Annotated in this window: 48 protein-coding genes and 1 pseudogene; 25 read left to right on the top strand and 24 right to left on the bottom strand. The window is 40.6% G+C overall.

Annotated elements, in window-relative coordinates; translation table 11 throughout:
- The first annotated feature begins 441 nt into the window (after positions 1–441).
- The 14 genes from NXS00_RS25960 to NXS00_RS25895 all read left to right on the top strand — a co-directional run bounded on the left by NXS00_RS25960 (position 442) and on the right by NXS00_RS25895 (position 20,474).
- Entirely contained in the window at positions 442–4,818 is a 4,377-nt protein-coding gene (locus NXS00_RS25960) for a CusA/CzcA family heavy metal efflux RND transporter (protein WP_258102216.1), read from the top strand.
- A 12-nt stretch (positions 4,819–4,830) separates the two neighbouring features.
- Positions 4,831–6,030, top strand: coding sequence for an efflux RND transporter periplasmic adaptor subunit (locus tag NXS00_RS25955; RefSeq protein ID WP_258102215.1), 1,200 nt, complete (start codon positions 4,831–4,833; stop codon positions 6,028–6,030).
- Positions 6,008–6,670: a cation efflux transmembrane domain-containing protein gene (locus NXS00_RS25950; protein ID WP_258102214.1), complete on the top strand. Its 663-nt coding sequence runs from the start codon at positions 6,008–6,010 to the stop codon at positions 6,668–6,670. Before NXS00_RS25955 ends, NXS00_RS25950 begins: the two co-directional genes overlap by 23 nt.
- Positions 6,671–6,688: 18 nt before the next feature.
- Entirely contained in the window at positions 6,689–7,072 is a 384-nt protein-coding gene (locus NXS00_RS25945; protein WP_258102213.1) for a DUF3703 domain-containing protein, read from the top strand.
- Entirely contained in the window at positions 7,062–7,949 is an 888-nt protein-coding gene (locus tag NXS00_RS25940; RefSeq protein ID WP_258102212.1) for a cation diffusion facilitator family transporter, read from the top strand. Before NXS00_RS25945 ends, NXS00_RS25940 begins: the two co-directional genes overlap by 11 nt.
- A gap of 230 nt (positions 7,950–8,179) precedes the next feature.
- Positions 8,180–8,593: an HYC_CC_PP family protein gene (locus tag NXS00_RS25935; RefSeq protein ID WP_444702229.1), complete on the top strand. Its 414-nt coding sequence runs from the start codon at positions 8,180–8,182 to the stop codon at positions 8,591–8,593.
- A gap of 100 nt (positions 8,594–8,693) precedes the next feature.
- Entirely contained in the window at positions 8,694–12,497 is a 3,804-nt protein-coding gene (locus NXS00_RS25930) for an efflux RND transporter permease subunit (protein ID WP_258102210.1), read from the top strand.
- Positions 12,494–13,735 carry a TolC family protein gene (locus NXS00_RS25925; protein ID WP_258102209.1) on the top strand — a complete coding sequence of 414 codons (1,242 nt, stop codon included), beginning with the start codon at positions 12,494–12,496 and terminating at the stop codon, positions 13,733–13,735. The genes NXS00_RS25930 and NXS00_RS25925 overlap by 4 nt, the downstream gene beginning before the upstream one ends.
- Before the next feature lies 1 nt (position 13,736).
- On the top strand, positions 13,737–15,518 hold the full coding sequence (locus tag NXS00_RS25920; RefSeq protein WP_258102208.1) for an efflux RND transporter periplasmic adaptor subunit: 1,782 nt from the start codon (positions 13,737–13,739) through the stop codon (positions 15,516–15,518).
- A gap of 139 nt (positions 15,519–15,657) precedes the next feature.
- The gene (locus tag NXS00_RS25915) at positions 15,658–16,275 is read left to right on the top strand and encodes a DUF3347 domain-containing protein (RefSeq protein ID WP_258102207.1); all 618 of its coding nucleotides are present in this window, start codon (positions 15,658–15,660) and stop codon (positions 16,273–16,275) included.
- On the top strand, positions 16,272–16,730 hold the full coding sequence (locus NXS00_RS25910) for a heme-binding domain-containing protein (RefSeq protein WP_258102206.1): 459 nt from the start codon (positions 16,272–16,274) through the stop codon (positions 16,728–16,730). Before NXS00_RS25915 ends, NXS00_RS25910 begins: the two co-directional genes overlap by 4 nt.
- 149 nt (positions 16,731–16,879) lie before the next feature.
- Positions 16,880–17,338, top strand: coding sequence for a DUF305 domain-containing protein (locus tag NXS00_RS25905; protein WP_258102205.1), 459 nt, complete (start codon positions 16,880–16,882; stop codon positions 17,336–17,338).
- Between the two features lie 6 nt (positions 17,339–17,344).
- The gene (locus tag NXS00_RS25900; RefSeq protein WP_258102204.1) at positions 17,345–19,405 is read left to right on the top strand and encodes a copper-translocating P-type ATPase; all 2,061 of its coding nucleotides are present in this window, start codon (positions 17,345–17,347) and stop codon (positions 19,403–19,405) included.
- A 778-nt stretch (positions 19,406–20,183) separates the two neighbouring features.
- On the top strand, positions 20,184–20,474 hold the full coding sequence (locus NXS00_RS25895) for a DUF6943 family protein (protein ID WP_258102203.1): 291 nt from the start codon (positions 20,184–20,186) through the stop codon (positions 20,472–20,474).
- A gap of 188 nt (positions 20,475–20,662) precedes the next feature.
- Here the strand turns inward: NXS00_RS25895 and NXS00_RS25890 are convergent, their stop codons facing one another.
- From NXS00_RS25890 to NXS00_RS25850, 9 genes are all read right to left on the bottom strand, one after another.
- Positions 20,663–20,935 carry a hypothetical protein gene (locus tag NXS00_RS25890; RefSeq protein WP_258100596.1) on the bottom strand — a complete coding sequence of 91 codons (273 nt, stop codon included), beginning with the start codon at positions 20,933–20,935 and terminating at the stop codon, positions 20,663–20,665.
- An 11-nt stretch (positions 20,936–20,946) separates the two neighbouring features.
- On the bottom strand, positions 20,947–21,219 hold the full coding sequence (locus NXS00_RS25885; protein WP_258100595.1) for a hypothetical protein: 273 nt from the start codon (positions 21,217–21,219) through the stop codon (positions 20,947–20,949).
- Positions 21,220–21,221: 2 nt separating this feature from the next.
- Positions 21,222–21,467 (bottom strand): hypothetical protein, encoded by a 246-nt coding sequence (locus tag NXS00_RS25880; RefSeq protein WP_258100594.1) that lies wholly within the window; start codon positions 21,465–21,467, stop codon positions 21,222–21,224.
- Entirely contained in the window at positions 21,454–21,861 is a 408-nt protein-coding gene (locus NXS00_RS25875; protein WP_258102202.1) for a DUF5675 family protein, read from the bottom strand. Before NXS00_RS25875 ends, NXS00_RS25880 begins: the two co-directional genes overlap by 14 nt.
- A 7-nt stretch (positions 21,862–21,868) precedes the next feature.
- Positions 21,869–22,639: a hypothetical protein gene (locus NXS00_RS25870; protein WP_258102201.1), complete on the bottom strand. Its 771-nt coding sequence runs from the start codon at positions 22,637–22,639 to the stop codon at positions 21,869–21,871.
- Positions 22,640–23,085: 446 nt separating this feature from the next.
- Positions 23,086–24,339 (bottom strand): VapE domain-containing protein, encoded by a 1,254-nt coding sequence (locus tag NXS00_RS25865; RefSeq protein ID WP_258102200.1) that lies wholly within the window; start codon positions 24,337–24,339, stop codon positions 23,086–23,088.
- Positions 24,332–24,835, bottom strand: a complete 504-nt coding sequence (locus NXS00_RS25860) for a hypothetical protein (RefSeq protein WP_258102199.1) — start codon at positions 24,833–24,835, stop codon at positions 24,332–24,334. Before NXS00_RS25860 ends, NXS00_RS25865 begins: the two co-directional genes overlap by 8 nt.
- Positions 24,832–25,029, bottom strand: a complete 198-nt coding sequence (locus NXS00_RS25855; protein ID WP_258102198.1) for a hypothetical protein — start codon at positions 25,027–25,029, stop codon at positions 24,832–24,834. The genes NXS00_RS25860 and NXS00_RS25855 overlap by 4 nt, the downstream gene beginning before the upstream one ends.
- A 230-nt stretch (positions 25,030–25,259) precedes the next feature.
- Entirely contained in the window at positions 25,260–25,574 is a 315-nt protein-coding gene (locus NXS00_RS25850) for a helix-turn-helix domain-containing protein (RefSeq protein WP_258102197.1), read from the bottom strand.
- 332 nt (positions 25,575–25,906) lie between these two features.
- On the opposite strand from NXS00_RS25850, the gene NXS00_RS25845 reads away from it, so the two are divergent.
- Positions 25,907–26,440, top strand: a complete 534-nt coding sequence (locus NXS00_RS25845) for a DUF6933 domain-containing protein (protein WP_258102196.1) — start codon at positions 25,907–25,909, stop codon at positions 26,438–26,440.
- Here NXS00_RS25845 and NXS00_RS25840 read toward each other — a convergent pair.
- The gene (locus NXS00_RS25840) at positions 26,437–28,170 is read right to left on the bottom strand and encodes a M14 family zinc carboxypeptidase (RefSeq protein ID WP_258102195.1); all 1,734 of its coding nucleotides are present in this window, start codon (positions 28,168–28,170) and stop codon (positions 26,437–26,439) included. The two genes, NXS00_RS25845 and NXS00_RS25840, sit on opposite strands and share 4 nt — an antisense overlap.
- A gap of 196 nt (positions 28,171–28,366) precedes the next feature.
- Here NXS00_RS25840 and NXS00_RS25835 point away from each other — a divergent pair, with 196 nt between their 5' ends.
- The gene (locus NXS00_RS25835) at positions 28,367–29,566 is read left to right on the top strand and encodes an FG-GAP repeat domain-containing protein (protein WP_258102194.1); all 1,200 of its coding nucleotides are present in this window, start codon (positions 28,367–28,369) and stop codon (positions 29,564–29,566) included.
- 5 nt (positions 29,567–29,571) lie between these two features.
- On the opposite strand, the gene NXS00_RS25830 is transcribed toward NXS00_RS25835, so the two are convergent.
- From NXS00_RS25830 to NXS00_RS25820, 3 genes are read right to left on the bottom strand one after another with little or no spacing between them, the layout of a single operon-like run.
- Entirely contained in the window at positions 29,572–31,014 is a 1,443-nt protein-coding gene (locus NXS00_RS25830; protein WP_258102193.1) for a hypothetical protein, read from the bottom strand.
- Positions 31,005–31,613 (bottom strand): M15 family metallopeptidase, encoded by a 609-nt coding sequence (locus NXS00_RS25825; protein ID WP_258102192.1) that lies wholly within the window; start codon positions 31,611–31,613, stop codon positions 31,005–31,007. The genes NXS00_RS25830 and NXS00_RS25825 overlap by 10 nt, the downstream gene beginning before the upstream one ends.
- A gap of 1 nt (position 31,614) precedes the next feature.
- Complete coding sequence (locus tag NXS00_RS25820) at positions 31,615–33,048, bottom strand: discoidin domain-containing protein (protein WP_258102191.1); 1,434 nt, start codon at positions 33,046–33,048, stop codon at positions 31,615–31,617.
- A gap of 104 nt (positions 33,049–33,152) precedes the next feature.
- Here NXS00_RS25820 and NXS00_RS25815 point away from each other — a divergent pair, with 104 nt between their 5' ends.
- On the top strand, positions 33,153–33,983 hold the full coding sequence (locus tag NXS00_RS25815) for a VanW family protein (protein WP_258102190.1): 831 nt from the start codon (positions 33,153–33,155) through the stop codon (positions 33,981–33,983).
- A 162-nt stretch (positions 33,984–34,145) separates the two neighbouring features.
- Here the strand turns inward: NXS00_RS25815 and NXS00_RS25810 are convergent, their stop codons facing one another.
- From NXS00_RS25810 to NXS00_RS25800, 3 genes are all read right to left on the bottom strand, one after another.
- On the bottom strand, positions 34,146–34,319 hold the full coding sequence (locus tag NXS00_RS25810; protein WP_258102189.1) for a PID-CTERM protein-sorting domain-containing protein: 174 nt from the start codon (positions 34,317–34,319) through the stop codon (positions 34,146–34,148).
- Positions 34,320–34,350: 31 nt separating this feature from the next.
- Complete coding sequence (locus tag NXS00_RS25805; RefSeq protein WP_258102188.1) at positions 34,351–38,049, bottom strand: choice-of-anchor tandem repeat GloVer-containing protein; 3,699 nt, start codon at positions 38,047–38,049, stop codon at positions 34,351–34,353.
- 158 nt (positions 38,050–38,207) lie between these two features.
- The gene (locus NXS00_RS25800; protein WP_258102187.1) at positions 38,208–41,126 is read right to left on the bottom strand and encodes a tetratricopeptide repeat protein; all 2,919 of its coding nucleotides are present in this window, start codon (positions 41,124–41,126) and stop codon (positions 38,208–38,210) included.
- A gap of 353 nt (positions 41,127–41,479) precedes the next feature.
- Here NXS00_RS25800 and NXS00_RS25795 point away from each other — a divergent pair, with 353 nt between their 5' ends.
- The gene (locus NXS00_RS25795; protein ID WP_258102186.1) at positions 41,480–42,088 is read left to right on the top strand and encodes a hypothetical protein; all 609 of its coding nucleotides are present in this window, start codon (positions 41,480–41,482) and stop codon (positions 42,086–42,088) included.
- Between the two features lie 4 nt (positions 42,089–42,092).
- On the top strand, positions 42,093–42,299 hold the full coding sequence (locus NXS00_RS25790; protein WP_258102185.1) for a hypothetical protein: 207 nt from the start codon (positions 42,093–42,095) through the stop codon (positions 42,297–42,299).
- 122 nt (positions 42,300–42,421) lie between these two features.
- Here NXS00_RS25790 and NXS00_RS25785 read toward each other — a convergent pair whose 3' ends face one another.
- Entirely contained in the window at positions 42,422–42,865 is a 444-nt protein-coding gene (locus tag NXS00_RS25785) for a PepSY-like domain-containing protein (RefSeq protein WP_258102184.1), read from the bottom strand.
- A 591-nt stretch (positions 42,866–43,456) separates the two neighbouring features.
- Between NXS00_RS25785 and NXS00_RS25780 the strand changes: the two genes are divergently transcribed.
- Positions 43,457–43,954 (top strand): DinB family protein, encoded by a 498-nt coding sequence (locus tag NXS00_RS25780; RefSeq protein WP_258102183.1) that lies wholly within the window; start codon positions 43,457–43,459, stop codon positions 43,952–43,954.
- A gap of 41 nt (positions 43,955–43,995) precedes the next feature.
- Here the strand turns inward: NXS00_RS25780 and NXS00_RS25775 are convergent, their stop codons facing one another.
- The 5 genes from NXS00_RS25775 to NXS00_RS25755 form a co-directional block, all read right to left on the bottom strand.
- Positions 43,996–45,252 (bottom strand): Hsp70 family protein, encoded by a 1,257-nt coding sequence (locus tag NXS00_RS25775; RefSeq protein ID WP_258102182.1) that lies wholly within the window; start codon positions 45,250–45,252, stop codon positions 43,996–43,998.
- A 141-nt stretch (positions 45,253–45,393) separates the two neighbouring features.
- Positions 45,394–45,582, bottom strand: a complete 189-nt coding sequence (locus NXS00_RS25770) for a hypothetical protein (protein WP_258102181.1) — start codon at positions 45,580–45,582, stop codon at positions 45,394–45,396.
- A 60-nt stretch (positions 45,583–45,642) separates the two neighbouring features.
- Positions 45,643–46,362: a DUF3307 domain-containing protein gene (locus NXS00_RS25765; RefSeq protein ID WP_258102180.1), complete on the bottom strand. Its 720-nt coding sequence runs from the start codon at positions 46,360–46,362 to the stop codon at positions 45,643–45,645.
- Entirely contained in the window at positions 46,359–46,961 is a 603-nt protein-coding gene (locus NXS00_RS25760; protein WP_258102179.1) for a SatD family protein, read from the bottom strand. The genes NXS00_RS25765 and NXS00_RS25760 overlap by 4 nt, the downstream gene beginning before the upstream one ends.
- Before the next feature lie 101 nt (positions 46,962–47,062).
- Complete coding sequence (locus NXS00_RS25755) at positions 47,063–49,771, bottom strand: P-loop NTPase fold protein (RefSeq protein WP_258102178.1); 2,709 nt, start codon at positions 49,769–49,771, stop codon at positions 47,063–47,065.
- Between the two features lie 88 nt (positions 49,772–49,859).
- Here NXS00_RS25755 and NXS00_RS25750 point away from each other — a divergent pair, with 88 nt between their 5' ends.
- A complete protein-coding gene (locus NXS00_RS25750; protein WP_258102177.1) occupies positions 49,860–50,378 on the top strand; it encodes a DinB family protein in 519 nt (172 codons plus the stop codon).
- Between the two features lie 6 nt (positions 50,379–50,384).
- On the opposite strand, the gene NXS00_RS25745 is transcribed toward NXS00_RS25750, so the two are convergent.
- Entirely contained in the window at positions 50,385–51,167 is a 783-nt protein-coding gene (locus NXS00_RS25745) for a siderophore-interacting protein (protein WP_258102176.1), read from the bottom strand.
- A gap of 82 nt (positions 51,168–51,249) precedes the next feature.
- Positions 51,250–51,531: a hypothetical protein gene (locus NXS00_RS25740; protein ID WP_258102175.1), complete on the bottom strand. Its 282-nt coding sequence runs from the start codon at positions 51,529–51,531 to the stop codon at positions 51,250–51,252.
- Between the two features lie 132 nt (positions 51,532–51,663).
- Here NXS00_RS25740 and NXS00_RS25735 point away from each other — a divergent pair, with 132 nt between their 5' ends.
- The 4 genes and pseudogenes from NXS00_RS25735 to NXS00_RS25720 form a co-directional block, all read left to right on the top strand.
- Complete coding sequence (locus NXS00_RS25735; RefSeq protein WP_258102174.1) at positions 51,664–52,563, top strand: helix-turn-helix domain-containing protein; 900 nt, start codon at positions 51,664–51,666, stop codon at positions 52,561–52,563.
- 139 nt (positions 52,564–52,702) lie between these two features.
- Positions 52,703–53,725 (top strand): aldo/keto reductase, encoded by a 1,023-nt coding sequence (locus NXS00_RS25730; RefSeq protein ID WP_258102173.1) that lies wholly within the window; start codon positions 52,703–52,705, stop codon positions 53,723–53,725.
- Between the two features lie 98 nt (positions 53,726–53,823).
- Positions 53,824–54,453: a deoxynucleoside kinase gene (locus tag NXS00_RS25725; RefSeq protein WP_258102172.1), complete on the top strand. Its 630-nt coding sequence runs from the start codon at positions 53,824–53,826 to the stop codon at positions 54,451–54,453.
- Between the two features lie 588 nt (positions 54,454–55,041).
- Positions 55,042–57,671, top strand: a pseudogene (locus tag NXS00_RS25720) (hypothetical protein); the annotation flags it as partial.

Raw genomic sequence — 57,671 nt, 5'->3', positions numbered from 1 at the left:
TTTTGAGGAACACAATGCCATTGGTGGCGACACTTTTTTCGAATTTATTATTGAAGACTATGTCCATCATGATGAAAATAGTTCGGGGCATCATGACCATGACAAAGATGATGAACTACCCTTTCATGGCCAACATCAGTGCTGTCATGGGCCCGTATTCATGACCCTTTTTCAGTATTTTCCTAAAATAGAAAATTTCTGCCTTACCAACCAGGTAAAAGTTTCTCCTTATAGCTTTTCTCTTTGCTCTGAGTACTCAGAATCTCCCTTCCAGCCTCCCAAGGCCTGATTATTTTTTCCAGAGACCCACAGAAATCAATATTTTAATGATTGCCCCAAGGCAATGACTTAAATACATTTTTCCGAGCCGTCTGGTATCCCCGATGTTGGGTATATATGCCCCATTCAATTCATTAAATCAGGAAATAAAACACAGAATAAATGCTGGATAAAATCATTCATTTTTCAGTCAAAAACAAGTTGATCATCGGCCTGCTTACAGTGGGTCTGGTCATTTGGGGTGGCTACTCACTAACGAGGCTTCCCATTGATGCCGTACCAGATATTACAAATAATCAGGTACAGCTCATCACCTCTTCTCCATCTTTGGCAGCTGAGGAGGTGGAACGTTTAATCACTTTTCCAATCGAAATCACCATGGCCACCATACCAGAGATAGACGAGATACGCTCATTCTCCCGCTTTGGCTTATCTGTGGTTACCATTGTGTTTAAGGAAGATGTAGATGTATACTGGGCAAGGCAACAGGTAAGTGAACGCCTACCCGATGTGCAGGCACAAATACCACCAGGAGTCGGCCAGCCGGGGATGGCACCTATTACAACAGGGCTGGGAGAAATCTATCAATATGTGGTAGGAACCGAACCGGGCTATGAGGATAAATATGATGCCCGTGAACTACGCGCCATTCAGGACTGGATTGTCAGAAGGCAATTATTGGGCACTCCAGGAGTAGCTGATGTGAGCAGCTTCGGTGGCTATCTCAAACAATATGAAATTGCCATTGATCCCGACAGGCTCAAAGCCATGAACATCTCCATTGCCGACATCTTTCAAGCATTGGAAGAAAACAATGAAAACACAGGGGGAGCCTACATCGAGAAAAATCTTAGTGCCTATTTTATCAGAAGTGAAGGCCTGGTGAGCAGTCTGGACGACATCCGAAATATGCTCATCAAAAACAATGAAAATGGAATCCCCGTCCTTATCAATGATGTAGCCAAAGTCCAATTGGGAAGTGCTGTAAGGTATGGTGCTACCACCCGTAATGGTGAAGGCGAAGTGGTCAGTGCTATTGTCATGATGCTGAAAGGTGAAAATTCCGCAGAAGTTATAGAAAATGTAAAAAACCGAATTGCAGAGATCCGCAAAACACTTCCTGAGGGCGTTACCATCGAACCGTTTCTTGATCGCACCAAACTGGTCGATACGGCCATAGGCACGGTAAGCAAAAATCTGGCAGAGGGTGCCTTGATCGTGATTTTTGTTTTATTGCTTCTTCTTGGAAATCTCCGTGCAGGTTTGATCGTAGCATCGGTCATTCCCCTTGCTCTCATTTTTGCCTTTGGTATGATGAACCTTTTTGGTGTATCAGGCAACCTGATGAGTTTGGGAGCCATTGACTTTGGCTTAATAGTGGATGGAGCGGTGATTATAGTAGAGGCCACCCTGCACCATTTGGGTTTACTGAAGCTAGGAAGGAAATTGACCCAGCAGGAAATGGACAAAGAGGTCTATCAGTCAGCCAGCAAAATCAGAAATTCAGCAGCATTTGGGGAGATCATTATTCTCATCGTGTATCTACCCATCCTTGCTTTAGTAGGGATTGAGGGGAAAATGTTTGGCCCTATGGCACAGACAGTGAGCTTCGCTATTCTGGGCGCTTTTATCCTTTCGCTTACTTATGTGCCGATGATGTCTGCATTGGTTTTGAGCAAGAAGACCGAATACAAACCCAATATTTCAGACAAGATCATGACTTTCTTTCATAGATTGTACGACCCTACAATCCGTTGGGCGATGCACAAACGGCCATTGATGATTGCCATTGCTCTCGGATTGTTTGGCATATCCTTATGGGTGTTTTCCAATATGGGTGGTGAATTTGTACCTACCTTAGAAGAGGGTGATTTTGCTGTGGAAACAAGGGTAATCACAGGAAGCTCTCTCCAAAACACCATAAAAGCAACTACCCAGGCAGAAAAAATCTTATTGGAAAAATTCCCCGAAGTAACTCAGGTAGTTTCTAAAATCGGTGCTGGGGAAATCCCCACCGATCCTATGCCTGTGGAGGCAGCAGATTTGATGATCATTTTAAAGGATAAGGAGGAATGGGTTACCGCCTCGAACCGCGAAGAACTGGCTAATAAAATGGCCGAAGCTTTGGAGGTTATACCTGGGGTAACTTTTGGCTTTCAGCAGCCCATTCAGATGCGGTTCAACGAACTGATGACTGGGGTTCGTCAGGATGTGGCCGTAAAAATTTACGGAGAAAACCTCGATGAACTTTCTGAATATGCAAGGCAGATTGGAAAACTGGTATCTGGTGTAGAAGGAGCCGTTGATCTCTATATAGAGGAAGTGACAGGAGTACCACAGATCGTGATTAACTATAAACGGGCACAGCTGGCAAAGTTTGGCCTGACCATCCGTGACGTTAACCGCTCCGTGCAAGCGGCTTTTGCGGGGGCATCTGCCGGATTGGTATATGAAAACGAAAGACGTTTTGATCTGGTGGTAAGATTGGATAAAACCAACCGGGAGGATGTTGAGTCGGTTCGTAACTTATACATTGCACGAAAGGATAGCCATCAAATACCACTGTATCAGGTCGCTGATGTAGAGATCAAAGAAGGCCCATACCAAATCCAACGGGATGATACACGAAGGAGGATCATAGTAGCCTTTAATGTACGTAACCGGGATGTAGAAAGCATAGTAACAGAACTTCAGCAGAAAATTGATCAGTCAGTGGTATTGGCTCCTGGCTACACAGTTTCTTATGGTGGCCAGTTTGAAAACCTCGTGGAAGCTCGTGAAAGGCTTGCTATTGCCGTTCCGTTGGCTCTTCTACTTATTTTTGTTTTACTCTATTTCACGTTTGGTTCAATTAAGCAGGGCGTCCTGATTTTTACGGCTATTCCACTTTCTGCGATTGGAGGCATTTTCGCCCTTTGGCTTAGAGATATGCCTTTTAGTATATCAGCAGGCGTTGGATTTATTGCTTTGTTCGGAGTAGCAGTATTGAATGGAATTGTACTGATCAGCGAGTTCAACCACCTCAAAAAAGAAGGAGTTACAGATATTTTTGAAAGGATTTACAAAGGTACGAGCGTGCGTCTCCGTCCAGTGATCATGACGGCTGCCGTGGCTTCCCTTGGCTTTTTGCCCATGGCCCTCTCTCAATCAGGTGGTGCCGAAGTGCAACGGCCGTTAGCTACTGTTGTGATTGGAGGCTTGATTACCGCCACCTTTTTAACATTGGTCGTACTGCCCATCCTTTACTATTATTTTGAAAGAGGAATAAAAGTAAAACCAGGAACGGTAGCACCATTCTTATTCATTGGAATGTTATTCTTCCAGTTTCCTGAAGCAAAGGCGCAGGAGTCTCAAAAAATCTACCAATCGCTGGATGAGGCTATAAAAACGGCCATTCAAAACAATCCCGGGCTTAAAGCAGCAGATCTACAAACTCAACAGGAAAGGGCTTTAAAAGGCGCAAGTTGGAACCTGCCGAAGACAAATCTCAGCCTTACCCACGGCCAGTACAACAGTATCTACAATAATGACAACCAGTTCAATATTTCACAATCCATTGCATTCCCTACCGTTTATGCCAACCAAAACAAATTGGCAAATGCTCAGGTGGAAGCAAGTGAGTGGCAAAAGACAGCTACCCAAAACGAATTGGTGCGACAGGTGAAGGCTACCTGGTATTTCCTGTGGCTGGAGAAAAACAAAAGGCAATTATTGATAGAGCAGGACAGCATTTATCAACGCTTTGTAAGAGCAGCCAGCCTTCGCTATGAAACCGGAGAAAGCAACCTACTCGAAAAAGCAACAGCCGAATCGCAGGTAGCTGAGATTAAAGCCATGTTACAACAAAATCTGGCCGACATAGAGATTTACCAAACTCAGCTACAAACCCTCGTAAACATTGAGGGCTCATTGGACATAATGACAGGCAAACTTGAAGCACGGCAAAGTACTGCTCTGTTAGATACACAAGGGATTGCCAATAACCCTACCCTGGCATGGTTTCGCCAGCAAATGATAGTGGCCGAAAGAGAAAAATCAGTGGAGAAATCCCGGCTACTACCTGACCTCATGGTAGGATATTTCAATCAATCGCTCAACGGACCAAATCAGGATATAGACGGCAATCCAGTGACCTTTACATCTAGCGACCGTTTCACGGGCTTTCAGGTAGGCGTAGCTATTCCTCTATTTGGAGCAAAATCTCAAAGTTCGGCAATCAAAGCAACTGAACTCAAAAAGCAAGAAGCCGAGGCACAATTGGAAGCTATTACTAACGAATTGCAAGGCAGGTTAAAATCTCTCTTTCAGCAATACCAAAAATTTCAGGCCAGTCTCGATTATTACGAGCAAAGTGCCTTGCCACAAGCTGAACTTATTCTAAAACAAGCCCAAAAAGGATTTGAAAGCGGTGAAGTAGGTTATGTGGAATACATACAGGGGCTCAATCGGTCACTATCTGTTCGGTTTAACTACCTGGACATCCTCAACCAATACAACCAGACCATTATCGAAATCGAATTCATTTCAGGCATTCAATAAAAGAAATCAACAATGAAAAATATAATAACATATATCAACAGAATCTCAATGGTTATTCTTATCGGATTGGCCATTGCTTCCTGTAGTTCAAAAAATGAAAGAACAACGGAGGAACACCACGAAGAAGGTGATAATACAGTAGAACTTACTCAGGCACAATTTGAGCAGGCAAGTATAGTCGTAGGAAACTTTGAACAGCGGGTAATTGGCTCAGAACTCCGTGTCAATGGTATCATTGATGTACCCCCGCAAAGTAACATTTCAATTACCATGCCTTATGGTGGTTTTGTGAAATACACCGAGATGCTACCGGGTACAATGGTAAAAAAAGGTCAGTTATTGGTCGTGATTGAAAACCCAGAATTTATTCAGTTTCAACAAGATTATCTTGAGAGCCTTGCTAGTCAGGAATTTCTCAAAGCTGAATATGATCGACAGAAAGAGCTATATGATGAAAAGGTGGCTTCCGGCAAGTCTTTTCAGCAGGCAAAAAGTGACTATATGGCCAATGAAGCCCGTATCAAAAGCATGGAAGCAAAATTGAAACTGATTGGCTTCAGTGTTGCCAAAATCAAAGAAGGTAACGTTTCCGCTTCCGTCAATATTTATTCACCTGTAACTGGAGCTATTCGAGAGGTATACACCAATGTAGGAAAATTCATCAATCCTCAGGATGTCATCATGGACATTACCAATTCGGACGATCTTCATGTGGAACTGACCGTTTATGAAAATGATATTCCAAGAATCAAAGAAGGCCAACGCATCCGTTTTGCTCTGGCAAATTCACCTAATGAATGGCGTGAGGCAGAGGTATTCCTAATAGGCAGTGGCGTTAGGGAAGATCGTTCTATAACTGTCCATGGGCACTTGAAGAAGATGCATTCAGATTTGAAACCCGGCATGTACATAGCTGCTAAAATTGAAACCGACAGTAATAAAACATGGGCCGCTCCTGATGAGTCAATTGTAAGGTTTGGGGGTAAGCACTATGTCTTTGTCTATATTGCCGAAAGGTCGGAAGACGGTCAACAGATGCATGATTTTGAAATGTTGGAGGTGCAAAAAGGATCAAGTGAAGACGGTTTCACACAAATTAGCCTCTTGGAAACATCTTTGGAGATCAGCAGTCTGAAATTGGTTACATCAGGTGCATTTACATTATTGGCAAAAGCAAAAAATTCAGAAGATGAAGGAGGACACCATCACTAATAACACCATCACTAATAAATGGCTTAATAGAGCCTTTATTTTAAGCTTAATAACCATCTTCTACAATCTGGTAGAAGGTGGTATAGCCACCTTTTTTGGCTCACAAGATGAAACACTGGCTCTGTTTGGTTTTGGTGTTGACAGTTTTGTTGAAGTCCTTTCAGGTATTGGAATTGCCCACATGGTTGTGCGAATGAAAAAGAACCCTATTGAAAGTAGAGATCATTTTGAAGTGACAGCACTCAAAATCACTGGCACAGCCTTCTACCTATTAGTTGTAGGGTTAATCATAGGTGCAGGTTTATCTATTTATTATCAATCTAATCCTGAAACCACCCTAGTGGGAATGATCATTTCTATAATTTCAATTTTGACTATGTACATTTTGTACAAGCAAAAATTGAAGGCTGGAAAAGAGCTTAGTAGTGAACCTATCATTTCAGATGCCAATTGTACCAGGACCTGCTTTTACCTTTCCTTCATATTGCTTGGCTCAAGTACTTTGTACGAATTATTCAAAATACCTTATGTAGATGCGATTGGAAGCCTTGGCATAGCCTGGTATGCATTTAAAGAAGGAAAGGAAGCATTTGAAAAAGCGAAAACCAAACAACTAAGCTGTACGGATAATTGTTGTTAAACCTCAATTGATTAGAAAATGCGTTTATATACACTGATGCCCGAAAAATTGAAACCTTATTTCTATGCCGAGTTAAAGGATTATAGGGGAAATTTTAGCAAGGGAAATTTAGAAAATGCTTGGAATCATCTTGAACGTGCTCACATTCTAGGGCAGGCCTATCCTTGGCATCACAGCTACGTTCATTGGAAAATGCTCCTTTTTGGCATTCATATTAAAAGTGGTAAAGAAATCCTCGGGCAAATTCCTAGACTTCTTGTAGGAGGAGTGAAATCATTCGTTGGTAAAATTCCGGTTGGCAATACCGGTGGTGCAAACATTCCCCCACTAAAGCCCCTACCCATTTCAGATGAGTTACTATCTATTTTCAAAAAATCAGGAATAAAGAATTATGGGACATAATCACAATCATACATCTAAAAATTATGGGAAAGCTTTTGCTATTGGTATTGGGTTAAATACTCTCTACGTGGCAGTAGAAGCCTTTTATGGCTTTGCAGTCAATTCATCTGCATTACTGGCAGATGCGGGACATAACATGAGCGATGTATTTAGCTTAATCCTTGCCTGGGCTGCTATTTGGATTTCTACAAAGAAACCAAGTGGAAAGTATACATACGGTCTCAGGAAATCCACGATACTGGCATCACTTTTCAATGGCTTGCTCATTATCATTGCTTCAGGCTTTATTTTATGGGATGCCATTCAAAAGATTCAAAACCCTATCGAAATTCCTGGCAACACCATCATGATTGTAGCCAGCATTGGCCTAATAGTCAATACAGGTACCGCACTAATGTTTATGAAGGGTCAGGATGACCTGAACATAAAGGGAGCTTTTTTGCACATGGCCGCAGATGCGGGTGTAACCCTAGCGGTGCTCATTGGTGGTTTGGTAATGAAATATACAGGGGCATTTTGGGTTGACCCTGTGCTTAGTTTTCTAATCGTAGGAGTTATTTTGTATGGCACATGGGGCTTGCTTTCAGACTCAGTCAAATTAGCAATTGATGCAGTTCCCGAAAAAATCGACCTGAATGAGGTCAAGCATTTTCTTGAAAAAATTGAATGTGTAGAAGAAGTTCACGACCTGCATATCTGGGCTATGAGTACTACGGAAACAGCCTTGACAGCCCATCTCGTAATTCCAAATGGCTGTGAGGACCAGCTACTATATGACATCAGAGAAAAGCTACATGATATGTTTGAGATCACCCATACCACTTTGCAAGTAGAGAAAGGTTGGGATGATGATCAGTACAGACCTTACAATAATTAACTAAACCAATTCCACATCCATGTGCTTCCAGTAGGTTCATTGCGTTCGTTCAAAACATAAAAGCAACATGAATAAGAAGAAGATTAAATGTGCTTGTTTAGGGGACGTTTTCAATCTACCCGTTACCCAATTAACCTATCAATTCTAAATCATATTATTTCATAATTCTGTAAAAGAGTAGCATAATTCTATAAAACAACAACCGCTTTATTTTCGTATCTTTGAAGTAAGTGAAAAGAATAATATCCATAACGCTCGCTTTACTCATGTTGGGTTCTAACATAGGTTTCACTATGAACACCCATTTTTGTGGAGGCAAAGTGGTTGAGACTTCTTTTTCAATAGGATTCCATAATCCTGATTGCGGAATGGAAGATATGGATTGTGATTTTATTCCATCCACAGAAAAACAACTAAAGCAGAAACCTTGCTGCGAAAATCAACATCATTTAGTTCAGGGAGATGAAACAACTAATATACTGCTCTCTGATTCAAACATTAGTTCTCTTTTCTTAATCACCTTTTTTCATTCCTTCATTGACCCTATATCAGTCAATGATGAAGCTATTCTTAATACTCCTTACTTCCCTCCTCCCTTACCCGAGAAAGACATACAAGTTCTTTTTCAGACGTTTCTAATTTAAATTATAATACAATTGATAGGCACGGTGCATCGGCACCATTGCAAGGGAGCATTGTATGCTCTTGAACAAATCCGTTCTGTTCAATCAATTCATTTGTATTATGTTAAAATCAATTATAAAATACTTCCTTGAGAACCGTCTGGTTACCGTTCTCATACTCATTACGTTGGTAGCCTGGGGAATTGTGACTTCCCCCTTCAACTGGAGTACCGGATTACTTCCAAAAGATCCTGTCCCTGTTGATGCCATCCCGGATATCGGAGAGAATCAACAAATCATATTTACCCCCTGGCCGGGTAGGTCACCACAAGACATAGAAGATCAAATCTCCTATCCGCTTACAACCTACTTACTAGGTATCCCTGGAGTGAAGTCCATCCGCAGCTCTTCCATTTTCGGGTTTTCGATGATCAATATCATCTTCGATGAAGAGACCGAATTTTATTGGTCCCGATCCCGGATTCTTGAAAAACTCAACTCATTGCCTTCTGGTCTGCTACCCGATGCGGTACAGCCTTCACTTGGCCCAGATGCTACCGCTCTAGGTCAGGTCTATTGGTACACCATTGAAGGCAGAGACAAGGAGGGTAACCCCACCGGAGGTTGGGATTTGCATGAAATACGCACTGTTCAGGATTTCTATGTCAAGTATGGGTTAAATGCTGTGGAGGGTGTGTCAGAAGTGGCTTCTATTGGTGGTTTTGTGCAGGAATACCAGATCGATGTAAACCCTGACGCACTCAAGGCCTACAACATTCCTTTAATGAAGGTGATGGAAGCTGTTCGTAAATCCAACCGGGATGTTGGGGCTAAAACCATCGAGATCAATCAGGCTGAGTACCTGGTTCGTGGACTTGGCTATGTCAAGAAAACAGAGGACATAGAAAAGGCTGTTGTGTCTGTACAAGACAATGTACCCATCCGTATCAAAGATGTGGCTGTCGTAAGCCTGGGGCCTGCTACTCGTAGAGGCCTGCTGGATAAGGAAGGTGCCGAAGTGGTAGGTGGTGTGATCGTGGCACGTTTTGGTTCCAATCCTCTGGAAGTGATCAACAATGTAAAGAAGAAAATTGATGAAATCGCTCCCGGTCTCCCAAAGAAAACCCTTGTCAATGGCGTAGAAAGCCAGTTAACTATTGTTCCCTTTTACGACCGGACACAACTCATTCATGAGACCATCGGCACACTGGAAACTGCTTTATCACACGAAGTGCTGATTAGCATTATCGTTGTACTGGTACTGGTACTGAATCTTAGGGCTTCTATTATTATTTCCAGTTTGCTTCCTGTTGGAGTACTGGTGACATTCATTGTCATGCGCTATACGGGTGTAGATGCCAATGTAGTGGCATTATCAGGAATAGCTATTGCCATTGGGGTAATGGTGGACGTGGGGATTGTGTTTGTAGAAAACATCATTCGGCACCTGGAGATGCCTGAAAACCATGGCGTGAAAGGTGCCCAGCTACTCAAAGTGATTTATGAAGCAACAGTAGAAGTAGCATCTGCTATTACTACCGCTCTCGCAACTACAGTTGTAAGTTTTGTTCCGGTTTTCGCGATGGAAGCTGCTGAGGGTAAGTTGTTCAAGCCTTTGGCTTTTACCAAGACCTATGCGTTGCTGGGATCGTTTGTACTGGGATTAGTGGTATTGCCAACATTAGCCTATTTCATTTTTGGCATTGATTACGATAAGAAGAAAGTCAGAAGGATATGGAATATTGCCTTTTTTGCTCTGGGGATTTTTGTGTCTATTTATGCGCACATGTTGCTACCTCTGGCACTTTGCCTGGTGGGGATCAATAACATGCTCGAATCTCGCTGGCCGAATCGGTTCCGTAAATTCTCAGAGTATATCAACATTGCATTGGCACTCTTTATTGCGAGTTTCTTTCTCACAGAAGAGTGGATGCCTCTTGGAGTTGAAAACTCAATAGTTACCAATTACCTGTTCGTGTTGGCCTTAATTGGGATTATCCTCACTGCCTTACTCAGTGTAGTTCACTTCTACGAACCGATCCTCAAATGGTGTCTAATTCATAAATGGAAATTCATGGTCATACCATTCCTGACCATCTTCATGGGACTGATAATCTGGCTGGGCTTTGATCGAATCTTTGGTTTTGCAGGAGAGACAATCAAGGAAAGTAAACCTTATCAGGCGATGGTCGGCACTTTTCCTGGTATAGGTTCTGAGTTTATGCCCTCACTTAATGAAGGCAGCTACCTCCTGATGCCTACATCCATGCCTCATGCAGGTGTTGAGCAAAATCGTAGAGTGGTCGGTCAATTGGATATGATGGTGAGTAAAATCCCTGAAGTAGATATGATTGTCGGTAAAATGGGAAGAACGGAATCTGCTTTAGATCCAGCTCCTGTCTCTATGTATGAAAACATCATCAACTACAAACCGGAATACATAATCAATGAAGATGGGCATAGAAAACGATTCAAAACCGACAAGGCTGACCGATTTATTTTAACATCTGGAGACACATTGTCGAATGAAGAGATTTTGACCAGGGGAATAGAGACCAACCACTTGATACCTGATATCAATGGGCAGTACTTCAGAAACTGGCGGCAACAAATTAAATCACCTGATGATATCTGGGATGAAATTGTGAAAGTGACCAAAATCCCTGGAGTGACTTCAGCTCCAAAGCTGCAGCCAATCGAAACACGTCTGGTGATGCTGCAAACTGGAATGCGGGCACCGATGGGCATCAAAGTATTCGGCCCCAATCTCAATACTATCGAGGAATTCGGAATGCAGTTGGAAGCCATACTCAAAGAAGTGCCATCGGTAAAAGCTGAAGCTGTGTTTGCAGACAGGATCGTTGGCAAACCGTATCTCCACCTCAATATTAATCGGGACGAAATATCTCGATATGGATTGAATGTAGAGGATGTGCAGCAGGCTATCGAAACCGCTATTGGAGGTATGAAGATTACCTCAACTGTTGAAGGACGGGAACGTTTTCCTGTGCGGGTAAGGTATCCAAGAGAATTAAGGGACGATCCCGAATCACTCGGAAAAATTTTAATCCCTACACCCACAGGTGCACAAATCCCGATTCGCCAGTTGGTAGACATAGAGTATGTACGTGGACCGCAAATGATCAAAAGCGAAGAAACATTTCTGGTGGGGTATGTGCTCTTTGATAAGAAAACCAACTTTGCGGAAGTAGAAGTCGTGAACCAGGCACAGGATGCTATCCAAAAGAAAATTGATTCCGGTGAATTAAAAGTTCCTGCAGGAATCAGTTATAAATTCTCTGGTAGCTATGAAAACCAGGTGAGAGCCGTCAAGCGACTATCTATTGTCATTCCCATTAGTTTGTTGGTGATATTCCTGTTGCTCTATTTCCAGTTCAAAACCGTCATCGCTTCATCTATTCACTTCTCTGGAGTGTTTGTAGCCTTTGCCGGTGGGTTTATCATGCTTTGGTTGTATGGTCAGGACTGGTTCCTCAATTTCTCCATTGCTGACATGAACATACGCCACCTGTTCCAGATGCACACCATAAACCTGAGTGTGGCTGTCTGGGTAGGGTTCATTGCCCTGTTTGGTATTGCCACGGATGATGGGGTAATCATGGGAACATATATCCACCAGGTTTTTGAAGAAAAGAAACCAAATACAGTTCAGGAAGTTCGGGCGGCTGTAGTGGAAGCTGGTAAAAAGAGGGTACGGCCTGCGATGATGACTGCAGCAGTTGCCATTATAGCACTCCTTCCGGTGCTTTCCTCTACAGGAAAGGGGTCTGACATTATGGTACCTATGGCAATCCCTACATTCGGAGGTATGACCATCCAGATCATGACCATGTTTGTGGTGCCCGTTCTGCAGGCATTCTGGAGAGAGACAGTTATTAAAAATCAAAACAAGCCATCAAAATGAAGACGATATTCACAATAGCTATGGTAATGATAGCTGGTCTTTCAACTGCCCAGTCATTGGAAGACTACTTGAAAATGGCTTCTGAAAATAATCCCGGACTACAAAGCAGGTACAAGGAGTTTGAAGCCTCAATGGAAAGAGTTGCCCAGGTAAGTGCTTTGCCTGATCCCAATTTTACAGTGAGCGCTTTTGGCCGAATGCTCGAAACACGAACTGGTCCCCAACAGGCTATTTTCATCCTTAACCAGATGTTTCCCTGGTTTGGTACATTGAAAGCAAAGGGTGATGCTTCGGCATTGATGGCAGATGCTAAATTTCAATCTTATTTGGATGCCCGCAACAAGCTGTACTTCAAAGTGTCAGCAGCTTATTACCCACTCTACGAACTGCGTCAGTGGATCAAAATTGAGGAGGAGAACATAAAGATACTTCAATCATACAAAGCCATTGCTAATGTCAATTTTCAAAACAGCAAGGCATCAATGGTAGATGTACTGAGGGTGGACATTATGCTGAAAGATGCACAAACCAATCTGGGTATTCTTAAAGAAAAGGAAAAGCCGCTTTTGACCACATTCAATACACTGCTGAATAGAGGAACAAATGAGCAAGTTGTCATCCCAGATGATCTCAATTTTCTTGCTCAAAGAGAAGGTTTTCGCAAAGACTCACTTTTAGTCCAAAACCCTCAACTGGAGGAGATTGAATTAAAAATCAAGTCTGCAGAGGCTGCGGAAAAAGCTGCTCATAAGCAAGGACTCCCTATGATTGGAGTTGGCTTGAACTACACTGTGATTGGAAAGCGCGAAGACCTGGGGGCAGGTGTCACACCTCCTCAAGGTAATGGACAGGATGCTATTATGCCTATGATTTCTCTGAGCTTGCCCATCTATAGAAAGAAGTACAAATCAGCAGTGAAGGAGGCAAAGTTGATGCAAGAAAGTTATTCTCTGCAAAAAGAAGAGGTAACCAATACCCTGCTTTCAAGCTATGAGACTACCTCCTTTGAAATGAAGCAACAGTCTGATCTGATCAAGCTTTATGAGAAACAAATTTCCGAAACGCAGCAGGCACTTGATCTTCTTTTTACAGCCTATGGTAACTCCGGTAAAGACTTTGAAGAAGTTCTTAGGATGCAGCAGCAATTGCTGAAATACGATAAGATGAAAGCTTCATCTGAGGCGCAATATCAAATCGCTTTAGCAAAAATCAATTACATAACATCAAAAACGTACTAAAATGAAATTCAATAGATCAATCATAATAACTGCCATTGTCACTTTGGTGATTGGCTTGTTACTCGGATGGCTCATTTTTGGAGGTGCGCCAGAGATGCCAGCCCATGACGAGCATGTGCATACATCAGAAGCAGGACAAGATACCAGTGTATGGACTTGTTCCATGCACCCTCAGATCAGGCAAAGTGAACCTGGAAAATGTCCTATTTGTGGAATGGAGCTTATACCCCTGGAGAGTGGAGAAGGTGAACTTGACCCCATGGCAGTGAGCATGTCTCCCACAGCTATGCAATTGGCTAGCATTGAAACCGCAGTGGTCGGAAAGGGTAAATCCGCCAAATCTGTAAGACTGAATGGAAAAGTAGAAGCGGATGAACGCCTAATATTTTCTCAGTCCTCTCATATTCCAGGCAGGATCGAAAAGCTCCTTGTAAACTTTACCGGAGAAATGGTTAAAAAAGGGCAAGTAATCGCCTCTGTCTATTCACCCGAATTGGTCACTGCTCAGGAAGAGTTGTTTCAGGCAAATAAAATTAAAGAGACGCAACCCCAACTCTTTAATGCTGCAAAGGAAAAATTGAAAAACTGGAAGCTCAATGATCAGCAAATAAATCAAATACTGGAAAGTGGTAAACCAAAAGAATCGTTTCCCATTTTAAGCGATGTAACAGGATATGTAGTAAACAAGAAAGTAAACCTTGGTGACTACATCATGAAAGGTATGCCTATCTACGAAGTAGCCGACCTTTCTAAGGTTTGGTTACTGTTCGATGTATATGAGTCAGATATACCTTGGGTAAAAAAGGGAGACATAGTTTCCTTCACCATTGCTTCGCTACCTGGCGAAAACTTTAAAGGTAAAGTTTCCTACATCGATCCTGTTATTGATTCTAAAACGAGGGTGGCAAAGGCAAGAGTAGAGGTAAGTAATAGCGGCTATAAACTAAAACCCGAAATGTTTGCATCTGGCTTGGTAGATGCAGGTATTTCTGGCAATGCAGAGCAGATCATTATACCCAAAACAGCAGTCATGTGGACCGGTGAACGATCAGTAGTGTATATCAAAAACACCACAGCTCAGGGCGTGAGCTTCCAGATGCGTGAGGTAACACTTGGAGCTGGATTGGGTGATAGTTTTATGATTGTGGCTGGCTTGGAACAGGGTGAAGAAATTGCCGTAAATGGAACGTTTAGCATAGATGCAGCCGCACAATTGGCAGGTAAACCAAGCATGATGAATCGCCAGGGGGGGCCAGCCATGTCAGGTCATAACCATGGAGGCAACCAGAATACTTCAATGACAAATATGCCAGTTAATTCAAAGAAAACAGCAATATCTGATGAAGCCAAAAAGTCACTAGTACCATTATTTGATAGCTATTTCAAAATGAAAAATGCGCTTGTGAATGATGATTTTGAAATAGCTAAAGCAGCAGGAAATGAAATAAACAGCTCCCTTTCAAAAGTGAACATGAATCTTTTCAAAGGAGATGCCCATACGCTTTGGATGCAACAATCATCAGTATTGAAACAGAGTGCACAGCATCTTGAACACCTTTCTGATATAGAAGCTTTAAGGGCGAGTTTCATTGAAGTTTCAAAATCAATGATAGCTATTGCGGAATCCTTTGTGCCAATCACTACCCCTGTATATGTACAACACTGCCCAATGGCTGATTCTAATAAAGGGGCAGAATGGTTGAGCAATAAAGAGGAAATTCTCAATCCTTACTTCGGCCAGGCTATGCTCAGTTGTGGTGAAAATACTAAAACGATCAAATGAAATCGTGTTGTAAAACGAGAGATCAGCCTCCTACTTCAAAACTAAAAAAATGGGCTTCCAGAGTGATCTGGGCTATTGTGCTCCTTACCATTCTTGGCTTGTCACTTATTCAAATGTTTAACTTATAAATTCTAAAAAAATGAAAAAATCAAATTCAATGCTTGTCTTAATACTTTCAGTTAGTTTAAGTCTATCGGTAATTGCTTGTGGCAATTCAAACCAAAACAATCAGGAAGAATCAGCGAAACAGCACGATCACAGTTCAATGTCGTATGAGGCAGACCATTCTATGCCCACAGGTTCAGAAATGAGTATGGAAGAAAACAAATCTATTACTCATTTAATAGACGGTTATCTTGCTTTAAAATCCGCATTAGTTCAAGATGATTCAAAAGCTGCTGCCAACGCAGGTCAAAAACTTGCCGAAACTACTTCAGGCCTTGATATTTCCACTTTTGATGCCCCTAAACAAGCGGAGATTAAGGAAATATTGGAAGTCCTAAAAGAACATGGTGAGCACATTGCCAAAAGTGAAATAGCACATCAGCGAGAGCACTTTGAAGGCATGACAAAGGACTTCATGGAATTACTTGCGCAAGTTGGCACGGATAGAACCCTATACCAGCAATATTGCCCCATGTACAACAAAGGAAATGGTGGAAGTTGGCTAAGTGCGTCACAGGAGATCAAAAACCCTTTATTTGGCAGTAAGATGCTTACTTGTGGTTCAGTAAAGGAGACAATTTCAATGAAATGAGACAATGGCATAGAGTAGCCATAGGATTACTATTTATAGCGTTGGTGGGGATTCAATTCATCCCCATTCAACGCAATGAAACAGAAATAGTAAGTAATGCTGATTTTATCGAATCCTACCAACCACCAATTGATATTGGCAATATGATTCAATCATCGTGTTACGATTGTCACAGCAACCAAACAAAATACCCTTGGTATAGCAATGTTCAACCCATAGGTTGGTTATTGCAAAATCATATTTCAGAAGGAAAATCTGAATTGAACCTATCTGAATTTGGCAAACTTTCGAAACGGATGAAACGGATGAAAATAAATTCAATCATTAGTCAAATTGCAGATGATAAAATGCCACTCAAACAGTATCTCTGGATGCATTCTGAAGCAGAATTCAGCAAAACAGAAAAAGATCAACTCTTAAAATATCTGACTAAAATTCAAACTGATAATAAGTAAACCAAAAATGCAGTCATTATGCATATACAATTCAATCCATACTAAAAACAATTGAGGGTTTCAAAACAATTTTATCCTTCTCAATTTTTAATATGGTAAAACAATAACACGAAATAAAGTAGATATATATTCAAAACAAGGAAATAATTATGACTTCAAACAACTATATCAAATTCGCTGTGATGATGGCTATATCCTTTGTGATTATGTATGCCGTCATGTTTCTCAATGCAGATGTTCTCAGTCATGTGATGCTAAGCACAACTAGAACCTATATGGCTATTCTAATGATTGCACCTATGGCTATTTCCATGATGTTCTTTATGTGGGGTATGTATAAGAACAAACTCGTTAACTACATCATATTGGGGACCTCAACCATTATTTTCATAGCTACTCTGACTATGCTTCGACAGCAGACATTCATTTCTGATGTGCAATGGATGAAAGCGATGATTCCTCATCATTCATCTGCAATTATGGTGAGTCAAAAAGCCCACCTTAAAGATCCAGAGGCTATCAAACTAGCCAAAGAAATTATAGAAGCTCAAGAGCAAGAAATTGCACAAATGAAAAAGATTATCTCTCGATTAGAAAGTAAAAATTAATCAGCTATGGAACATCACGAACATCATACACATCATCAAGGCGATGAGCATCACATGCACAATCAGCAATCAAACCATGTTCATTCAGGTCATGGTACACACCACCACGATCATCACGCCATGATGATTCGGGATTTCAAGAAACGATTTTACATCAATACTGTGCTTTCAATTCCTGTATTAGCTTTTTCAAAGATGATTCAGGGTTTCATTGGGCTCTCCTTTTCTTTTCCAGGAATGGAAATTGTAGCTGCCGCACTGGCTACTTTTATTTTTATATATGGTGGCTGGCCCTTTCTGAAAGGACTAAAAGACGAATTATCTGAAAGCGGACCAGGTATGATGACACTCATTGCTATAGCTATCTCTGTTGCCTGGGCATACAGTTCGGCTGTCATTTTGGGACTTGAAGGTAAAGTCTTCTATTGGGAATTGGTAACCTTGATTGATATTATGCTTTTAGGGCATTGGCTCGAAATGCGCTCCATAATGGGAGCTTCAAAGGCTTTGCAAAAATTGGCCGAATTGATGCCTTCTGAAGCCCATAAGGTTGAAAGTAATCAGGTTCTCGATGTGAAAATTAGTGAGCTTAAAAAAGGGGACATCATTCTGGTTAAACCAGGGGAGAAAGTCCCTGCAGACGGTAAGATTACAGAGGGAGAGAGTGATTTAAACGAAAGTGCCCTAACTGGTGAAAGTAAACCAGTTCAAAAAGCAAAAGGCAATGACGTGATTGGTGGAGCAATTAACGGAGATGGAAGTATCAAAGTAAAAGTAACATCCTCAGGTGAGGATAGCTATCTCAATAAAGTAATCAAAATGGTGGAGGAGGCACAACAGACCAAATCCAAAACTCAAAACCTTGCCAACAAAGCCGCCGGTTGGTTGGCATACATTGCAATTGGAGTTGGAGTGCTGACATTCGTAGTATGGGCCTTTTTCACCAATCAGGGAATGGATTTTGCACTTGAGCGAATGGTTACTGTGATGATCATTACATGTCCCCATGCATTGGGATTGGCTGTGCCACTAGTGGTTGCGATATCCACCGCTCTATCTGCTAGGAATGGGTTGCTCATCAGAAACCGTACAGCTTTCGAAAATAGCCGTAAAATTTCTGCGATTGTATTTGATAAGACAGGAACACTTACCGAAGGGAATTTTGGAGTCAATAGAATCAAGGTGTTCAATGGACAGAAAGAAGATGAGGTGTTGGCACTGGCTGGTGCAATTGAACAAAACTCTGAGCATCCCATTGCCAGGGGAATTGTAAAGGAAGTAAAAAGGAGAAATTTAGATCTTCCAAATTCCTCAGATTTCAGTTCCACCAAAGGCAAGGGAGTCAGTGCAAAAGTAAGTGGTTCTGATTATCGGATTGTGAGTCCTGGTTTTCTGAAGGATGAGGGAATAGATGTACCTGAGGAAGTAAATTCTGATCAGGTTGAAACGGTAGTCTTTATTCTTAAAGAAGGGACCTTGATTGGTTTCATAGCATTGGCGGACCAAATCAGAAAGGAAAGTAAAGCAGCGATTGCTGCATTAAAGGACAAAGGTGTCAAGGTGTTGATGGCGACTGGTGACAATGAGCAAACAGCCAAAGCGGTGGCAGATGCTCTCAACCTGGATGGATACTATAGTCAGGTGTTGCCTCATGAGAAATCTGAATTGATTGAGTCATTGCAGAATGATGGTGAGTTTGTTGCTATGACTGGAGACGGGGTAAATGATGCGCCAGCACTTGCGAAAGCCAATATTGGAATTGCTGTGGGATCTGGCACCGATGTGGCGGCTGAAACCGCCGATATCATTCTGACAGAAAGTAGTCCTTCGGATATTGCGAATCTTATTCTGTTTGGAAGAGCTACGTATAAGAAGATGGTACAAAATATCGTTTGGGCAACGGGCTACAATGTGATAGCAATCCCTTTAGCCGCAGGCGTATTGTTTTATCAGGGTGTAATGATCAATCCGGCTGTTGGTGCAGCATTGATGAGTCTCAGTACTATAATTTGTGCAGCCAATGCACAGCTATTGCGTTTAAACTTTCAAAAGAACAAAGTTCGGTGAATGTACCACGCAGGTAAAGCGGAGTGCTGCCCAGTCTGAGCGGCAGAGCTTGTGCCATACCAGCCAGAGATCCGCCAGTTGGCGGAACACTGTCTACCCTGAGGGTCTTTCAGAGTATGTCACACCCTCTGCTTTGCTTTCAGCCTGGTCATCACGGCAGTTCTCTCTGTTCTACCAGCACCCTCATTTTGTTTCGCTGCGGGCTCTCGACTTCTCTCCATTGCGGTAGCTGGCAGCCCAGCCACTGCCCATAGTTTGTGCGGGCCTGCGGCCACCACCAGTACCGTACAGCCGCACTAGCTCGACGCTCAAACCAAAGCTGTACGCACTCCCAGCCATTTTCCGCCAACTGGCGGATCATTATCTTCTGGCAGGCTGGCGGTGGCGCCCGCTAAGGCCCGCGATGCTTGCGCTGGCTCAAGGCTGTTTTACCTGCGTACCGGCAAAAAAGATTCTATTTCCCATAACCCTCCCTCCCTTATTTTGGTCTTTTGCCGGTCTGTTTCTTTTCAATATCAAAGGGGAGGAGGAATCAAACAGATTCAAAAAAATCATCAAATCTAGCAGGCTTCCACCCCAACCCTGGGAGCCCTGTCAAGGAACTACGGCATAAACACTTCCTCACCACTAAGCTCTCTTTTATTCCGTTCCTCCTTGCCAGGCCTGCTATTGCCTGCTGAGAAAAAAGCTTTCTTTTTTTCTCTTTTTTTTCTTTTGGAATATGAGCGCCGCAGGCGGTGACCAACTGGACTGAGCATAACTTTTAAATGCTCAAACCATGTTCAGATACCGTGTATCCACTTTCTCAGGAAAGGAAAATCCAACAACTCCACATTTTTATGTACTATCGAAAGGCCTGAATGCTGGAAAACCACTTGACAAACCTTGCCCTAATTGTTATCTGGTTTGTACAGAGTTCGAAGAGAATCGCCACTTGTTCTATTGGCTTTGTTTTGCTTTGTGGAAGTCGGGATATTTCAAAAAGCATCTGGTTGGATCAGTCATTCCGTTTCTACGAATTAATGACTTGCGTGTAAGCTTGCAGATTGTAGGTAAGCACTATCCCTGATTGTGCTGCCCAACTCACTTCCGGCATGAAATTACTTCAGGACATGGAAGCCAAAACCAAAGTAATCACAAAACAACTAGAGTTATTCGAACAGCTTAAATTGGCCATCATTAAAAAGACTTTGGAAATTCTGGAGACATAAAAAAAACAGGGCACCATGTGCCCTGTTCAAAACAAAAAAATATGGATCACTTAATCAATACGCTCAAACCCGAATCACTAGTAAGTGAATTGAACTGAGCAGAATCTCCTTTTACCTGAATCACCAGAATCCTGTCGTCAGCTTCCACGCATTGTCTTAGATTCTCCAATACATTGGATGCTTCCTCATCTTCCTCTGTTTTGATCAGGAAAGTGGTATTCATCACTTTTTGAGCGACCGGGTATTGCTCTATTCGGTGGTTTAATTTTTCGTAATTCTTGTTCCCAAACAAGTCATAGCACACTAAAAAATTCTTCATAGATATTATAGTTAAGATTTAAAAATCGATTTACCTGCGGCTTCCTGAAGAGCAAACTCTTCTTCATCCACAGTTACTTGACTCACAGCTGTGAGCACTCCTCCAGCAACGCCTATATAAGTAGCCGCAGTTATCAGCGCTGCGGGAAGTGTTACTGGAGCTGCGAGAACGGCTCCGCTGACAGCAGCAAGGGTCAATCCGACATTTCGGAGTACCCTAAAAAATTTGGGTGTAGGCGCCTTTGCGCGCTCTACCAAATTCAGATCGTTAACTGACTTTGTCATTTTTAATCATTAAAAGTTTGATTTTCCAGCCGATCAACCCGTTTTTCCAGAAAGTTGATCCTTTGATTCAAAAGGTCATTCATGCCTTTAAATTCAGCTCGAATGATCTCTGTCGTATTCTTTACCTGAGTCAGGTCCTGCTCTACCTTCTTAAAATCAGACAAAAGCTGCTTAAGAAAGTAAACCACTACGCCAAGTAGTAGAGACATCACGCCTCCGAAAAGCATCGTCAATTCAATGTTTTCCATCGCTGATAATTTTGAGAAATACATCTTCCCGCAAGTGTTTGGCACTGAATACATGATGATTCAAAACTTCACAGGCTTTTCTGGATGAATCTCCACGACCTGGTCCAGTAAGTAGACTAACTGGAGCTATACAACCTTCCAGTTCTTTCAGCGCATCATTGGCCGGATGAAATAAAATACCATCTCTTCCTGGAACATCCTTTACAATTAAATGAAATCCTCTTTCTTCCGTATGACGCTTAGCAAGTAGGTACTTCCCCTCTGGAATGCAGGATATATTTCGCTGATTATTCCACCAGGGGAGTTCTATGGTGTAGCAAATAATGCAACCATTAAACGTCAATCGGCCATTCGTTCCTTTTGGGAAATACTTACGGGTGAGTACTAGTTCCATAATTAGATTATCCCTCCTCTAAATCTGGCTGATTAATGGCCACAAGGGACAAAGGGTTGAATCCCCCATTTTTCAATGGGTACATTTCACCATTCACCGACTGCACAAACTCAAGTCCCAACACTAGGTAGAGACTTTGTTCATTGTTTGGAGCCACTGCATTGCTCAAGTCAATAGCCTCTTCCAATTGAGAACCAAGTGCAAGGTCATTCGACTTAGTCACTGTCACCTCAAAAGTCTCATCCTCGAAGTTGATAGCCGCCCCAGCTGAGACTATTTTTACATGAGTAGCTCCCTGAGGACCAACAATTGTAGTCCCTGGAACAAACTCAGGAATATTGATGCTCAGTGTGCCTGCAGCTCGATCAATTGCTGGAACATATGGAGTAAATAAGGTAGCACTTAGCTTGCTGTTGATGTTGAAATCAAACCCTCTGAGGAGGCTTTGATTTCCAGCAGTCACAGTCCTCTTACCACGCTCATTAATCGAATCTGACTGTATCACTCGAATCATCTCCTTAGTCAATCGACTCGTCACTTTCTTGTCAGCCGCATTCTGAAGCAACAGCCTGAAGGCTGTTCTCAATACCCTTCCGGCACGACCTGCCTTCCCAAACTCACTGCCATTTTCTCGAGTACGCTGAAAAGCTGGATCATTCTTGATCCTCTCAGCATCCACTCCCCCTTTTTCCCTGGCTAGGTAGCCATCAGAGGTCTTGTAGAAGGAAACATCCCCGATGGTTCCCTCCAGTTTCATTATCCCTTTTTGTCTTGCCATTTATAAAAGCATTTTGATTTCAGGCAAGATGAGGAGGCTCTCTGATCTCACTTCCCACTTCGGGACAGTTCGGTAACACTTAGGCAAAACATAGCTAAAACATGATTGTATGATGCAAAAGACATGCGGCATAGACAAGCCATACCAAAGCCCTGGATAAAGCATACATAGTGCATGGTTTAGCTTTTTCAAGTGGCTACTTACTACGCGACTACAGCAACTACTTCTACTACCATTTAACTACACTTGCTACTACAGTTACTCTTTTGATATTCAATACTTTAAAACAAAATGTAGTAGAGTAGTAAAGGAATAAGCCCAGTCTTCCAAAGACATCCCTGAGCACACACAAAAACACTCGTAACCAGCCACTTACGGAAAATGACTGGCTACGCATAAGAACCCAATAAAAATGAAGTAGAAGTAGTAAATCAGGAAGGCAGCAACTACGCTTCTTCGCTGCGAAGGCCGTGCTGGTATTGTATGTCCGAGCTGTGGAAATGCTCTATAACTGGATGAACATACCGTGGCTGTCCATGGATCCGCTTAGATACCTTATGGTTAAAACCAAGCTTTTCCATGGCCATATTCAGCTTCCTGATAGAAAGCTTCATATTAGAGTAAGCATTGAGTTTGGCCAGTATCTCGGAAGGCATCAGGAAAGTGGCCAGGGGATTATCCGCAGTAGTAGGCTCATACAATCGGATCAGCCACTCCTCTTCAGGAGAGCTCTGCCGGAATAGATTATTCATCACATTCAGAATCCTCATTTCCTCCTGCTGGAACCAGTAGGGAAACCCTTGTTTCAGTAGATACAAGGCTTGCGCCCAAACCTTGGCCATCTCAACCTTATGGTCAAAGTGAATCCCATTTACTTTAAAGACCAGATACCGCCTGTTCTCATTATCAGTCAGGAACTGAGTATTGTTGACACTTCCCATAAAGCTGCAAACTCTGTCCCGCTTCCGGCTGAACCTGTGCCAGGTCTTTCGGTTTGTCACAAATGGGGCCGTGATGATGGCCTTCATACTATTGAAGTCCTTCCCAAAGATCGTCTCCAGCTGGTCATCAATGTTCACAAACCATTTCTCAGCCAGGTAATTGGCAGTGTTGTTATCCGTCAGTGATGGGTTGATATGTGAGCAGACAAGAAAATCCTCCAGTCCTGTTGGGCACAACCTATTCAACCAGGTTGTCTTTCCTATACCCTGGCCACCTGCCAGGATCAGACATAGCTGGTTAGTGCCTTGCCCCAGCACAGTCGCCACACTACCCACCAACCACTTTTGCAGGTATGGTTTCCAGAGCTGCTGCAGCTGTACATTCTCGACTGAAGCTTCATCGATTTGCACACTTTCCGCTAGCTTTTGGATATGATCCACCCCATCATGATCAGGCAGGGTTTCAAAGTAGGCTTTCAGAGGATGGTGGTTTTTCACCAGGTGTGAGTTAAGTATTTTGATCAATACAGCATCAGAGATTTTGAAGCCATCCACCTGCAATTCAATCCAGATCGAATTGATCCTTGCTTCATCCAGCACATGGAACCGCTTCTCCTCAACGGGTCGGTATTCTACTTCCAGGGTAAGATCGTTCCTCCGGAACTCATATTTCAGGTCCAGGTAATCCTTCACTTCTAGGATCTGGTGCTTTTTCTTCTTGCCGTTGGGCTTTTTATTGATTTCCTGATGCTCAAGCATAGACGTTCATTTTCATTTCCGCCAGCTCCCTTTCCCATCTTGCTCGGGCATTCTTATTCAAAATACGCCAGAGCTGTTCTCGCTCTCCAGCTTCTAACCCTCTGATCATTTCCATTATTGAGCTCGACAATTGTACTTCTCCTTGCCTGTAATGATATACCGCCTCTTGTAGCAGGAACGATTTTCCCTTTGCCATCCAGGCTGGAAAGTCCATTATACCATGAATGATACAGATCGCCTCCAGGCTCTCTTTGTCATTAAGCAACTGGTGATAATCTAATGACCCCTTTAGTGATAGCTCTATAGCCAGTTGATTATGGGCCTGTAAAGTGGTTATCACCTCATGTTGGTAGTCGATAAGGGCTTTGATGATCTGGTTTTGGATATTCAGGAATCGGTCGCTGACCTTATCCTGATCAGCCAGGTATTGCAGGTTTTCCTGGAGCTTTCTCACGGCTTTTTCAAAGCGTTCGTTCGCTTGATCAAACCTTTTCATTTCACATCCAGGTAAGGTGGATAGCCCAGGCATTCATAGATTTTCATAACCTGCTTTGGTGTGTACAGTAAACCAACTCGTTTGCCAATCTCCTTCTGATGCGGGTCGAGCCATTTCTTCATAATCTTATTACTTACATCGTAAGCATTGGCGAGCTCGGAAAGGCTCATAGGAGTTGCTATAAAATCGTCCATCGTGATAAAGCGTTTTTGGTAAGGTTAAGGAATGACCGGAAGCGTTTCAACCAGCAGGTTTCATCCCGTCACAATCAGTAAGAATCTGTCTATCAGTGGCCTGAAACATAAAGATTCGGTAATATCAGAGCTTCATTGAATAGGTTAGTGTCCATAATCATTCATCTCAATACAAATACCTGCATGCCATTCATGAACTTATGGCGTGTGGTATTCATTTAGCCACAAACTCATTGATTTAACCGAAGTGCGGTTTCTTCCTGAATTTCCTTCTGACTTTTTACTCTACCTTGCTCGATCCAGGCTAGTAACTCAGATTTCTTGAAGTATACTTTCTTACCTCGTTTATAAAATGGGATCTCATTCTTACTCGTTCGGCCATAGAGAGTGGCAACAGCGTCACCGAGAAACCTGGCGGCTTCACGTACATTCAGTAGCCTATCTTCTTCGCCTTCCGGCTCAGAGGCTTTGTGATCTCTCACACTTACCAAGAGCCCTTCTATCCGATCCAGGCGCTCATATAATTCTTGAAAAGGGTTTTCCATTGCAAACATATTTAGCTTCTGTTCGCAATATTTAGAGGTTGATTTTTATGAGTTCTTAGTTTGGGAAGGTGCGGTCAAAAGATCGAAAAAGAAAGCTTAAGAAGTATGAATTCGGATTAAATTAGCTATCAGATAAAAGCATAAAAAATGCCCTCAACTTTAAATATTGTTCCTCTTCATATATTGTCCCGATTTTCACCCAAAAACCACCCCAAACAGGTCAAAAACAAAGAAAACTAACCAAAACTAGAGCAATCTGTGTACCCCCTTTGTACCTTACAACATCTAACTCACTGATAATCAACTAAAAGAACTTTCTGTATCGGGAAGTAATGGCTATTCACCTCTATCAATCAAAAAAAGCACATAGGTACATTGGGGAGTCTGTATATATGGATGAACCCTGGGATCAATCTCAAGTTGACCCATTGACTGTTTGGTATGTTGATGTATTCTTTATAAAAAGAGAACGTTATCTAGTTTTTGCTAATCCTCTGACCAAACTATCTTGCTTCATTTTTAGGTATTCGAAAAAAAGCCACCCTGATTTTTTTGAATCATTTAAACAGTCGTTAACTATCACGCTTTTGGCGGCTGACGTAAATCCGCAGGTCTATCTTCAGGGATTTGATGTGCTTGTACCATTCACATCTACCAACAAATCAGCCTCCTCTCACATATCCCGATTGAAACAAGAATATCAATGGATGCTGGAAGATGTAAACCACTCGATTAGCCCTCCTGATGATGAACGTCATTACAATCAAATCATAGCACGGGACATTTGCAGCTATGGAGGAAAAGACTATGACTATCCAAGCAAACGATTTTATCATGAACTTTTGCTTAGAAGGTGGACATCTTAATCCATCACTCTAAACACCGGATAGCGCAAGTACTCTGGTTCACGGTGCTTGGATCGCTGGTAGATAAACTCAAGTTGCATGTAGGCACTCTTTGCTAGATCAGGATCATTTTGTTTAGCAGCTTCTAATTCGGACTTTATCTCAGGATTCTCCTCCAACAATTCCACAGCATAGTCTTCAAAAACATAAGACGAGAAGTGCTCCTTTTGTTGAAGAATGGCATCAAAGAAATTCCAGGCAAAGAATGAATCTGGAGCTTCTGGTTCCAATGTCTCCACGATGTAGCGATTACGCCATTGATTGACAGGAACTAATACATCACCATCTCTGAAATTCAACGTTTGACTAGTGGTTGAAACTTTGACTTTACTGTGCATGTAGTGTCCTTCATAAGGAGAACGGCTCGTTTGATAATCATCGATGTAATAAGACTCTACTGCTATCGTGGTGTCTTGCCTTAAACGAACCGTTTCAACCTGATTTAGCTCTAACAACTCAATCACATCAGTCCACTGCTGAGGAATAAGGTAATACTTCGGAGCCTTTATGGTTTTATTTGCGACATATTGATTCTTGTATTTTACCTCTTTTGTAAATGGCTGATTGTGATCATATTTCAATCGTTTCAGTCCAGAAATATCACTTTCTATATAAGTAGGTTCGTATCCTTTGAACATCAATGGAGTATACAGAGAGGTATCCACTGCCCATGAAACCTCAAATTCCTTTTGCTTAGCAGCTTCAAGTTTGGTTTCATCTCTTAGATCTATGAGTTCGACAGAGTGTCCCTCCAGAAACTCCAACATGATTTGCATTAATCCATAAGTCGATTCGACACGTTGCTGATAGGTTTTCAACATATGCGTTTCACTCATCAATCCAACTGAATGGAAGAGCGCTGCATAGCCTGTTGAGTATCTCGGCCAATCGATAAATTCCGTCCAGCCTTTGTCCGGTGTATGGCCCCAGGCATTGACATACGGAACAGGTGAAAAACCTTTCTTTTCCATATTTTCAAACGCGTAAGGCATGAAAACATCGTTCATGTACTCACCAAGCTTACCACCTAGCTTATCTTTTTGTGTTCCCAGAAGCATCATGATGTGCTGATAATCTGCTCCATTACTGACATGTGTATCTAAAAACAAATCAGGATCATAGGCCTGAAAGAGCTCTTGAAACGAACGAGAATTGCGGGTATCAGATTTGATAAAGTCCCTGTTAAGATCATAATGACGTGCATTTCCTCTGAATCCATACTCCACCGGACCATTTTGATTGACTCGAGTGGTCCCATTTCTATTCAGTGCTCCTCCAACGTTGTAAAATGGAATGATGGCAATAATCACCTCATCCAACACCTTCTTGTTCTTCTTTTTATTCTTCAGCAGATCTCGAGCAAACATCTGACTAGCACTTACACCATCAGATTCACCAGGATGTATTGCGTTGTTAATTAACCAAACAGCTTTTCCAGACTTTTCAATTGCTTCTGGAGTTTTCTCTCCTCCTGTACTGATCAGCATCACATTTAGTGGAATACCAATATCAGTTTGTCCATGAGTGACAATACTTACCTCATCATACTGCTCATCCAAGGCACGATAGAATGTCATAGCTTCTTCATAGGTAGCCGTTTCTTTATATCCAGATTGCTCATATCGAGTTAACAATTGAGCATTGAGTGAAACCACAGTACTGATAAGTAGAAAAGAAAAAACTAATTTCATGTAAGCTAATTTTCGCCAATGATAACCATCGAAGTGTTCAGTATCAAGACAATTGTTTTAAATGGTAATAATTCGGTTCGGCTAAGGGATTAAGAAACTTATACACAGAAAACATGATAGATTAAACCATCCATGTAATATCAAATCGGATTAGCCATATTGTGCATTAGGTTCGTGGTTTTAGGAATTAAAAGCAATGACAAAAGCAGCATCTTCTACCCTATTCGTTTTGATCATTTTGAATGCATTAGCAGCGTGTTCTCAATCTAAGAAACAAGTGACTCTTCACTACCGTGATGTAACCGAAACGAATCTTCCTTTTGAAGATCTACAGCAACTTTCGATGGATGCAGGAATTGCTGATTTGGATGATGATGGAGATCTGGACATTCTCATTGCTAATGAACACAGACCCAATATCCTATTGATCAACGATGGCAAAGGGAAATTCACCAATGAAAGCCATCTGATCCCTCAGGTAAAACATGATAGCGAAGACATTGGCATCGCAGATTTTGACCTGGATGGTGACCTGGATATCGTTGTAGTCAGTGAAGATGATGAAATCAATGAATTGTATTTCAACAATGGCGATGGCACCTTTTCGGATGAAGGAAGCAGAATACCCGTTACAGGCACGTCGAACTCAGTTGTGGTGTATGATATCAACGAAGATGGAGCGCCAGATATTTTAATTGGGAACAATGGACAAAATGTAGTGCTAATAAATGATGGTAAAGGATACTTTCAAGATGAGACTACTGAGCGCTTCGGAACATTTATTGACGTTACCCAAGACCTGACTTTAGCTGATGTAGATGATGATGACGATCAGGACTTACTGATTGGAAATGAGGATGCTAATCGCTTATTGATCAATACAGGAAAAGGCTTTTTTGAAGACCAATCTACTAAAAGACTCCCATACCGTGAGAATTTAGAAGAAACCCGAGAAGTAGATGTCGCCGATATTGATAGCGATGGAGATTTGGACATCCTTTACGGAAACGTCCAGGCTTTCGTTGATGGAGCCGTTCGTCAAAACAGGTTGCTACTTAATGATGGCAAGGGTTATTTCTCAGACATCACTGAAACGCACCTTCCTAAAGATGACAATCGTTGTTTTAGCGTAGCCTTTTTGGATATTGACAATGATGAAGATGCGGATATCATTACAGGCAATACCAACGGACCCAAATTTGATGGGATGACACCTTTTAGTGTTTACCTCAATGATGGAAAGGGCATGTTTACAGATGCAACAAACATACTTCCAGAGAATATAAAAGGACGTGGCTTTGATATTGATTTTGTTGATTTGAATAGGGATGGTATCAAAGACCTTTATTTGAGTAATCGTGGCTCACAGGATTTCTTACTTTTTGGGGAGAAATAGCCTTCCTATTTCTTCAATAGATACGCAGGTCTGATTTCATGAGGATTTCTCCAAGTCATCAAATGTTCCAAAAACTCTGAATCTTCCTGCTGAATTTGACTCATTGCTCTTTGCCATACTTCTTCACTAGCAAGAATATAAGATGGACTCAATTCATACACTAGACCAGATGAGTCATCAATTTCGGCAAAATAAGCGAGTTCTTTCGCAGATATGCCATAGCCAACTCGCCACAGTGCTTCCACAGGAATGTCATACTCTGGCACCCAAGGTATAGCGTCTTTTCCCGTCTTAAACGTGTAATACTCGGCTAGTGCTTTATGCATGATGATTAATTCAGGTGATAAGTCTAGTCTCTCTACTTTTTTTGTAAGATAATCATAGGTTGCATATGGAGGATCTAATTTATCATAAGGGTAATTTATGGAAGAGTATATCCCTCCAGATGTCAAGAACGAACAGAGTATGACAAGTGACTTTTTTTCTATCTTCAAAGGAAAACAGGCTATCAGAATTGGACATAAGATTAAAAAAACCATCAATAATCGGTAAGACAACCCTAAAACCGACCATTCCAATAATGGAAAGGTCAGCCCCAATAAAAGCAACAATAAAACATACCAGATTAAAGAAACGCTCTTAGAATAAATAACTTTGATTATTGCTAGACTAAATAGCACATAAATAGAAATAATCTCGATCTTCCACTCCAAGGTAATGGACTCTTGAATGGACTCAATAAACTTTATACCTGCAAGATTAGGAGACCCAAACCTTGAACTGATCAGCGGTATTTCTACTATTAATTGAGGAAATACAACGAAGGTAACAATAAGAACGAGTACTGTAATAAGGACATATTTCCACAAAACACCTTTTATATGATCTTTCAGAGCAATTATCGGAGTAAATACTATTGACAAGCCTGCAGTCATTTTATGAACAAACAGGTTCATGACACCAATGACCAAAACTCTAAACCATCTACTTCTAACAGCATACTCTACCAAGAGCAAGAAAAAAACAACACCCATCAAATTCTTAGCAAACTGGGCACCAAAATAGGTCAGCTGAGGACTAAAGAGTGTATATGCACCAATCAGATAGTAAAAATTAGATTCCGGTGCAAGAGATTTCGCCGTACGGAATAATTGTAAAGAAAAGCCCCCTACCAAAATTGAAGATGCCATTTTATAAGTGAGCTCATAATTGCCGTTCAAAAACTGAACCGCCAGTAGTAAAGGGTAAAACAGTGAAACTCTACTTGAGTGCATGGAACCTTCCTCTATATAGGATTTGATTTGTACTATATAGAAATAAGCATCCCAGCCATTAGCATAAGAAGATTGATTATAGGTCCAAAACCTAAAACTGAATGACAACAGGAATAAAAGTAACGGAAACCAAAAGTAATCTCCCCCCTTTTTCATTCCATCAACTAATCGCATTTAACCGGAAAGTTCGAAACCTCATATTGTTTGGAAGGTCCAAAATTGTAATGCCACCATTCACTTCGAATTGGATTGAAACCAAACTTAATCATTCCCTCTTTAAGGAGTTTTCTGTTAGCCAGCACTTCATCAGGGAGATCCTGATAAGCATGATGTGCCTCCTCACCAAAATGATCAAACTCAGTACCCATATTTAATGAGTTCCCTTCTACGTCAATTAGGGTGATATCGACCGCTCCTCCCCGATTGTGAATGGAGCCATATTGTGGATTTGCGACATAAGTCGAGTTAGGCAATACCTTCCACATTTTTTTTTGTACATCCAAAGGTCTATAGCAGTCAAAAAACTGGATTGTATATCCTTTGGATTTGAAATACTCATTCGCTTTCATCAGACTATCAGCCACAATCTTCCTGATAACACAATCGGCACAATCATAGACAGCTTCTTTTAGAAAATTATTATCCGTTGCATATCTCATATCATATGCAAATGACTTGTCCAGCTCCTTCAATTTGACAAAGTCTTGAACATTCTGACCAAAGGAAGTAAACGTGATAATAATAGATACTCCGATACTAATTAATACTTTCATGTCATTTACTCTTCAAAATGATTTCTTCTACAAACCGTTCTCCTACTATTTTATCTTTGGTTATTGTTAGGTTATCCTGAAAGATTCGAACGTTACTAGAAGTTACATCCCCTTGATAAAGTTCTGCTGAAGTAGTCGGACTGAAAATTTTCCCAAAGATCCGAATTTTGACATAATCACTTCCCTGACCCTTAATTTCCCAGTTTCCATCTGCAATGACTTCTTTACTGTCTGTATCATAATTCTCATATTCCTCCGCTTCAATATACTCTTCAACAGAAGTTGACTCACGTTCATACATCACAAACGTATTGTTAGATCGAAGAATCAAACTCGTGGTTTTAAAATAATATTCAGCGAAGTATTTACCGCCTTCGTTTTCTTCACTACTCGATCGTAACTGAACGTCAATATTTCGATCAATAATAGTATTGAGTAAAGCATTAGCGTTAGTTTTTGTCTTCTTAATTCTTTCTTCCTCGATAGGCGTATTGATCACTATAGGTTCACTATTATGATAAAATTTGATTTCACTTAAAACCAGATCCTGATACTTTGACCCAGGATAAACATCTTTAACTCTTAAAATAAACTTAGTACCTGTAATAGACGTGCTTAAAGGAACTAGTTGTGACGAATTGTGATCTTTCAGACTATAAAAGCCAGACACATCGGATGTCCCAAAAGTAAATTCCTTCAACCGGGCATTTCCTTCATAATGCGAAGGAGATCTTTGGTACCCATTCCATATTTTAATTGCTGAAATCGTAACAGGCTCTTTAGTACTAAAGGTTATATACTCACCAACTCCATTTCCTGACACACCTTCAGCCCATCCAAAGTCTTTTCGCGAATCCATCAAGTTCGATGGACCATATGCTAAATCCGGAGATAAACTTGATGAAGCTTCAATCAATCCTTCCACAAAAGATGGTGGTCTTATATCTAGTGGTCTATTCCCTTCACCATAGATCATAACTTCTCGGATTCCAACCGATTTATCCTTCGAAAATATTGAACGGGTATATTCCTTCTCTCCAATAGTTGAATTGATACGCTCGGTAGACTTTGTACCAGAGATTTTTATATAGAGTGAACTAAGACTACATTCAATATTTTCACCATCCCAGAAAGACCTTCCATCACCATATACTTCAAAATAGGTAAGCTCTGCTAACCCATCACCTGATGCTTTGTCTATTTCAATTCGGTTGATAAATGTGGGTTCAGAAAAATAGATCATTATTCCCTCCATAGGGCCTGACCCCTTTGCAGTCTTCCAGAAAGTATTCTGGTCTTTATCAAACAAATTCTCAACAGTGTATGATTCAAAAGGCAAAGAAGTGGATGTAGCATATAATCCTTCCAGTTGTACTACTTGACCTATCACCCCTAAACTAGGAAGGCATAAACAAAAAAATATTAGTCTTTTCATAATGGGTAAAGTCTTAAAAATAGAAAATGCTTACAAGTTATCGGCATTACAATGACTAGATTTAAACTCCTTCATCAAATATAAATGAATACACCACTTAGGTCATGATTGATGCTCAGAAAGTTAACAAACCGGTCATTCGAGGAAAATGGAGAAAATATTTTGGAAAGCGTTATTTCATTTTAAAACGTAGGGCTCAATGGTTAAAAACTGCTTCACAATATGCGTCTCACAGACATGACTCTTTACTTAACCATGTGATTATTGCTCACAGCTCCATATTACTTCGTCCCTTAAAAGATGTTGATATGCAGTATCAACATAACAAAATCACAAACCTTAAATTGGCTATTACTCCTATCGATAAGCTAATTATTAAACCAGGCCAAACTTTTTCATTATGGTATCTAGTAGGTAAACCATCAAAGAAACGAGGTTTTCTAAAAGGGCTTGTACTTCAAAGTGGCACCATAGGCTACGATTATGGAGGTGGTTTATGCCAATTAGGCAACTTAATATATTGGATGCTATTGCATTCGCCATTAACCGTCACAGAGCGCTGGCGCCATGGTTATGATGTGTTTCCCGATGTGAACAGGAAACTGCCCTTTGGTAGTGGCGCCACTCTTTCATACAATTATGTAGATCTTCAGTTTAAAAATACTACTGACAAAACATACCAACTTCATTTATACTTAACTGGAGAACGGCTACACGGTGAGATTAGATCTGAAAACCCTAGTATTCTCCGTTACGAGGTGTATGAAGACTATCACCAAATAAAACATCAGTTTTGGGGAGGATATACCCGTCATAATCGATTAAAAAGAAAAACTTTCACTCTATCAAATCAACTTCTGACTGATGAAGTGATCACTGAAAACCATGCAATTATGATGTATGAACCAATGATCTCTGAGTCAAATATCAAGTAAGAGTAACCCTCTAGACTAAAAATTGATTACTAGTGGTTTATCCACTTGTTTATTCCTACATCCTATCCACGCTTAGAAAAAGAAAAGGGCACCAGTTTATAAAGAGCCCTAGAAAAGTTAAACCGGTAGCCCTTTTCATTACAACGATTCACAACACAAAAATCATCGTTTGCCCTTTCGGAGTTTTCTGTAAGCGTACAATCCGCCTGCACCAAGAAGGATTCCAAGACCCCCATCTATTGGAGTAGCTGGTGGGGCCCCTTGTGCAAAAACCGGTGTAAAAAATAGAATGAACACCACTACCATGACTGTTTGAGTGAAGAGTTGTTTCTTCATAATAAAGATTGTTTTGAAAAGTTTTTTTTAACTATTGAAGAGATACCTTTTTCACAAAGTCTCCATATATGAGTAGGTATATTCCATCCGCAACGGCCGAGAGATCCAAAATATCATTGGATACATTAGGGTATTCTTTTATTGGATGTCCGGTTAAATCCACAATTTTCAATGTTTGAGTTTCAGTACTATTAGACACTCTAACTTGCTTATCGTAAACGATTACTTCCAGTGACTTATCCAAGGCCTCTGTGAGTGTATTATCTGAAATAATAAGCTCAAACCTGTCTGGATGTGCCCCTTTTTTGGACTCGAAAACATATGGCTTATGCTCGGAAAAACTCACAACTTCGCCTGTAATATGATCTTTCAAATAATAGTGATCTCTTTTACTATCTTCGGAAATAGATAGCACATAAGTATCCAAATCTGCAGTATTGTAACCTACAGAAACTGATTGATACCTTGGATTAGCTGTATGAATTGCCAGTTTTTTACCATACTTCGGCATGTAAATTAAATTAGGTGCTGTTTCCTGAAAGACTGGGGCATCATATCCCTTGGTCATTTCATCACCGCTAATGTCTGGATTCCAGGCAAGAATCGCTTGGCTCAATTGTGTTCCATTTCTGGATGACAGGTTCAATCGTATAAGTGGCAGAGCATCCTGATCCATTCTATAAAAATGGTCATCTACATTCTCCCCAACCACTCGCATATCCTCTGTAAAGGTGATATCTCCTGCTGAACCATCTAATTTCACGAAAAAACCCTGTGTGGATGAAACATGGCCGTTCCATCGATATTCATTATTCTCTCCATTTAAGTCAGTAGCTCCGACTCTGTTTGCCACTACATAATCACTGTTAGACCCTCTACCTTCATCAGATCCGTTATCATCCCATATATAAATGGCCCCAGTAGTATTCGCATTTGCATCAAGGAACAAATTAATATCTATTGCTGCAGCATATGGATTACTGACAAGGTGCCAACCATCATTTACATAACCCGCCGCGTAAGTGATGGTTCCATCATTGGGAATTCCAGAAAAGGAAAGGTTTTCCTGAAAAGCTTGAGTGTAACCTCTGCCTGGCTGTAGCACCTCTGATGCTGCATTAACCCACCTATTCAGTGCCTGCTCTTCTTCAGCGAGAGACTCATCATATGTATAGACATGTGTACCTAGTAGGCTACCGGTGATTTCTGAAGACTGCTTTACCGGTGAGCCTACAAAGGAATATCGACCATCGTCAAATCGGGTACTTTTCTTTACTTCAACCGGAGAGCCTCCATGCATATTCCCTTCGTAGGTAATCAAAGAGCCACCAGACTCAACGATCAGCCTACCATTGTTAATCAAATGACCTAGAACTTCCAATGTGAAATCACTTTCCACTGTAAGAGTTGCTCCTGGCTGTATTCGAAGACTGTGAATACTCATACCTTCCTCATGCAGCCTAAAATCACCCTCTATACGAACATTATCATTTATCTGAGGTACATTTCCTTCCAGCCACTCATTGCCATTCCAGACTAGTTCATTTTCGTCGAATCCAGCATCAGCCATGATCAGCCCACCTTCCAACATTGCACCTCCCGTGTGAATATTAAAATCTCTAAGCTTAATGTAGTCAGTGCCTCCATCAGTAATTACAAAGAATACTCCAGAATAATATTCCCCATCCACATAAGTGGTTCCATACAAGTTACCATTAAGCTCTACTAAGCCTCCTGATGGGGCAGCGCCATCTACCGCACTAAACTCATGAATAACCTCCAGATTGCCGGATTCAGTATCAAAAGCAAATATTGATCCTGCGCCAAGTAATCCACCGCGATGAGAAGAGCCCCAAAGCCGGCCTCTGTACACCGTCATCCTTCCATTGGCATCCACACTTTCTTCTGCCATAAAATGATACTCAATTGTCAACTGGCCTGTAACAAGATCAATACTAAAAAGTGTCCCTGAATTAAAATCTCCTCCTAACCTTGTTGTACCATATAACTTCCCTTCATATTCAGTCATCGTACCGTAGGGATACTGACCGTCACTTCCACTAAACTCATGTACAACTGTAAGATCGGTTGGATTATCTGGATCAAGCTTATAGACTACACCAAGATTATACTCACCTCCCACATCTGTGACTCCCCATAAGTAACCTTCTGATTCAGTTAAACCTGAACTAGGCGAATTTCCATCCTCTTGCGTGAGAGAATGCTCAATCGTGAAAATTTCACTATCCATATCAAAAGAGTAGATCGCACCATATTGTCCTGCGCCTATCAGTACTCCCCATATTTCACTACCCACTCTGGTCAACCGGTATAGAGGATTTCCTTCATTGATCACAAAATGATGATGCATTTGGAAATCCTCCCCGGTGGTTGTAAGTGAATAAATGACACCAAACCCATTAGCTCCACCCAACATTACGGTACCCCATAGACGGTCATTATACAAAACAAGCTGGCTGAGTGCTGAATTATCCCCTATATGGTTTCCGAATTCAAAAACAGTCTTATTTATGTTTGTCTCAAGTGTATAAGTAAAAATGGAACCTTGGGCATGCTCACCTCCCTGGTAAGTTGTTCCCCATAAGTCATTCCCAACCAGGGTTAACCCCGACCTGAAATCATCAAGCACATCAAACTCTTCGAGCACACGAAGCGTCTCCAATTCTGGAGTGAATGCGAATAATCCTCCCAAGTCCTCATTAAGGCCGGAGGTTGTCATGCCTACAAACACAGTATCTGCCCATATAAGTTTGTTTACTGGATTGCCTCCAGATGCTTCTGAGAAATCATAAATTTTGGAAAATCCGGCTATTGGATCCACAGTGAAAATTGTGCCTAGATCATGTACTCCTCCCAGCATTGTAGAGCCATAAATAACACCATCTACATTGGTGAGCTCACCTTCTGCATTGCCTCCGCCTATAGGATCAAAGTGGTGAATTATTTCATATTCATCACCATTCTCGCTTATTGAGAAGAGCGTACCCAATCCATTATCACCACCTAACTTTGTGACACCCCAGAGGCGCTCGCCATCATAGGTCAATCCTGGTGCTGGCTGCTCTCCTACCTGGAAATCATGAACCTTCTCAAACCCTGTCCCATCCAGATGGTACCTAAAAATAGTTCCTTTCATGTACTCACCACCAGAAGAAGTCACTCCCCATAGCTGATCACCTAGCTGAATCAAAGAGCCAGGATAACGACCATACTTCAGAGCTTGGAAGTCGGAAAATGCAAAATGTTGCTCATACTTAAATGAAATGAGATCTAAACTAAATATGGAACCAATCTCACTTGCACCACCATTATGAGTGGTTCCCCAGAGTTTCCCATCATAGTACAGTAGTTTACCATCCGAATTAATATCCGCGTAGAAATGGTATACATCATGATAACCTGTACCATCAAGGTTAACAGTAAAAATAGTACCATGACCATAGAACCCATCTTCTGTGGTGATTCCCCACAACTTATCTTGTGCAAATGTGAGGTATCGAGATGTGGGATGAATACCTTCGTCAAATCCTTTGAGAACTCTAGCTTTAGTTCCATCTTCAGAAATACCAAAAACGCCATATGCACCTGCTCCGAAAAACTCTTGCGTTTGTCCAAAGACAGGGTATTTGGACAGTAATAATCCAATAAGTATTAGTATGAATAAAAAAGCCTGACTTTTTAAGCTATTACTGATTGATTTCTTTTTCATGAGATTTAAAATACAGTTTAGTACATCTAAAAGGTCTGGCACATGCCGGACAACTGATATTCAAATCTTCAATGAGAACAATTTAGAAACCTGCCAAAAATTTTACATTTATGCCAACAGATCGTAACAACCTATTTTTCAAGTACTTATAAATTATTTTATGATAAGAATTTCACAAAATTATTTCCAAATCTGCTTTCCATTTGCTTTTTGAAATAGGTAACATTCTTCACACCTATGGCCATGGAAGCTTCCTTCAATGAGGATACCTGTTGTGATGAAAGCATTTCATATGCAAATTTGTATTTCAAATCATTCTGATATTCTAGAGGTGTCATTCCTGTTAACGTCTTTATCATGCGGTACAGGTTTCGATTACTCGTCAGGAGTTCATTAGCAAGTTCTTCTACAGATATCTGACGATCAATATTCTTGATGAGGTAATGATCCAATTTGTCTAATACCGTTTCCCGTAAATCAGATTCAGCATGTACCTGCTGTCCAGTTTGCTGAGCACCATTGAGTAAATTGCGTACTCTAAGAATCATTTCTTCCTTATCAAATGGCTTACTTAAGAAGTCATTCACTCCTTTATTTAGCACTTCTCTTCGCTCTTCAAGCCCTACTCTAGCTGACACAACCAGTATTGGCAATTTGGTAAATCGGGGATCATCGTTCATTGCATCTAGTAAACCAAAACCATCCATAAATGGCATCATCAAATCAGTAACTACTACATCTACCTTTCGCTGCCCCAAAACTTTTAGTGCTTCCTCACCATTAGTCGCTTCTAGAACATTAAAATGTTCCTGAAGAACTTCATGTATATATCCTCTTACATCATCATGATCATCTACTATCAATACTACTTCATTACCCGTCGTAGGGTTGGTGCTAAATTTCTGAACCACATGTTCCTGAGGCTGCAAATTTGCTAGAGAAAACTCCTTAACACTCGATGGAACTACAGCTTCCACATCCTTGTCCAAATTATAAGGAAGAAAGACAGTAAATGTAGTGCCCTTGTGTATTTCGCTCTCTACTGTGACCACTCCGCTATGTAGCTCCACAATCTCTTTCACCAAACTGAGCCCAATGCCTAATCCCTCTCTTTGAAAATATTGATTATCGGCTTGATAGTACCTATTGAAGATTTTATCTAAATGACTCTTTTCTATTCCAATACCTGTATCTGAAACTTTAAGTTCTATTCCATTTTCATTAGCATCTAAAAAAACCGAAACTGTTCCTCCGGTATCGGTAAATTTAAAGGCATTACTCAGCAGGTTATAAATTACTTTGTTGATCTGATTGCTATCAAGATGTATGACCCTATCATCGTCAAATGTTTGCTCAAAAAGTAAATTTATGTTCTTTAAATCGGCATAAGACTGGAATAAATAAACGGTACTTTTTACATAAGACAGAACAGGTTTACATTCAAAATTGAGGTTGATTTTGCCTGACTCAATGACCATAAGCTCTTTCATGTCATCAACCAATACCTGCAAATGTTTATTATATTCTATTAAACTTTCCAGATAGCTTTGAGACTGCACTGAAAGAATATTTGATGAATCCTCTTTTAATTGATTTAATCGTCCGCCAATTAAGGTCAATGGAGTACGTAAATCGTGGGAAATATTGGCGAAAAAGCGAGATTTGTATTGGTCCAACTCTTGTAATTTATTAGCCTGCTCCTCGATTACTCTACGCTGACGCTTACTATGCTGGTAAACCTTATATAAGATGAAAAGAATAACCAATACAAACACAAGCACAACGGCTACAATTACTATGTACAACTGCTGCCTTTCTATTCGTGATTCTGAGACGGTAACTTGCGTTTTTAACAACTCATTCTCATTAATTTTTTGCTGTGTTTCATACTTTATACGTAGATTCTCAACAGCATCGCTAGTTTCTTCATTTTGAAATCGTTCATATTCATCATGAAAAGTCTTATAAAACTCCAGTGCTTTGGCGGTATTACCCTTTGCCTCATATATCTGTGAAAGCATTTTAGAACCAGTTCTGACATTTTCCCATTGTTCATCCGTCTTTGCTATTTGAAATGCAGCCTCAGCTAGTTCCTGTGCTTTATCCAGTTCTCCCAAATTCAAATAATTATCAGACAAATTGATTGAAATTTCAGACTCTTGATCCCTGGAGCCCAACTCACGCATCAGTTCCAATGCTTGTTGATGATAAATTACTGCCTCATCATAATCTCCTTTTTTATTGAACATGGTACCCAGGTTATCCAAAACCACACCTCGGCCATAGTCTTGTTTCATTTCTACCATTATGGACAATGCTGCCTCATACATTAATTGCGAACTATCGAAGGTTTCCTTGTTTTTGAAAATGATTCCCAGGTTGTTGTAATTTGTACCAAGCTGCCACCTTCTATTCTTTCCTAATCGCTTATTTATTTCTATGGCTTTGTTGTAGTGAACAATAGCTTCTTCTGGCTGATCCTGAAGGTCATAGAGGATTCCTAGATTATTGTAGGAGTCTGCAATTCCATATTCATATGAAATTGATTGTGCATATTCCAATGACTTGATCACATATGCGTAGGACTTTTCAAAATCACCAATCTTTCTATAAAGATCTGAAAGCGCATTCCAATGCTCATTGAGATAAATGGTATCAGGGATATTCTCAACAATTGGATATTCTCCTGAAGCAATCTGCGTATTGATTTTTTCCAATTCGGGATCTAGTAAAATAGCCCAATCTGTTGCTTCTACATAATTTCCTCGAATCCAATTGGCCCAAAGCTTATTTGAATAGATTTTATAGTCATATTGGTCCCTATGAGGAATGAATTGTAACAAACTATCTGCCAATTCAGCATATTTATCAATGCTATCGGCTCTTTGACGCTTCGCGTAATAATGAGCCAACTTGAGATAGTTTTTAACACTTATATCATAACTACTACTGGTATCCGCATAATGTCGAATACTATCCAATTGTTCTTTTGATTGAGATTGAGAAAACAGTACAAAACAAAAGAAAAAGGCACAAAAAATGGATCTAAGTATCGATCTGCACGCTACACTTTTCATATCAAGCTGGTTAGTTGGAACAATGAAATTATCAATTCTAACTAAAACATCCTGAGTTCTTTAAAGTCTTTTTTATCAAATATTGTACGGAACGTCTTCTGAGATGAATTTTAGATCCATCAATCTAACTTGCGTATTTAACGTTATGCTTATGGTTCTGAGTCATATTACCCTAAGAAGGATCCATTTTTTCATGAAATAAGATCATTGCACCTTACTTTTTCAAGAAACGAAGGATTCATAAACAAGCTACCTTTAGGCATTCATTCATCGAATTATAAGTATTTGCCCTTATATTTTATCACAATAAATTCTGATACATTAATAGGGGAAAAGCATCTTACTTTATGCAGATGAAATCAACATCTGCTGCTGCACTTATTTTTACATTAATCATTAGTTCATTTCCTGTACATTCTAAGCCTGGAATATCTATGTGTGCAGAAAGTTCGTTAACCGAAAACCTTGAAAAGAAAATTTTAGCCCTTTCTTCAAAAGCACATATTGAATTAATGGCGCTTTCAGAATACAGAAACCTGAAATCATTTTGTCAAGACGACAGCTACCGCGAGACTATTTTCAACCTGCTAGACCAAATTCATTTATACCATGACTTATTGGAATTTGATCTAAATCAAACGCCTTACAAGCATTCTCAAAGGATTATCAAAAAGCTGTTGAAACATATGGATAAGCTGGATCAAAAACATAACCCAACCGCGTTTAATGATTTCTTTAAAGATCAGTGCTCATTTCAAAGCAACATAGAAAAACATGCTGTTCATTACAGCGCAGCATTTTCATCTCATTCATACGGTAGCAGAGTGTACGCTCAAGAGGTGGTTATGTATCGTTACTTAAAGCGGTTAACAACCAGAATAAACAAAATACGAAAGCATGTAGATCATTTTTATGTAAGAAGACAACAATGGGAACAAGTATCCCATCATAAAACGGAATAGGTAAATGAACATAAGACAATTTAAGAACTTGAAATTCAAGACATCTATGGTGGACTACCTCAAGATGATTCTGGAAAAAATTAGTTTTAACAGGAATCTTTTGATCAAAGAGTATCGAAAAGGTATTAAATACCTAACTCCCAATGAACGAATAGAAATGCGGCTCTGGCTACAAGTAAAGGATATTTCGCTGGTCAAAGATAAAAAGTAGATCGCAAGCTTGATTAACGACATCAAAAAACAAAAATTGAAATATTGACTATTTGAAATAGAAAAAGGACAATGCCTGAAACGTGACACTGTCCTTCATAATCAACAACACATTTTGATTATTTATTTATGCTCTTCTTCTTTGGTTAAGGTCCCCAATGAATTTGCTTCTACATCCAATACATGTCCATGAGTCATGATGGCCATTTCAAAAAATTTTCCAGATTGTTTCTCTGCAACAAATACGCTTTCAATCTCATATTGCTGGTAATTGTCATGTAATGCCAACTTCACATTGAGAGGCACTGCTGAAGTGATAATCTTATGATCCGTTTCTAACCATTCGCCTTTTTCGTTAAAAAAAGCTGAATAACCATTATGATATACACTGAATTTCGCCATCCAATCTCCATTAGAAGTCAAGCTCCAGGCCACATTTTCAACCTCTGGGAATTTGGTTTCGAAGGCCGTAATCACTTGTTCAGGTACATTCTCGTAGGCCGAATAACGAGAACATGACTGTATAGTCAGTGCGGAGAATGCGAATAGAAATACTAAGTGTTTCATGTACTATGACTGAATTGGTTGGATGAATATGCTCATGAAAAAGTGAATAATTTTATTTTAGAACTAATTCACTGGGATTCATGCCACCAAATAAGCATCCAATTCAGGAGAAATTCTGGATTTCCTGTTCATTCGTACATTAATTATCAATAGGTCTGTAAATCCCTTATAATTGTCCTTAATATAGGATTCACCCTGGACCTTATTTACAAACTCTCCCTACACCACATCTTTAATTTTTGTCTATCATGTAAAGTGAGGTGCACCAGTGCTTTTCGGTATTCTTTTCTAAATAGACGCTGGTCAAAGCTTACCTTTATAAGAATTAGCTTACTATACTCCAGATATGATATTTTAAGTTTTTTCATTGCTTTGAAGCTCTTTTCAGTCTAAACGATTTTCTTCCCCTCATTTCTTTTAAAAAAACATTAAAGTACCATTAGAATTATATTAATATGCTCTTGACATCCAGCTTATCGGTTTCGCAACTCCAGCCATTTCGATACTATTTTTAGTTGACCAAAAACAGAGTGACATAAGGCTGTCACTCTCCATCAGAATCTTTGTATCAAATCATACAAAATCTCAATTATGGAAACTACAATGACAGCAGAAAACCGAACCAAGACCTTCATTTCACCAGAAGATCTTCTAAACAACTATCTTGGACACCGAGGACTTACTAGAAGAACGATAGAAGCATTTCCCGAAGAACAATTTTTCAGTTATTCTATTGGAGGCATGAGACCGTTTGCAGAAATGGTGATGGAACTTTTAGGTATTGCTGCACCAGGCTTGAAACAAATAGCAACTGGTGAAACACCAGAATTCAAAGAGCACTTTGATCATCAAAACAGCAAAGAATTGATACTTAAACTTTGGGATGAATCCACTGAAGAAATCAAGAAGTACTGGTCGCAGATTCCTGCAAATGGTTGGGATCAACCGATTAGCCTATTTGGTCAATGGGAGTTCCCGGTATACTCTCAGATTTGCTATTTCCTGGACAATGAAATTCATCATCGTGGACAAGCTTATGTCTATTTACGCTCGCTAGGAATTGAGCCACCAGCCTTCTACGAGAGATAATAATCGCACTCAGAACTCCAGAGGTTTAATCTACTGGAGTTCTATTTAAACTTCCTTCCAGCTTCGTGAGCTAAACCGATGGTCACACTGGAAAGTTTGTTTTCCTCCGAAATATCAGCGTTGGCAAAGAGATTTTTAAACAAATGCTGTACCAAAGGGATTTCAGTTGAGCCACCAGTCAACACTACTAAGCCTATTGCTTCAGGAGTGATTCCTGCCAACTCCACACACTTCAATGCCTCGGCAGAAATCTTCTCAAGGTTTTTCTGAATAGCCAATTCAAATACTGTACTCTCCACATCAATACTCAACCCTGTTTCGATGTACTCGAGTGGAGCTGTAACGGTGGTCGAATTAGTTAGCTCAATTTTTGAATGCTCAATGGTTTCGAGCAAAGTATGCCCTGTCTCATTTTCCAGAAGTGACAACATCCTTTGATAGCGAACCCGATCATGAGATTGAGCGACCATCTGTCTGGTTTGCATAAGGATTTTCGGAGTGTATAAGAAGTTGACCTTACTCCATTCTGACATTTCATGGAATGGCTTTAAAGGCACTTCAAGTCCTTTGTCACCATAAGTAGATCGGTACCCAAACTCTGGCATGAAAGCTGATAAACTAAGGTTTTTGTCAAAATCGTTGCCTCCTACTCTTACTCCTGTGTTAGCCAGAATATCTTCTGTTCTGTCTGATTTGGTTATGTATTTATTAGACAGTTTAATCACCGTAAAATCCGATGTACCCCCACCAATATCCACTATAAGCGCCAGCTTTTCGGATAACAAACCAACCTCATGCGCATAAGCAGCTGCAATAGGTTCAAACTGAAACTCTACATGCTTAAAACCTACACTTCTGGCTATCTCTTCCAGTTCTAGTTGTGCCTGATCATCTGCAGGTACATTGTGATCCACAAAATGAACTGGCCGTCCCATGACCACATGCTCGATAGATTGCTGATTCTCCGCTTCGGCTTTCTCTTTGAGGTTTTGAACAAATCCACCAATTATCTTTTGAAATTTTAAGGGTTTCCCATTGATCATGGTTCCCTGGTTCATGATAGAAGTACCAAGTACACGTTTCAAACTACGCATGAAGCGACCTTCCTCTCCAGCCAGGAACATTTGCATGGCTTCTTTACCAAAATAAGGTTGATGCTGACGCCTTTTGTAGAACATTGCACTCGGAATCGTCAAACTATTCTGTTCTACTGGAACCAATTGAATGCGGTGCTCCTCATTGATGGCAATAGCCGAGTTAGAAGTTCCAAAGTCAATTCCACAAGAGAGGTTGGTCATGGCAGTCCGTTGAGAGTCTAAAATGCGCCTTTGAGAAAGCGGGGTGCAAAACTATAAGAATTCACCAACTCACTTAATCCTTAGGCAAAATAAAAGCCCCTATTAAGAATAGGAGCCTTCCATTTCAAATCTAAATTCTTATTATTCTTCACCAGCACTCAGCCAGGCCGCAAGACCTACCACTGCTGCTACGGTGACACCCAACACCGTGATGTTGAGATATTTTTGCGTTTTTCTCGCTTTATTAAGCTGTTTTGATCCGATCCCTTTAGTTTCAATTAGATCTTCTAGCTTTTTAACTCTCGTTTCTAATTCGTGTTTGATATCCATAGTGTGTTAATCGGTTATGAGGTATAAACCCGTTTGACCATTTTTTGTTTTGTCCTAGCACTATAAAAACGTTGCGAAACGTAAAAAAAGGATACCAATGACAATGGCCAATCCGAAACTGATGAGTGTACCTATGAGGACATACTCTGTCATTTTCTTATTCTTAGCCTTACTAAGATCTCCAAAACGGAAAGCAGACTTTGCTGCAATCAGAAAGCCAATCGCTTGCCAATGATCTGTTATCACAAAAGTGAATACAAACAAACGCTCCAGTATACCGATATAAAGACCTGCATTCTCCAAAGAACCGATACTAAAGCGTTGCAAGTCCCATTGATTCATGATGATTTTCAAAATCACAGAGGATACACCGGTGACCAGAACCAGACAAACAATTAACAACAACGTGTTGGGGTTATTAAGAAAACCTAACTCTATGAAATAAGAGGTGTAGTGCTTAACTACCAATGCCAAAATGATCAAATGAGCCAATTGATCCACCCAAAACAGCCATGGTCGTGATTGCCGTCTCTCTAGAGAGATTTTGATCCCGTCAATAATCAAATGGCTGAATGCAATCACCAGTATGGCGCTACCATAAGTGCTCCAATTAAATTCCAGAACAACCAGAAGTAGCACTGCGTGGATCAAACCATGCCAATACAAGTAAGGTGATCTGATGCCAAATGTCAGTTTGTTCTTCACCCAACTGCTGGGCTGTAATACAAAGTCCCCAAGCAAATGAGCCAATAGTAGTTTAAGAGAAAGAGTGAGTATCATAATGTAGAAATGGTATGTCGATATAGCTGCATCATTTGAAGAATCTTATCATAGGCTGCACGAGAGAATGTTTCACTAATATTGGCTTGACTTACTTCCAGCATTTTGGCAAGTTCCACTTGAGTTTTATTCGGATTGGCCAATGCCAACCTGATCACTTTCACCGTACTTACACTCCACCCATCAATTAAGTAAGCCCCAAAATCAATTAATCCATTCAAAAGCTCATCAATAAGTGGCTTGTCCAGGCTTATTGCCAGAGTCCGCTTTTTCATGGTGTCAAACGTCTTACCCGATCTGATAAATGCTTCGCCATTTGATTCCGTCACCTTAGTTGATTGGTAACTTACGTCTCCCAGTCCTATTGCCACCCGAGCATTTAATGCGCCAAACTGCATCATGGATAATTTTACAGCAATTGCCGCTTCCAAAGCGTCCTCCATCTTCACTAGCAACTGAAAACTGTCACCACGATAAATCTCCCAGGCTTCCGGTTCTTGTCCATACTGATTTAAGACCGCCTTTAATTCTGGCAACCACATTTCACTTAATTCTTGTGTGGAATTAATGACATCTCCGGTTAAAACTGCATACTTCATTATAAGTGATTCAGATTATAATATCAAATATAAGCTTTTTAGATTATAAACACATAACCCCAACCACTTATATTATCAACTTATAAGCATATAAACCTATACTAAACCATCTCCTGACCATACGAGAATCGTCCGATAAACTGTATCAGCTCATCATCTAATAAAGCACCTTTAAACTTCAGCAGGCGAGCTATTTCATGATGCTTTTTCACATCCTCAATCAACGAAGGAGCAGCATCTCCATAGATCTGCTTGATAGCTGTTTGCACCGTAAGGTTGTTCTGATACAGTGTTTGATTCAATTCAACAGAATGTCTCCGATACTTGCCTGTGCTCACTGCCAGCAAAAACATGATGAATAGGAAAACATCCTGCTCTGTGTTCTTATCATATTTCAAAATGGTATGAGAACGAATCATCCGGTAAATATTTAAAAACCGTTTAATCGTTCTTGGTGTGTTTCCAACAATACTTACCAATTGCTTCAGCTGAACCACCTCTTGCTCAGTCAACTTCAATGAATCAATTGAGGAAGAAACCAATGGATGAGGAATACTCTCAAGCTGTTGTGTCAATTGAGGTTGATCGGGAGATTTACGCTTACCATTTGATGGTATTACTGGACTCTTCTTTCCTTTTTGATCAGGCATAACCACCTCTTCCTCAATCTCACTTTCCAACACACCCTCTACCAGTCTTTCCAGATCACTACTTTCAGGTTCCCTCAATTCAAACGGGATTTGGAAGATCTTCTCCAGATATTCTCCTGGAGTTATGAGCTCCACTCCCATTTCTTCGATTTCTTCAATTTTGGCAATCTTTCGATATTCCAATTTGGTTTTGAGCAATAGCGCATTGCGAACACATCGCTTATCTACTCCTACCACTACATTGAACAGCGGAAACGCCATTAACAAATGCACTGCCTGTATCACTTCAAGCACCTTATCATCTGAACATCTATCCAAATCATCGATGTAAAGGACAATGCGATCTAATACACGCTCTTCTTTAAACAGCTTTTTAAAGGCTTTACGCTCTTCTATATCATTATTAATCGAGTCTTCACTCAGTTCTGCGAACAGATCGCTTAGCGTTTCGAAATCACGACGTATGATAGAGATCAATCCGAGGTGTGCATCATAAGACTTGTTAGATATCTTCTTCTGAATGAAGTTATTGAAGGCTCGCTGTGCAATGAAATGTTCCAATGTGAACTCAATATCTTTGATCTTATGAGTCACATTAGCCAGCTCCACTTCTACTTGAGTGATCTCCTGCTGCTTTTGCTGAAGGTTAGCTTCTATTAACTCAACTTCCTTCTGATGCTGGAACTTCGCATTTTCTAAAGCATTATTATAAGCATTCTTGTAATCAATCACAGGTTTCAACAATCCGCGATACTTATTGAAAGTATTCACCCACTTAACCACAAATGGCCCAACAATTCCAGCAATAATGGCCACATTCCTTCCTACAAAATCGAGATAGCGTGTCAGGAAATCGTTGGGATTGATCGCAATAAGAATAGCGAGTAGAAACGATACCGAAAACCAGAAAATGTGCTTAGGAGAAAAACAAAAAAGATTTCTAACGAAGGTCACCCACGACATTAGCTCTTCCTTCAAGGCAACAGGATTAAGCACAGCTACACGCTCTCGTGACAATCCATATTCCTCTAATTCATCAATATCCCTCTGTTCTAGTCCAACGTCCTTTCGAACTTGATCAATCAGATCATCCAACTGCTTATTGGCCACATTGGAAAGCATTTCCGCTTTCTCCTGATGAAGCTTATCCAGTCGCCCTTTTAAATCCTCCTGTTTGATGATCAGATCAGACTTCTTCTCTTCAATCAATTGCTTTTCACTAGCTAAAACGTGGAGCTTTTCACTGAGCTTTTTTCGGATCAGCAGTTTCTCATGATCACCTTTGCTCCTGTCAGAAATGAACTCATCCAACTTCTCAAAAATGCTCGAAATTAACCCTGCCCAAAGATTGGAATCTAAATAAGACCAGGCGTTAAACTCAATTTGAGCGATCCCTCGACAAAACAAGTCTTGAGTATCGTTAGTGCTTCCTAGTGCAAATCCCTGATTTTCTGAAAGTCGAGCAACACGCTTCTTCAATTGACGCATGAAGAAACTCTTCCCTGATCCCCAGCGTCCAAATAAGGCAATCGCCAAGGGTGGTTTTACTTCCTTGGAAGCCAGCAACAGGGCAAACGATCTTACATCATTCTCTATATTCAACAGATCTTCTCCTGCATAAGCACCATCGTTGATGATAACTGTTCGAGACAGAACGTTTTCTATTAAGTCAGGCTGCGTTATAAAATCAATAGAAGCACTTAATCGACTGATTATAGCCTGTAAATCAGGAACTTGCTCTTGTACTCCTTTCAGTATTTCAGGCAAATACTTCTCCCGAATCAATTGAAATGAATACCGATAATGACTACCTGTTTTTAAGTCTACACGATCTGCAAATGGAAACCAATTAACCCTGAGATTTCGACCATCCTGAACGTTTTGAGCTACAACACCCACTGCCTGCAAGGTCAAAATCCCCTCTGCCTCTCCTTTGCCCCAGATTGTTTTAGCAAACAAGACGTCACCAGGTTTGGCTGAATTTACCGCTTCGGTTAATCGATTCTTATTGCCATTGATCCATACTCCCTCTTTAACAAATCGATCCAGTTGACTTTCATCATTCCAGTGATATCCTGCCAAAAAATAGGATCTATCCATTTCTGGATTATCAGAAAGCGGCTGTTCAAACTCTTGAAATTTGGATGAAGTACTTTGCATGAGCTGGTTATTTGGCTAATGAGACTTCTAAAATATCACTAATAATGGTAGACACCAACCAATCTAAAAGACTTATCCAGTTTTCCTCATGTCAGTGAACCAATCCACAGAAAGAGCGTTCTCTGATAAAAACATATTATTAATGGACGCCATCAAGCAGCAACTTGTAAAACACATACAAGGAGGAGAAGCCTTCCTTCCGATCGATAAACTTCTCCCTAAAATCCCATTTGAAGCTCTGGGAACTGTTATTGAAGGACTACCCTACACCATTTGGCAGCAATTTCATCACTTAAGCTTTTGTCAGAAAGACATACTCGATTTCAGCATTGATCCCAATTACACGCACTACGAATGGCCGAAGGACTATTGGACAACAGACCTTGCTCCAATTATTGAAGAAGAATGGGAAGTAGCTCAAGAAACCTATTTTAAAGAAAGACGGCAATTCATTGATCTGATTCTAGACGCTAAAACAGATCTTAATAAGCCTTTTGCTCATGGCACAGGACAAACACTTTTCAGAGAAGCTTTACTGGTCATAGAGCACACGGCTTATCATACAGGCCAGATATTGGTGATGGCCAGGAAACTGCAATTGTTGTAATTGCAGTTAACCTCTGTGCGTTAGCTCTTTCTTATTGTTTTTAGGATCGCTTTCAGCTACACCATATTTCCAATAAGAGAATGACTGCCATTCATCACGAGAGATAAATTCTTTGCTTCTGATTTGATCTTGAATAGCTCTTACAGATTGAAACTCTGCTGCTGAGAACAAGAACCGTGTTCCATTTTCAGGAATTTCTACCTGGGTGAAAAAATCCGGCAGCAAGGTCTGTTCTCCTGGACGGTCATTGTAGATCCATTGGATATCAACTCCGACTGGTTTTAGTAGTTCCAATACATCCTCGCTGGAATATACTTCTAACAAAACTTTACCAACCGCATCCTCTGGAAGAGATTCTAGAATTACACTGATCACTGGCAGTGCTGTATGATCCCCCACCAAACCATACCAATCTGCTGGTTTGAATAATTGCTTATTCTTTTGCTTCATAAAGACCATGAGTTGATCGCTTACCTGAGCATTTATCGCCCAACTAGAAGCTGGCCCCTCTTCTCCATGTGCCACAAAATCTACAGTCATTTCACCTTTGGCAAGATCCAAAGCCCTAAGCGTATAGGTCCTAATATCTCCTTCAGGTCGACCTTCAACAGTAAAATCAGTATACTCATTCGGTATCAATAACTTGTTGTTATCGCCAACCTGGGCATATTCAAAATTGCCAATATCATCACCAGACAACACAATCCGGATGTAATGTGGAGTTAAAAAAGTCTTGGATTTAACAGCAAGAAGCCCTTGCATAATGGAACCAGAATTCGCTTGATTCATTCGTTGATGATTAGTGTTTAAAAAATGCGTTTGAGTCTGGTTATTTACGCAACACTAACTAAGAATAAAAAGTGCAGTCTATTCAAGTAATCTTTCCCTGAAACACGCCCAATGCTTCTAATTGAAGATTAATGGCTTTGTGTCGTTCGACCAAATTTCGCTTCCAAGGCCAAAAACTTGCCTTCAACAATGCTGTTTTTTCCCGCAGTAACTTTCGAATGATCTCATTTCTACCTGAGTCATACATTTTTACGGTTTTACATACCCCATCATAATCCATCATTGAAGTTTGTCTCTTATGGATAGGCAATTCATTGAAAAAAATGAGACGAGACAATCTTCCGTAATCAAAAGGAATCTTCATAAGCTGGTTGTTTAATTGAGATTCTAAAAAAATATTGTTACGGTTGATTACAAAGGTAGACATATATATGTTTCTTACAACGTTACATTGAAATGATTAAAATCAATTACTTGAATTATATAACTTTACACAATGGATCAGCCCCTTAGTTTAGAAGAATTTTATGAGCGTAAATTCAACCACATCCCTGACCGCCTACGGAATGGCGTTGGTCATTTCAATGTCTTTAATTATGATGACTTTTTAGGACCTGAACCAAAGCCCGTTCCATATAGTCGACGAGAATATTACAAAATCAGCTTTATCATTGGGAAGAACAGATATCACTATGCTGACAAAGTCATCGAAGTGGATGGAGCTACATTGATTTTTGCGAATCCAATGGTACCTTACAATTGGGAACGGTTAAGTGAGGAACAGTCGGGACATTTCTGTGTGTTCACAGAGGAGTTTTTCAGCAATTTTGGTTCGCTTAAAGATTATCCAATGTTTCAACCAGGGAACATTCCTATTTACAGCCTTCCAAAGGATCAAGTTCAGCCAGTCTTTGAGTTGTATCAGCAAATGATTCAGGAACTTAACTCTGACTACAGCTACAAATATGATCTACTGAAAACCCTGGTGATACAGCTTATTCATAAAGCGATAAAGCTGCAGCCTGCTGAAGCATCTATGTATGGAAACTCCTCAGCCAATGAACGCATATCTGCATTATTTACAGAGCTACTTGAACGACAATTCCCCATTGAATCACCTATTCAAAAAATGAAACTTCGTGCTCCAGCCGAGTTTGCCAACAACCTCGCAGTACACACCAACCACCTGAATCGTGCACTTAAAACAGCTATGGGAAAGACTACTTCTCAACTGATATCCGATCGGATTCAGCAAGAAGCCCGTATCCTTTTAAAGCATACCGATTGGCAAGTCAACCAGATTGGATATTGTCTGGGATTTGAAGAACCCTCACATTTCATCTCGTTTTTTAAAAAACGTGCAGAAGTCACACCACGCAGTTTCAGGCACACCTAACAATTGTTTGATTTTTGATACTTTTTGATTGATTGGGGCTACCTGCTGACTACCAGGTTTATTCAACTTTGCTAAACAGATCAATAGACTTATTGGTCATGTTTAGTAACCGTATAATAACTCAAAATCAACAAGAACTATGAAATACAATTTTGTTGGCAACATCGGACTGAGAGTTTCTGAATTATGCTTCGGCACCATGACCTTTGGAGGTCAGGATGCGGGAATGTGGAGTCAGATTGGGAAACTCCAGCAAAAAGAAGTGAATGAAATGCTTGGAGCAGTCATCGAATCAGGTATTAACTTCATAGATACAGCAAACGTCTACTCTTTTGGACAGTCTGAGCAATTGCTAGGCCAGGGACTTAAAGACCTGAACATCAATCGAGACGAAGTAGTCATTGCTACGAAAGTGATGGGCATCATGGGACCGCAACCAAATAATGTTGGACTGTCTAGATACCACATATTCAACTCAGTAGATGCTAGTCTAAAAAGATTACAAATGGATCACATAGACATACTTTATGTTCATGGTGTTGATCCTAAAACGTCGGTAGAGGATATTGTGAGAACTCTCAATGATATTGTAGAGACAGGCAAAGTCCGATATGTGGCCATCTGCAACTGGCCGGCATGGATGGTTGCAAAAGCACAAGCCATTGCCCATTACAATGGATGGCACAAATTCATCGGACTCCAATATTACTATTCCGCAGCGGGAAGGGATATTGAGCATGAGTTAGTACCAATGGCTGCCGATCACAACTTATCAATTTTCCCTTGGAGTCCACTAGCTGGAGGCTTCTTGTCGGGTAAGTTTACCAGAGAAGGCAGTAAGGAAGAAGGATCAAGAAGAGCAAACTTTGACTTCCCTCCGATCAACAAGGAAAAAGCTTATGATCTTGTAGATGTGATGTCTGAGATTGCTAAAAATCATGAAGTATCAGTAGCTCAGGTTGCTTTAGCATGGGTACGTCATCAGCCAGGAATCACCAGTACAATTATTGGTGCAAAAACACTGGAACAACTGAAAGCGAACATTGCTTCTACTGAAATCAATCTAACTAGTGATGATCTAGAGAAAATTGACAAAATAAGTCCATTACCAATGCAGTACCCTGGTTGGATGGTAGAGCGCCAGGCAGACTACAGAAAATAATCACATCAAAAGGCGGCCGTTGGTCGCCTTTTATTTTTGTGGAAAAGATTTTAGCCAATCGCTTAGCCTCCTAATCTAGCTCTTCTATTTTTGCGCCCATGTACATGGCGATTTGTGGAAATATTGGATCAGGCAAGACTAGTCTGGCAGAGAAGTTGGGACATCATTACGGAATGAATGTGTTATTTGAGAGTGTGGATGATAATCCATATCTCGCAGATTTTTATGATGACATGCAGAAATGGGCTTTCCATTTGCAGATTCATTTTCTGAACAGTCGTTTTTCCCAAATCAAGACCATACAAGATCAAAAGATCTCTGCCATACAGGACAGAACGATCTATGAAGATGCCTACATCTTTGCGATGAACTTGTACAAATCCAAAATGCTAAATGAGCGAGATTACCACACCTATTTGGCACTATTCAATAGCATGGTTGAGCACATTTCTGCTCCAGATTTGTTGATCTATTTGAAATCAGATATTCCTAAACTGGTTAATCAAATTCAGAAACGAGGAAGAGATTACGAGAGTGGAATGCGCATCGATTATCTTAAAAACCTAAACGAACACTACACAGAGTGGATCGGTGATTACCGGGAAGGAAACTTACTGGTAATTGATGTGAATAACCTTGATTTTGTAAACAATCCTGAAGACTTCTCCATGATCGTTGAACGCATCGACGCAGAGATTCATGGATTGTTTAGCCAACCTAAAAAGTAAAGTTACCTCTACTTACACAGGCAAGTAATTAATCACCTCAGCCATACCCGTTTGGTTGAGGTTTTCCATTTTACCAATTGCTATATAATCAATAGTATTCATCCTTTCTTTGGCCAGTTTGTATCAAACCAACTGCTAAAGTGTTAGTGAAGTCCGATCAAATTTATCAGTGTCAACGTCAACACTATCTCCAGTATTAGCTGAGCTCCTCAAGACTGTTCCTGAGATAAATCACCTTGTGTTAGTAAATCCCAACTGGCACATGTTTAGAAAATGCCTTAATTATCTACTATCCAAGACAAAAAATGTCTTTTATGGTTTTTAATTATACTCTAACTGATCATGTATAATCCACCATATACTGTCGAACTTAACCGGTTTACTTGTATCAAAAATTTTCTGATTACATACTACAAAAACAACCTTAGCATCCGAACAAAACAAAGGTAAACATAGAGCCGTCACAAGCACATTCCTGAAATTCTGCATATAAAATTAGTAGCACCACGTAGGGAAATACGTAACACTACTAATTGACTACCAAATAGGGCTTACTGAACTTTACAGCTACTTTACAGCCCAGCATATATGAGAAATTTTTCAGCCCTAGCAAGTAGCTCATTAAAACATGTCTTTTACTTTATCCTTCTAGTGTCATTTAGTTTTCCCATTTATGGACAAGACTGTGATACTTTATCATATGAATGGGAGAACCCAGCTCCCTCTCTGACCTTATACACTTATGGAGGTGGATACTTAACCGGAGTTCCGGATCCAAGCAATTCAAACAATGCCACAGACCAAAAAACCATTTTTGAAGGATTTACCTCCCCCGCTCCAGGGACTACTCCTGTAGGAGCGGTACAAATTGGAATAGGATTGCTAAATGATGTTGATGATGACATGACTTTTGATGTGATCGTCTATAATGACAATTCCGGAAAGCCAGGAACCGAAATTGGAGGAGTTACAGGACTATCTCCTACCTCATTCGGAATCAGTAGCGACAATTTTAAGGACATCTGGGTAAAGTTGCCCTCTTTACCAATACCTACCACCAGCACTTTCTACATAGGAGTAGTCATGCATCCTGGAGATGCGAGTGATCAACTAATTATCATAAGCAATGGAGATGGACAGGGCAATGGAGATGGATCGAACAGTATAACTACAACTAATTATGGAAATGAAAAAATTCTTACTGTATACAATAGAGATATAGACCTTAAAATAATTGCTAAACTAGGGATCGCTGAAGATGCCTCATTCAGCTATGCTAAAAGCAGTTATTGCTCCAATGAATCTGATCCAACACCTACGATCTCCGGAGATGCAGGCGGTACATTTACCAGCTCACCTTCCGGGCTTTCTGTAAACTCCACTAACGGAAAAATAGACCTCTCTGCAAGTACAGCAGCTACCTATACGGTCACTTACACAACCAATGGAGGCTGTCCGGTATCTAAAAATCAGACCATCACTATTGTTAATGATAAACCAACCATCACTTGCCCAGGTAATCAGACGGGAAATTTTGATTCCAACTGCCAGTTTACCTTACCGGATTACACCAGTTTGGCATCTGCTTCTGACAATTGCAGTACCCCTTCTATCTCACAGTCTCCCGTTGCTGGATCAATTTTATCTTCTTCGCAAACCATAACACTTACAGCGAATGATGGAGATGGAAACATCACATCATGTACTTTTAATTTAACACTTACTGACAACATCAAACCAACAATCACTTGTCCGGCCGATCAAAATGTCAGTTTTGACAGCAACTGTGAGTTCACACTAACAGACTACACCACTCTGGCAACAACTGATGATAACTGTGGTACAGTGACCGTCTCTCAATCTCCAACTGTCGGAACCGTGATCACAACTTCTCAACTCATCACGCTAACCGCCGATGATGGTAACGGAAACACTGAAACTTGTACCTTCAACGTCATCCCAGCTGATAATACGAAACCAACCATCACTTGTCCAGCAGATCAAAATGTGAGTTTTGACGCCAATTGTGAGTTCACACTAACAGACTACACCGCTCTGGCAACAACTGATGACAATTGTGGAACAGTCACTGTTACTCAATCTCCGGCTGTCGGAACAGTAATCACAACTTCTCAACTCATCACGCTAACAGCAGATGATGGCAATGGAAACACTGAAACTTGTACATTCAACGTCATACCTGCTGATAACACCAAACCAACCATCACTTGTCCAGCGGATCAAAATGTGAGTTTTGACGCCAATTGTGAGTTTACGTTAACAGATTATACGTCTCTGGCGACAACCACTGACAACTGCGGTGCAGTGACCGTCACTCAATCTCCAGCTGTCGGAACAGTAATCACAACTACTCAACTCATCACGCTCACAGCAGATGATGGTAACGGAAACACTGAAACTTGTACATTCAATATCATTCCAGCCGATAACAGCAAGCCAACAATTACCTGCCCAGCGGATCAAAATGTGAGTTTTGACGCCAATTGTGAGTTTACTCTAACAGACTACACCGCTCTGGCAACCGCTGATGACAACTGCGGTCCAGTGACCGTCACTCAATCTCCGGCTGTGGGAACAGCGATAACTACTACTCAGCTTATCACACTCACTGCGACAGATGGTAATGGAAATACTGAAACCTGTACATTCAACGTCATTCCAGAGGATAACACCAAACCAACCATCACTTGTCCAGCAGATCAAAATGTCAGTTTTGACAGCAACTGTGAGTTCACACTAACAGACTACACCACTCTAGCAACAACTGATGACAACTGCGGTACAGTAACTGTCACTCAGTCTCCAGTAGTTGGAACAGTAATTACTTCTACTCAAATCATCACGCTAACCGCTGATGATGGTAACGGAAACACTGAAACTTGTACCTTCAACCTCATCCCAGCTGATAATACGAAACCAATAATCACTTGTCCAGCGGATCAAAATGTGAGTTTTGACAGCAACTGTGAGTTTACACTAACAGACTACACCGCTCTGGCAACCGCTGATGACAACTGCGGTACAGTGACCGTCACTCAATCTCCGGCTGTGGGAACAGCGATAACTACTACTCAGCTCATCACACTCACTGCGACAGATGGTAATGGAAACACTGAAACCTGTACATTCAACGTCATTCCAGAGGATAACACCAAACCAACCATCACTTGTCCAGCAGATCAAAATGTGAGTTTTGA

The sequence above is a fragment of the Marinoscillum pacificum genome (genome assembly GCF_024714495.1).
In the GTDB taxonomy this organism is placed as follows: Bacteria; Bacteroidota; Bacteroidia; order Cytophagales; family Cyclobacteriaceae; genus Marinoscillum; species Marinoscillum pacificum.
The sequence above is the reverse complement of the archived record's forward strand: the minus strand, read 5'-3'. Positions and strand labels throughout refer to the sequence as shown.

Bases quoted from the DNA above. Each gene is read 5' to 3' on its own strand.
- NXS00_RS25960 (WP_258102216.1), top strand. From the start codon at position 442: ATGCTGGATAAAATCATTCATTTTTCAGTCAAAAACAAGTTGATCATC.
- NXS00_RS25955 (WP_258102215.1), top strand. From the start codon at position 4,831: ATGAAAAATATAATAACATATATCAACAGAATCTCAATGGTTATTCTT.
- NXS00_RS25950 (WP_258102214.1), top strand. From the start codon at position 6,008: ATGAAGGAGGACACCATCACTAATAACACCATCACTAATAAATGGCTT.
- NXS00_RS25945 (WP_258102213.1), top strand. From the start codon at position 6,689: ATGCGTTTATATACACTGATGCCCGAAAAATTGAAACCTTATTTCTAT.
- NXS00_RS25940 (WP_258102212.1), top strand. From the start codon at position 7,062: ATGGGACATAATCACAATCATACATCTAAAAATTATGGGAAAGCTTTT.
- NXS00_RS25930 (WP_258102210.1), top strand. From the start codon at position 8,694: ATGTTAAAATCAATTATAAAATACTTCCTTGAGAACCGTCTGGTTACC.
- NXS00_RS25925 (WP_258102209.1), top strand. From the start codon at position 12,494: ATGAAGACGATATTCACAATAGCTATGGTAATGATAGCTGGTCTTTCA.
- NXS00_RS25920 (WP_258102208.1), top strand. From the start codon at position 13,737: ATGAAATTCAATAGATCAATCATAATAACTGCCATTGTCACTTTGGTG.
- NXS00_RS25915 (WP_258102207.1), top strand. From the start codon at position 15,658: ATGAAAAAATCAAATTCAATGCTTGTCTTAATACTTTCAGTTAGTTTA.
- NXS00_RS25910 (WP_258102206.1), top strand. From the start codon at position 16,272: ATGAGACAATGGCATAGAGTAGCCATAGGATTACTATTTATAGCGTTG.
- NXS00_RS25905 (WP_258102205.1), top strand. From the start codon at position 16,880: ATGACTTCAAACAACTATATCAAATTCGCTGTGATGATGGCTATATCC.
- NXS00_RS25900 (WP_258102204.1), top strand. From the start codon at position 17,345: ATGGAACATCACGAACATCATACACATCATCAAGGCGATGAGCATCAC.
- NXS00_RS25895 (WP_258102203.1), top strand. From the start codon at position 20,184: ATGTTCAGATACCGTGTATCCACTTTCTCAGGAAAGGAAAATCCAACA.
- NXS00_RS25890 (WP_258100596.1), bottom strand. From the start codon at position 20,935: ATGAAGAATTTTTTAGTGTGCTATGACTTGTTTGGGAACAAGAATTAC.
- NXS00_RS25885 (WP_258100595.1), bottom strand. From the start codon at position 21,219: ATGACAAAGTCAGTTAACGATCTGAATTTGGTAGAGCGCGCAAAGGCG.
- NXS00_RS25880 (WP_258100594.1), bottom strand. From the start codon at position 21,467: ATGGAAAACATTGAATTGACGATGCTTTTCGGAGGCGTGATGTCTCTA.
- NXS00_RS25875 (WP_258102202.1), bottom strand. From the start codon at position 21,861: ATGGAACTAGTACTCACCCGTAAGTATTTCCCAAAAGGAACGAATGGC.
- NXS00_RS25870 (WP_258102201.1), bottom strand. From the start codon at position 22,639: ATGGCAAGACAAAAAGGGATAATGAAACTGGAGGGAACCATCGGGGAT.
- NXS00_RS25865 (WP_258102200.1), bottom strand. From the start codon at position 24,339: ATGCTTGAGCATCAGGAAATCAATAAAAAGCCCAACGGCAAGAAGAAA.
- NXS00_RS25860 (WP_258102199.1), bottom strand. From the start codon at position 24,835: ATGAAAAGGTTTGATCAAGCGAACGAACGCTTTGAAAAAGCCGTGAGA.
- NXS00_RS25855 (WP_258102198.1), bottom strand. From the start codon at position 25,029: ATGGACGATTTTATAGCAACTCCTATGAGCCTTTCCGAGCTCGCCAAT.
- NXS00_RS25850 (WP_258102197.1), bottom strand. From the start codon at position 25,574: ATGGAAAACCCTTTTCAAGAATTATATGAGCGCCTGGATCGGATAGAA.
- NXS00_RS25845 (WP_258102196.1), top strand. From the start codon at position 25,907: ATGGCTATTCACCTCTATCAATCAAAAAAAGCACATAGGTACATTGGG.
- NXS00_RS25840 (WP_258102195.1), bottom strand. From the start codon at position 28,170: ATGAAATTAGTTTTTTCTTTTCTACTTATCAGTACTGTGGTTTCACTC.
- NXS00_RS25835 (WP_258102194.1), top strand. From the start codon at position 28,367: ATGACAAAAGCAGCATCTTCTACCCTATTCGTTTTGATCATTTTGAAT.
- NXS00_RS25830 (WP_258102193.1), bottom strand. From the start codon at position 31,014: ATGCGATTAGTTGATGGAATGAAAAAGGGGGGAGATTACTTTTGGTTT.
- NXS00_RS25825 (WP_258102192.1), bottom strand. From the start codon at position 31,613: ATGAAAGTATTAATTAGTATCGGAGTATCTATTATTATCACGTTTACT.
- NXS00_RS25820 (WP_258102191.1), bottom strand. From the start codon at position 33,048: ATGAAAAGACTAATATTTTTTTGTTTATGCCTTCCTAGTTTAGGGGTG.
- NXS00_RS25815 (WP_258102190.1), top strand. From the start codon at position 33,153: ATGATTGATGCTCAGAAAGTTAACAAACCGGTCATTCGAGGAAAATGG.
- NXS00_RS25810 (WP_258102189.1), bottom strand. From the start codon at position 34,319: ATGAAGAAACAACTCTTCACTCAAACAGTCATGGTAGTGGTGTTCATT.
- NXS00_RS25805 (WP_258102188.1), bottom strand. From the start codon at position 38,049: ATGAAAAAGAAATCAATCAGTAATAGCTTAAAAAGTCAGGCTTTTTTA.
- NXS00_RS25800 (WP_258102187.1), bottom strand. From the start codon at position 41,126: ATGAAAAGTGTAGCGTGCAGATCGATACTTAGATCCATTTTTTGTGCC.
- NXS00_RS25795 (WP_258102186.1), top strand. From the start codon at position 41,480: ATGAAATCAACATCTGCTGCTGCACTTATTTTTACATTAATCATTAGT.
- NXS00_RS25790 (WP_258102185.1), top strand. From the start codon at position 42,093: ATGAACATAAGACAATTTAAGAACTTGAAATTCAAGACATCTATGGTG.
- NXS00_RS25785 (WP_258102184.1), bottom strand. From the start codon at position 42,865: ATGAAACACTTAGTATTTCTATTCGCATTCTCCGCACTGACTATACAG.
- NXS00_RS25780 (WP_258102183.1), top strand. From the start codon at position 43,457: ATGGAAACTACAATGACAGCAGAAAACCGAACCAAGACCTTCATTTCA.
- NXS00_RS25775 (WP_258102182.1), bottom strand. From the start codon at position 45,252: ATGACCAACCTCTCTTGTGGAATTGACTTTGGAACTTCTAACTCGGCT.
- NXS00_RS25770 (WP_258102181.1), bottom strand. From the start codon at position 45,582: ATGGATATCAAACACGAATTAGAAACGAGAGTTAAAAAGCTAGAAGAT.
- NXS00_RS25765 (WP_258102180.1), bottom strand. From the start codon at position 46,362: ATGATACTCACTCTTTCTCTTAAACTACTATTGGCTCATTTGCTTGGG.
- NXS00_RS25760 (WP_258102179.1), bottom strand. From the start codon at position 46,961: ATGAAGTATGCAGTTTTAACCGGAGATGTCATTAATTCCACACAAGAA.
- NXS00_RS25755 (WP_258102178.1), bottom strand. From the start codon at position 49,771: ATGCAAAGTACTTCATCCAAATTTCAAGAGTTTGAACAGCCGCTTTCT.
- NXS00_RS25750 (WP_258102177.1), top strand. From the start codon at position 49,860: ATGTCAGTGAACCAATCCACAGAAAGAGCGTTCTCTGATAAAAACATA.
- NXS00_RS25745 (WP_258102176.1), bottom strand. From the start codon at position 51,167: ATGAATCAAGCGAATTCTGGTTCCATTATGCAAGGGCTTCTTGCTGTT.
- NXS00_RS25740 (WP_258102175.1), bottom strand. From the start codon at position 51,531: ATGAAGATTCCTTTTGATTACGGAAGATTGTCTCGTCTCATTTTTTTC.
- NXS00_RS25735 (WP_258102174.1), top strand. From the start codon at position 51,664: ATGGATCAGCCCCTTAGTTTAGAAGAATTTTATGAGCGTAAATTCAAC.
- NXS00_RS25730 (WP_258102173.1), top strand. From the start codon at position 52,703: ATGAAATACAATTTTGTTGGCAACATCGGACTGAGAGTTTCTGAATTA.
- NXS00_RS25725 (WP_258102172.1), top strand. From the start codon at position 53,824: ATGTACATGGCGATTTGTGGAAATATTGGATCAGGCAAGACTAGTCTG.